Consider the following 57,671-nt stretch of genomic DNA (forward strand, 5'->3'; position numbering starts at 1 on the left):
CAGTGTCCTTGGCGGAGAAGATTTGTTGACCAATATTTTGAAGTTTTTAGGATCACCAACTGTAGCTTTATTGCTTGGTGTATTTGCGGCTTTCTTCTTGCTTCCGAAATGGAACGAAGAAACCTTGTCTGGTTTGGTTGGACAAGGACTGGTCAGCGCAGCACCGATCTTGTTGATTACAGGAGCTGGTGGAGCATTCGGCCGTGTCATCACGAATTCGGGCGTGGCAGACGTCATTTCAGGAATGGACCTGTCTGCACTGGCAGGCGGTTCGGTGTTCCTGCTGATTCCATTCTTCATTGCTGCAGCATTGAAGACAGCTCAAGGGTCTTCAACGGCAGCACTTGTCATCACGTCGACTTTGGTTGCGCCTCTTTTGCCTTCACTTGACGTTGAAGGGGCAGTGCCGCTTGCGCTTGTCGTCATGGCTATCGGAGCCGGTGCGATGACGGTGAGCCATGTAAACGACAGCTTCTTCTGGGTCGTTACACAGTTCAGCGGAATGAAAGTGACGGATGCGTATAAAGCCCAAACTGCGGCTACGTTGCTGCAAGGGGTAACAACGATCGTCTTCACTATGATTTTATGGACGATTCTTGTGTAAATAATAGTAAGTGTATGCGAAACCATCTTTCTTTGGAAAGGTGGTTTTTGTGTGGCATTATTTAGTGGGCCGAAGTATTTACCTTATTCTACGCCTATTGATGCAGAAATATGAAAGTGGATAAAGCTTAAATGATACTAAAGAATTGAATATTCTAAATATATTTACTATTTTTTCTTTTATTGCTATGCTATTTTCCAGTTAAGTAAAACAAAAGAAGGAGTGGGTGTTTTTGAAGAGAAGATGGGCGAGTACGGTTGGGGTATTAGGGTTATGTACGGCATTAGCGATGCCGGTGTATGCGGTTGAAAATGAGGCGAAGCCTGCACAGCATCACCATGATAACAGCATCTCTGGATTTATCGACTATCAGGAGCTGCAAAAAAGCTTGAAGCAAATTGAATCCAACAGTAAAGGGACCGTCCTAGTGAACGTAGCCGGACAATCGCATGAAGGCCTGGACATCTATACCGCGCGCGTTGGAACCGGGGACAAGGTTCTTTTAGTGCAAAGTGAAATCCACGGCAACGAAAAAACGGGTACGGTCGCTATTCTTAACTTGCTGAAAACCTTGTCCAACAACTCGAAACAGTCAAAGGCAATCCGCGAAGAAGTGACGATCGTCTTCATGCCGATGATGAATCCCGATGCGTCGGAAGCGGATAAACGCCGCAACAGCCTGACGTGGAACGAAGCGCTTGAAAGTTTCCCGCAGCTTGCAGGGGCATCGCCTTCATGGAATTATTTGGACCGCGGCATCAGCCAAAGTTATGATTACGGTGCGAATCCAGGGTTTGACGTAAACCGTGACTTCAACCCGGACCTTGATTACGTGCCGCAAGCACAGGATTTTCCGGGAGCATCAAACCAACCCGGCTGGTTCATCACACCCGAAGCGCAAACTTCCCGTGACGTCTATAAATCCCTCCAAGATGAATTCGGCAACGTAGATGTCTTTGTCGATTTGCACCATCAAGGGCTTTACTATGTCGATGGCACTGCTGATCCTGTAACGCTTTCCCTGTCGGCTCAATTCGTACCGGATCCATCCACTCCGAAAGGCGCGAAGTATGCCGAGTATGCGGATAGCTACGATTACGATTACTCAAGACAATTGAACTTGCTGGCATACAATGAACTTCAGTCTTACGGCCAGTCGAAATTCACTAACATCTCGCTTTATTCGCAAGGCTTGGATCTGCCAGGAACCGCGCTTGGCACCTATGCATTGAATGGCAGCGGAACGGTGCTCTTTGAAGTTAGGGGACAGACGCAAAGCCTTGGGCAAAAGGAAAAAGGGCAACTGGTCAAATCGGTTGAACGCGGCTTATCCGGAATTATTGAAGGCGTTGCAGACGGCTCAGTTGATCAACTGGATCCGGAAGCGTACGAAGACATTCCGCTGACAGCTTACCAGCCGGCATTTTAATCTTGGCGCCACCCACCTGTTCTTCCTTTTTGGAAAAATAGGTGGGTTTTTGTGTGCGGTGATTTTCTGTATGGGCTATTAAAGGAAATAAATAACCCGATATGCTATCTTGAAAGTAGCGTATAATTATTATACAAAGTCTATACAAAACAGGTTTTTAAAGCATGAAGTCAGGGAATTAGAAGGATTATGACTATATTTTGAAGAACTTTAATCTAAGGGCATCATGAGGAACATAAAAGCTCGTATGCGTAAGTGAATCTGCTGTGATGCAGATCTGTTAAAAAATACAGTAGAACAGAAGGGCGGCACATGTATGATGAATCCTGGTAAATCCGTAATCGTGATCGGCGGCGGCCTCGGCGGCTTGTCCGCAGCGATTTCCCTGGCACAAAAAGGGTACGCGGTTTCTTTATATGAGAAGAATGAACACATCGGCGGAAAAGTAAATCGCTTAGAGCAGGATGGCTTTGGTTTTGACTTAGGACCGTCGATTTTAACCATGCCGCATATTTTTGATAAATTATTCCAAGGCAGCGGAAAGCGGATGGAGGACTATGTGCCGATCCAGCGCCTTGAACGGGAATGGCGTTCTTTCTTCCCAGATGGCACGGTGCTTGATTTGTATCATGACCTGCGCTTGATGGAACAGGAGAATCCGGCCCTTTCCAAAAAGGATATGAAAGAGTATTATGCGTTGTTGAAATACGCGCAACGCATCTATAAAACGACAGAACACAGCTATTTGAAGGAAGGCTTTGAGTCGCCGCGAGAGGCAGTTGCGCAAAACGGAATCCTCGCAACTTTGACCGGATTCGACTTGACGTCGACCATGTACAGCGCCATTTCCAAACGCATCAGCAATCCGCATCTGCGCGACATGCTGTCCTACTACGTCAAATACGTCGGTTCATCTCCGTACAGTGCGCCGGCAGTGCTTAACATGATGATTTACATGCAGCATGCACAGGGCTGCTGGTACGTCAAAGGCGGAACGCATAAACTGGCAGAAGGCCTTGAGCGTTTGGCAAGAGAAGAAGGCGTCCAAATTCACACAGGGGTGGGCGTGGTCCGGGCCCATACCAATCAAAACAAACAAATCGCAGGCGTTGAATTGGCGGATGGTTCATTTAAGACTGCCGATTATTATGTGTCGAACATGGAAGTCATTCCGTTCTATCAAAAGATGGTGGATGCAGACAAGAAGTTTGTTGCGAAACTGGTGAAAAAATATGAACCTTCAAGTTCAGGACTTGTCCTGCATCTCGGCGTCAAGAAAACCTATCCATTCTTGAATCACCACAATTTCTTCTTTTCGGAGAACCTCCATGAACAGATGGACAAAGTGTTTGAGAAGCACGAACTTCCGGACGACCCGACAATTTACTTGGTCAACGTCAACAAGACCGATCCAACCCAGGCACCGCCTGGGCATGAAAACATCAAAATCTTGCCGCATATCCCGTATATCCAGGACAAGCCTTTTACACCGGAACAGTACCGGCAGTTTGAAGAACGCGTCCTCGATAAATTGGAACGCATGGGACTGGAAGGATTAAGGGAGAATACTGTCACGCGCGATGTCTGGACACCGCATGACATTGAACGCGTTTACGGTTCGGACCGCGGAGCCATCTACGGAACCGTTTCCGATAAAAACAAGAACGGCGGCTTCAAGCACAAAAAACAAAGCGAACTCTATGACAACCTGTATTTTGTCGGGGGCACTGTCAACCCAGGAGGCGGCATGCCAATGGTGACACTCAGTGGCCAGCAAGTAAGCGATAAGATTGTGAAGCGGGATTTGGGGAAGAAGTAAAGATTTCAATGGCCGCGTAATTGACATGCTCATTGATTTGCGAAGAAAAAAATAAAGGCAAAAGCAGCCCTTTGGAGATCATTCCACAGCGCTGCTTTTGTCTTTTTCTGTTTTAATGAAGCCTTCATGCAAAGAAAGGCCGACAGGAATCCATGGTATTTTTGTAGGTGTTTTAAAAGAAAATTACTGAAAATACAAGATTCGATACAGTTCTTTTGATTTGTTTATCAGAAAATTCAGGTACTTTATTCCTTATTTGTTTTTTAAGGAAGGATTTATCCAAGATGGAAAGGAATAACTGTTATGGCTTAATAAGAGCCGACCATCACAAAGGGGGAAGGGAATTTGAAAAATGTGAAGTTGAAAACCACGTTTTTATCCGCTCTACTTGTTACATCGAGCCTTTACATGGCTCCTGCCGGTGTTTTCGAACCGGCAAAAGCGGTAGCAGCACCCGGACAAAGCGCGGCAGCGTTTGATCAGAAAGTCATTAACCGAATCAGTGCAGATCGGATGTATGAAGATGTCTATCATCTGACAGAAACGATAGGGCCGCGTGTGGCAGGTACGCCGGCAGAGAAAGAAACAGCTGATTTTATTAAAGAGCGTCTGTTGTCCTACGGATACGACGTCGAGATTCAGGAGTTTGCCATCAGCGACACGGTACTTGGCCATTTACAGACTGATGCAGGAAATGAAGTGCTTGTGAATGTTCCAGCTGGATCCGCAGCGACAGCCGATACCGGATTGACTGCCTCTTTATATGATGGCGGCCTGGGGTATCCGGAAGATTTCAGCACAGAAGCTGTTGGGAAAATTGCCCTCATTTCGCGTGGCGGAATCCCATTTGCAGAAAAAGTGAATAATGCTTACGCAGCTGGAGCAGTTGGTGTATTGATCTACAATAACATCGATCAGCCTGGGCCAATTAATCCATCACTGGGTTCTGCAGCTGTGCAGATTCCTGTTGGAGGCATTACAAAAACGAGTGGAGAAGCATTGCTTGCCGATGTTGAAGCTGTTGGAGGCAATGTGACACTGACCGTTTCGGCGATTGAAAATGCCACGTCCCAGAATATCATTGCGACCCGTACTCCGAAGAAGGGTGGAGGGGATGGGATTGTCCATGTGACCGCACATTATGACAGTGTTCCTTTTGCGGCTGGAGCAAGTGACAATGCCTCTGGCACATCCACAGCCCTGGAAATTGCACGGGTCTTGAAAAGCTATCCGATTGATGAGGAAGTCAGATTTGCTTTTGTAGGGGCTGAAGAAATCGGGCTTGTCGGTTCACGCTATTATGTGTCGCAGCTGAGCCAAGATGAAATTTCCAGAAGCATCGGGAATTTCAATATGGATATGGTCGGAACTTCGTGGGAAAATGCAACCGCTATCTACATGAATACTTTGGATGGCCAACCGAACATTGTTTCAGAAACAGCGGCGGCCACTGGTAAACGAATCGGTACCCCTTCTGAACTCATTCTTTATCAGCGAGGGGCATCAGATCATGTTCCATTTTATGAAGCGGGCATCGCGGCTGTAAACTTTATTCGCCGGGAACCTGGAACCGCCAATTTAGAGCCTTATTATCATACACCGCTCGATACGATTGAATTTGTCAGTGCAGAACGGCTGAAAGAAGCAGGAGATTTGGTGGGGGCTTCTGTCTACCAGTTAATCAAAAAATAAAACCAGGAAATGGAGCGATGATTGATGAAAAAAATTTCATGTTCTGCAGAAGCTAAACCGAAAAAAATGAAAAAGGCATTGTTGAGTTATACACTTGCAGGGGCTATGGTGCTCAGCCTATCGCCGTTCGCATCGCCGGTTGCTGATTTCAGTGCCGCTACAACTGCCTATGCGGCAAACGGAAATTCCGGAGCGGCGCAGGACCAGAAAATTGTTAACCGCATCGATGCGGAACGGGCAATTGACCACATCCGCTATTTATCGGAAGAAATCGGTTCAAGGCCAGGCGGAATGGAAGCTGAGAAACAAGCGGCGGACTATATTGCAAATACATTGAAGGGCCTCGGTTTTGGCGTGGAGTATCAGTATTTCCCGGTGGCGGATCAGTATATCGCGGCTGTGAAATTCGCTGATGGAACGCTTTGGGAAATGGGAGCTTCCAGCAATGGAAAAGTCAGCAATGAAGCCGTAGAAGCGGAAGTGATTTATGTAGAAGGGGGACTCAATCCTGCTGATTTCCCGGCAGATACTGCGGGGAAAATTGTTGCGTTGACGCGTGAAGCCTCCACTGCTGCTTATCGGACACAAGTCGACAATGCAGTGAATGCAGGTGCAGCAGGTGTCATCTTGCAGAGTGTTGTGGGAAGCCGCGGTAATTATGGCTCCACCTTTAATCCGAGCCTCACGAAGAAGTACGATGTTCCTGTATACGGAGCAGCGTTTATCCAAGTGGAGTGGCTGAAAGAGCAGCTTGCAGAAGGACCGGTCACATTAAATCTGACGGCAACTCATTATTCAAATCTTCAATCAGTCAATGTCATCGGAACGAAAAAAGCAAAAACAAAGACTGCTTCCAGTAAAGAGGTACTTCTAACTTTTCATATGGACAGTGTTGTGGGGGCGCCAGGTGCAAGTGATAATGCTTCCGGAGTTGCATTAATGCTTGAGTTGGCTCGTGTATTCAAAAGCTACAACACCGATAAAGATTTGAAGTTTGTGGCATTCGGTTCTGAGGAAAGGGGATTATTGGGATCACGCTATTACGTGGACCAATTGTCTCAGTCTGAACGCGATAACATCGAAGCCGTATTCAATCCGGATATGGTGGCAACAAGCTATGAAAAAGCTGAAAACCTCTATGCGATGACTGTGGATGGCAGCACGAATATCATCACAGATTCCACCGTTGCCGCAGGAGCACGTCTCGGTAATTCAGATATTTTACCAGGTAAATTCGGATCCAGCGACCACGTACCTTTCCATAATGCCGGCATCCCTGCTGCGTTATTCATCTGGATGGGCATCGATAGCTGGGATCCGCTCGTTTACCATATCGAGAAAGTCTACCACACACCTGAAGATACAATTGAAAACAACATCTCATCTGAAAGAATGCAATCGGCTTTGGAAATCATAGGTTCGGGGCTATTTGATGTTGTGCGGAAAGATGTGCCAGCTGCAAAACCTTAATCAGGACAACTACAGCGGTAGTCAATTCTTCTTAAAATGCATATTTTTTAAACATCTCTAACAATCTTTCCAGGTAATAACTAAAAACCAGGCGCCTCCATCTAAGGAATGACAGATGAAGGCGGCTGGTTTTTATCTGTCTTAATGATAGGATCACATTAATTAGTTAAATCAATTTGAACTAAGTCCCTTGATTTACCATAATTAAATATACCTTATATTGTCTATATACTAGTCTTAAAGTTATGGGTATAATAGCCTTATCGGTCTTGGCAAAAGGAGGAAATCACAGTGAATAAATCATTGAAGGCAACTCTAATTGCTAGTTTATGTATCTGTGCAGTATTAGCAGGTTGTTCATCAAATATGCATGGACTGTCAAATGAAGAGTACAGGCTTGTTGATAAATACATTGATGCAGACGAAATGGTAGAGGAACTCCAATTATCTGGATACAGTGAGGAAGAAATTGAAAAAGAGTTACGAGCTGCCTTGGATCAAATCAATTACGAAATGGAAGAATAGGATAAAAATAGTATTTTCCGTATTTAGTTTGATGAAATACTCATTAAAAATTTATAAATGAGTTTGAGAAACAATAATTTATTCAAGAAAAAAAACTCACCCAGTCTGTACTTCTATAAACTGGGCAAGATTTTCAAGTGTGGAACCGAGTCCTTCGTCATGATCTTCCTTCCGTATTCCTTCAGGGACATTTTCGCAAACGATGGTGACTTTTGTGCCTTCTAAAACGGCTTCCAAATACCAGGTCTGAATCATTTCGCCGGCAAATGCCGGATCTTCAGAATCGAACTTCCCGGCCATTACGATTTTCGTGTCAGGCACCAATTCCAGAAATCTTCCTTGGGAAACGTCGGTATGGTCCGAGGTCTTTCCAAGGTTCGAATGGTCGGCTTCATACACTAGCGTCAACTTGTAGGAGCCGCCTTGACGAGGCTCGAACACATCGATACGCGCCGACATACCTTTAGGCGGAAGCCAGGAACTTAATGCTTCCGGATTCAGAAATGCCTGGTAAATGGCTTTTGGCGATGCCAAGATCACGCGTGAAGCCGAATCGATTCTGTTGTTGGATGGATGTGGCATGATCAACAACCTCCTGAAGTATAGTTGATATACTATACCCGCCTTGAATCAAAATCTACCTGTCTACACGCTGCAAATAGATCAAATGCAATATTTTATATTAACGAGTTATTCTTTATTCATAATATTTCTGCTTAATCAATGATTTTCACACAAGCTGATAGTACAATCCAAACTGCGTGTCATACCATAATAATTTCCCGTGTTTGCGTTTCGGAATGCGGGATTGCATACTCCATTCGGGAAACTGTTTGATCAGCTGGACTTGGTCGCCTGTTGCAAAAGCGAGGAACGAGATGTAATGGTCTTTTGTCATCGGATGGTTACTCGAAATGAACCATTCCTGATCGCTTTCAGTCATAATCAGCTTTTCATCTTCTGTTGCTTTTTTCGCCTCCAAAGGCTCTAACTTTCTGCCGCAGCACGACAAGGTAATATCGCCGGTTGCAAGGACGATGTTGGTACATGACGGACAAACAAAATAATTCGATTTTTTCATATTTCCTCCTATGAATTCATTCGACGGCAAATCGCCCCCGAGAATATTTTCGATATTTACCCCAAACACCGCAGACAAGCGGGGAAGGAGAGAAACGTCCGGACAGCCATGTCCGCGCTCCCATTTTGAAATTGTGCGGTCCGAGAGATTCAGCTGATCCGCCAATTGTTTTTGTGTGAGTTCTTTTTCTTTTCGCAAACGATAAATTAATTCTCCGACTTTACGAGTATCCATTGTTTTCCCCTCCTGCACTCTTCTCATCTTATGAAATTGAAATGCCAATCGCAACAAACGCTTCGTGGAGTTTCTAAGGAAATGCTTATAGGGTCAGATCATAATATAAAAAAACAGCATATTTACGGAATGTGTCAAACGCGGCTGTATTTGCCTTGCAAGAAATAAGAGCGAACGTATATTCCTATAAAATTTACAACTTTCAAGCTCTTATCCGTCAATTGATGATATGATTAGATGAAAACAGATCAGGTGGACAGAACCGGTTTGAAATTTCTTCAGCTTTAAAAGAACAGGTGATTAGATGGTTAAAGCACATACAGCAACAATCAGAACGTCAATACGGTTGACCAAGACGGCTATGGAAAAAATGGGAGGGTTCGGCATCAGCGAACGCTCGTTTTTTGTTGCGGACAAAGCGTTTAAAGTCTTTATTGAACGTTACCCATCCAATGCGGAAGGTGAGCTTTCGGTGGCACTGATTTTGGACAGCGCGGAGAACGTCCGGCTGGCCGGCAAAGACCTGCAAGGATCGATCGTCCTTCACGGCGTCTTTACCAATCACAATTTGCTGATTACCAACCTGACTCTCCGAAAATCCTATCAGGCGCTCGGAACCAACTGGCAGCGCGAGGAATACATGGTGTTCGACCGCTCCCGTGATCCGGCTCCGGTATCGTTGATCAATCTCGTCAACCGCATGACGCCGGCCAAAGACAGTTCAGATTATGTCAAAAAGCGAATCGGCAGCTGGGAAGGCTATTTGAAGATCCAGGAACGCGGCATGGATATTCCGGACATTAAGACTGGATACTCCAGTTTGTCGTTCAGCCATGATTTCAGCCGCATCACGCTGAAAGGGTGTCAATTGAAAGACACGGAATGGAAGTCGCTGAAAAATTTGACCGTTCGGCTCACGGGAATCTCGGGGGACATCGGCACAGTCATCAAAGCGGCAAACCGCATAGTCGAAGTGGAACTTCAAAGTTACATCGTCAAACAACTCCGTGAAAAAGGGCTGGCACTCGATAAAAAAGAAGTTGTTTTCAGCAATTTCGCAGCGTTAAGCCAAATCAGACGGCTGCGGCAGGGCTTTGCCAATTTGGAGAAAGGCCTTGCAGTCAATCCGAATCTCGACCGGATCCTGTTCGAGGAAAAACCGCCGGTTAAGCCGCTCCAAACTATAGGAAAACTGACTTTCCATAACCGGCTGAACGAATTTCAGCAAAAAGCGGTATCGGGGGCGATGGCAGCAGAGGATCTGTACGTCATCCAAGGGCCGCCGGGAACCGGGAAAACTACGGTCATCTCGGAAATTTGCCTGCAGAATGCCCGGAAAGGTTTGCGGACGCTGGTTGCGTCACAATCCAATCTGGCAGTCGATAATGCACTCGGACGCCTGCTTGCCAATAAGGACATCCGCATTTTGCGCGTCGGGCGGACCGAAAGCATCGAAGAAGAAGGCAAGAAATTCATTGAAGAAAATGTCGGGCAGTATTGGAAAGACCATACACTGGCAGAAATTACCGATCAATACGAAATGCGCGAGAAGCGGGAACCGGAACTAAAACGGGAACTGACAGCCAATGAGCAGGCGGCGCTGAACCTGCAGCCGGTTTATGAGAGTTTGAAAGTGGCCGTGGAAGAGAAGAAAGCAGCACAAGGCAAACATCAGTCAATTCAAAAACTGCTTGAACAAGAGCAGGTGAAACTGTCAGCATTTGAGTTCGAGAAAGGCAAAGCGGTAAATGTAAGCCGTGAACTGGCTTACCGGCTGCATGAACTCGAGGATCTGATCGATGAGGCTTCCATTGTTATTGCCGGCAAACAAGACAGCGCATGGTTTCAGGAACAGCAACAGCCCATAAGAAGTCAGCTCAGATTACTCGAGCGGGCACTCGGCCTTCCGCGTCTTGAACAGGACCTGGCGGAAAAAAGACAGGAAATCGCTGCCACTGTAGAACGGCGCGATCAAATGGCCGCGATCATCGAACAGAAAGAAGCCCTTATCCAAAACATGGACAGCGTCAAGAAAATTGACGGCTTGCTTCAAGTGATCAAAGATCAGCGTGTTGAAGAAACCCCTTCTTTGACTTATTTGATCAACCGTTTGGAAGCAAACCGTGAAAACATGGCGGAATGGGGCAAACTCAATGAATACAACGAGCTTGTCAGCGCTGCGATTTCGTATCTGGAAAAATTATTGACACCGACTGGCTTGTCGTTTGCCGATTTTAAACAGCAAGCATTGGTGCAGGTGGGAGCCTACACGTCTGCAGAAATCGATGAGTATTTGGAGAAGCTGCGGACACTGTTGAAAAGTTCTCAGCGTACCGATGCAGCTGTGCTGAAAAAAGCACTTGCCGGATTGTACAGGCGTCAAAATAACCTGTGGAGCAGAGGCGCCAAACTCAAGTCTTTCGATGTCTATGCCGCAGAGTCGAAGCGGGCCTTCCAGGACTTGAAGCGTGTGTTGTGCGAGCAGCTCGTCAAGCAACAGAACCAATACCGCGTTTGGGACGAAAAATGGTTCGATAAACTGGAGAAACAGCAGGAAGAGATTGCGCCGCTTGAACAGCGCTACCGGGAAATGCCGGATCCAGCTAGTTTGCCGGACGACATCGAAAGCGCGATCCGTGAGCAAAAAGCAGAACTCGCAAGACTGGAAACAGAAAAAGCTTTCTATGAAGAGATGCAAAAACGCATCAACGAACATCAAACTGAACAGGCCGTCAAAACAGCAGAACTGGAAACCAGTGATGCCAAAATCATTGGGTTGAGTAATAAAATTACACAAGTTGAACAGACGATAGCCGGTTACGGACAAGAGCTGCTCGCGTTAAATGAAATCCTGTCAGCAGATCCGGAAGGGCAGCTTGAACAGGCGGCGAGAGAACTTGCCAGCCTGTCGTTTACCAAGGAATCGCTCAAGCAGGAAATGAAGAACCTTCCTTTATTGCAGTCGGTACAGAAAAAATGGCTGGATTTATTGGCAGGGGCGAACGAGCACGATTTGGACGAGATCCGAAAACTGTATATCAAGCACGCCAATGTCATCGGAACGACGTGCGTCGCTTCGGCGCGCAAGGATTTTATCGACAACTATCCGGAATTTGATGTGGTCATCATTGATGAAGTATCAAAAGCCACGCCGCCGGAATTGTTATTGCCGATGCTGAAAGGCAAGAAAATCATTTTAGTCGGCGACCATCATCAATTGCCGCCGCTTCTTGGCAACGATACATTGGAAGAAACGCTGCAGGAAATGATCGAGGAAGACAATGGCTTTGAAGAAAAGAAAGAGCTGGAAAAACTTTTGGAAGAGTCGTTATTTGAGCGGCTTTACAAAAACCTGCCGGCTGCCAACAAGACGATGCTGGCGATTCAGTACCGCATGCACGAAGACATCATGGAAACCATTGCGCCGTTCTATAGAATGGAAAAAGACCAGCTGCAATGCGGCATCAGAGATTCGGACCGGGAGCGCGATCATCTGCTCGAATCAACAGCAGTGACCCGCAGCAATCACCTCATGTGGCTGGACCTGCCGAACGAATCGGCTTATTTTGAAGAACGGATGAACGGTGGCAAGAGCCTGTACAATGCTTCGGAACTGCAGGAAATCCGAACGTTATTGGTTGATTTGAATGAAGCGGCCGGTGAAGCGAAACGTGCGGGAAGAATTCATCCGGAGCAGCAGAAGAGCATCGGCGTCATCAGCTTTTACGGCGAACAGGTCAAACGGCTTCAGCGGATGATCGACCAGGAACTGCGCCTGCCGCATCTGACAGTGCGTACCGGAACGGTTGACCGTTTCCAGGGAAGCGAACGGGACATCATCGTCTTGAGCATGGTGCGCAATAACCAGAACAAGCATGGCGACATTGGCTTTGCGAAAGATTACCGGCGCTTGAACGTGGCGCTGTCACGTGCCAAGGAGTTGCTGGTATTGGTCGGCAGTTCCAAAATGTTCACCGAACGCGCCAAACAGCCGGACACCAGGAAAATGTACCGGCATGTATTGGAAGTCGTCAAACAGAAAAATGGCTTGAAAGTGTTAGAGAAGAGCAGGGGGTGAGGAAGTGGACAAGCTGATTGAAGAGTTGCGGGCAAGTGTAGCGGAAGATCCGAATCGAACGATTATTAATGAAGCGGTGTGGAAGCTCCCCGTCGTCTTGTACGATGTCAGCTTTGACCGGGTCAAGCGGCTGAAGATGGACATCTTGATGAAGATGCTGCTGCTGACTTTTCAGGAAGCCGATATCCGCCGGGCCGCCACCTTATCCGATATGTTGTTTGTCGAGGAGCTGTTCATCAGCGACTTGATCGACAAGATGCAGCGTACGGGCTTGATTGGATTGGAAAAGTCAGGGTATAAACTGACGCCCAAAGGACATGACTATCTGGGCAAAGGGATTTTTGAAGAAGAAATGGAAGGCAGCAAGACGGTCATTGCCTACAGTGCGGTTCACGACGATTATCGCTTGGCAGCAAGTGAAGCGCATCCGGAAGCAGGAGATACAATGCCGTTGTATCGCTATCCCGTCAAAGGCAGTTTGAACAAGGACCGCATGTATCAGCTCTTGTTGAAGGAAGGGGCTGATCTTGGGGAAGAAAGCTTTCAAACGGTCATCACCGGGATCACTGCCTGCATCGAAAACGACACGATCCCTATGCCATGCATCGAGTTTCAATTATACGACCAAAAGCAGGATCTTTTTTATGCCCGCATCTGGAATACCTGGACCTCGAGCTGGGACGAAACGCTGGAAAAGCATATTGAAGCGCGGGAACTGGTGAAATGGCGCAAGGCGATGGAAGAGCGGGAAGCGGCTTTGGAAATCGGTGTTTAGATGAATAAATAAGTAGTTTTCAAAGGAGCAGGCAGACTATTTAAGGTCTGTCTGCTCCTTTGTAAGTTGAAATGAATGATCGGAAAATTTCGAGCAAAAGCATATTGTAAAAAAATAGGTGGTCTGCTACGCTGTTCATTAGAAGAACGATTACGAATTAGAGGAGACCGGATCATGTCGAATTTATCATTGGCAGAAGCTGTGAAATTGAAGTCTGTTTTGGCAAAACGCATTCATGAATTGGAAGAAGAGATGGACCGTGTGGCATTTGTGGAAATGGAAAAAGGCAGCAAGAAACCGAAACAAGCCCGTTCGTTGTCACAGGTCGAAGAAGAAATCGATGACATCCGAAAAGATTTTCGGCTTTTGGATAAACTGATGTACCGTGCCAACTTCGAAAACGAAGTGAGCTTTAATGGAGAAGAACTGGCGATTGTCGAGGCAATCGAACTGGCCACACAACTCCGCGCCAAAGCACGGAAGTTCAAGGAGTTTGGTGCTGCGGCAAAAGAAGAAATCCAATACGGATATGGAGAAGGCACGCCAATCGTCAGACGGGCGATGTTCGATCCGGAAGAATACCGCGTAAAAGCGGTTGAACTGGAGCGGCTCGCCAATCGGCTGTCCAATGCGGTCAACACCAAAAACTATTCCATCGTGTTGGATTTCGACAGCGACAAGTATTTCTGATCCTTGGGGTGGTGAGACTCCACTCCAAGGCATGGAAGGAAACCTCTTTTGTACTTCGGTGCAATTAACTCTAATGGCTACTGGCAAACCAATGACCCATGCCCCATTACGATTTCACCTGTTACCGATAACCAACCAAGAGCAAACGACGGTCGATGACCACAGTCCTGTTTTCACGTTCCTTCCATGAATCCTCCTGCTTTTGTGCAGGAGGATTTTTATTTGGTTATTATAGAAGAAAACGGCTGATAGCATAAAAACGGGCATTCACATATAAGACCAGAAAGGGGGGATCGGCTTTGGACAAGGTATCTGCTGACATCCGCTTGGAATCGATCAAATCCTTCCAATCAACCATCCGCAAAACTGAAAAGGCTGTTGATCAAATGAAAGTAAAAGGCGCACAGACAGGTTTGGTGGAAAAGCGGCTCCACGCACTTCACATCGGACTTGCTGTACTGGAAACGGTTTGGAATGGAAAACCGAATTCTTTTAGCAGGGAAGAACTGGTGCAAGCCCGCGCTGTGCTCGCTGGTTTATTGCCATCTATAGAAAATTAGTATAACAAGTCGAAGGCAGGCAGCTCCCAACGGACGCTGTTGGAGAGGCGGATTCAATCACTGGAGTTGGCTATCATGGCAATTGATGATCTTTCCAACTGAATCAAAAATAAATACCGCCACCGGCAAAGATTCTTTGCTGGCGGCGGTATCTTCTATTGTTTTCTTCTGTTAAACCTTCAGAAATTTGCGGATATGAATAAAGGCTTGATTTTCTTTACAAATTTTAATAGCTGGCCTTCGTTGGTTAAACGCTCCTTAAATTATCTGAAAAGAACTTAAACTGTAATTTTCTAGGGTATTAGCGTATAATAGAGATTGTGATTCTTTTTACATGAAATTTACTTGAGCTTAACACGCCGAGTCCTTGAAACTTTATGTCCTTTAAATCCTCGTGAATACCCAATATGAGAAGGTGCAATATGAAAAAAAGTAAACTGACGAATAATGAAAAGATAAATAAATTTGTTCCAATTTTCCTCCTGGCCGTTTTCATGCTATGGATGAAAACCTATGTTTCCCAAAATACACAATTTAAATTAGATGTCGATGGAGCGCTTCAGGAGTTCCTGCTGTTCCTCAATCCGCTTGGTTCCGCTTTGCTGCTGTTGAGCTTGTCGCTGTTCTTTAAAGGATTCCGGAAATACATAACACTTTTGTTCATTTATGTCGGAATGTCTGTCATGTTGTATGCGAATGTCGTGTATTACCGGTTTTTCAGTGATTTCATCACCTTGCCGACTTTGTTCCAGACTCAGAACTTCGGTGATTTGGGAGGCAGTGTCGCAAGTCTGATCCAGCCGACCGACTTCCTTTTCTTTGTGGATGTGTTGGTGCTGGCTGCTTTGATTTTCTCCAAACGAATTAAAAAAGACCGTGGAAGTTTCAAAACCAAAGCAGTTCTTCCCGTCATCACCATTGCGCTCGCCATTTCGTTCTTCAACTTGGCATTGGCCGAAGCGGATCGCCCGGAATTATTGACACGCGGTTTCGACCGCAATTACATCGTCAAATATTTAGGCATGTACAATTACGCGCTTTATGACTCTGTTGAGACTTTGAAATCTTCTTCACAGCGAGTGCTTGCTGACAGCGATGACGGCACGGAAGTACTGAACTACACCAAATCCAATTATGCCAATCCGAATGAAGCTTATTTCGGAGCAGCAGAAGGCATGAATGTCGTTTACCTGCATTTGGAATCGTTCCAGACATTTTTGATGGATTATAAATTGAATGGGGAAGAAGTGACGCCGTTCCTGAATTCCATGATTGATGACGAGGAAACACTGTATTTCGATAATTTCTTCCATCAAACGGCACAAGGTAAAACGTCGGATGCCGAGTTTATGTTGGAGAACTCCTTATTCGGACTTCCGAAAGGTTCTGCATTCATTACCAAAGGCCAGAACACTTATCAGGCTGCGCCTGCTATGTTGAAAGATAAAGGCTATACTTCGGCCGTGTTCCATGGCAATAATGGAACGTTCTGGAACCGTTCAGAAATCTATAAATCTTTCGGCTATGACCATTTCTTTGATATTGAATCCTATACGAACCTTGAAGAAGGCGATATGGCGGAGTACGGCGTTATGGACAAGCCATTCTTTGAGCAATCGGCACCTCTTTTGGAATCATTGCCTGAGCCGTTCTACACGAAGTTCATCACCGTTGCCCACCATTTCCCTTATAAAATGGACCAGAACTTGACTACGATTGGAAAAGGCACAACCGGCGATTCAAGTGTTGATGATTACTTCCAAACGGCCCGTTATGCGGATGAAGCGATTGAGCAGTTCTTCACGCAGCTGGAGGAATCCGGCTTGGCTGACAATACGATGGTTGTGATGTATGGCGACCATTACGGGATTTCCGATAACCATAACCAGGCGATGGAGCAGGTGCTTTCAAAAGAAATCACACCGGTGGAAAATGCCAAGCTTCAGCGTGTGCCGTTGTTCATCCATGTACCAGGTGTTGAAGGCGATATAAATCATACGTATGGCGGCCAGATTGACTTGTTGCCGACTGTGATGCATTTGTTGGGCGTTGAAACCCAAAACTATATCCAACTGGGAACGGACCTGTTGTCTGAAGAGCATGAAGAACTTGTAACGTTCAGAAACGGCGATTTCGCAAGCCCTGAAATCTATTCGATCGGCGATGTCTTCTATGATCCGGAAAGCGGTTTGCCGCTGGAAGAAGACCAGTTGGAACAAGCGAAAGTACTGCAAGAGCATGGCAATTACGAATTGTATTTGTCGGATCAGGTAGTCAATGGAGATTTACTGAGATTCTATACACCGAACGGCTTTACGGCAGTCGATCCAGCAGATTACAATTACCAGGCAAATCCAGCTGGAGCAGTAGAATAAAAGACAAATGTAAGAGCTATCCTAAAAAGCGGATTTTCCGTCTTATAGGATAGTTCTTTTCTATTTATTTCTCTATTCCAATAAGAAGGTGGTTTTCATTTGATGGAGAATACTACCAGTAGGATAAAGCATAAAGCGAATGGAGGATGTTGGATGAGCGAAGACAAAATGATGCCATCGTTTGATGGAACGCAATTATTTACCCGCAGAGATCAGGCAGAAAAGCAAAAAGCAGCAATAGTGATCGCCCATGGGTTGGCTGAGCATTTGGAAAGATACGATGTGTTGGCCAAAACTTTAGTGGACCATGGCTTTACCGTTTATCGCTACGAACAACGAGGTCATGCACGTTCAGAAGGGAAGCGAACGTTCTTCAATGATTTTAATGAAATGCCCGACGATTTGAAAACCATTATGGATTGGGCAAAGGAAGAAAATCCGGAGCAGCCGGTCTTTTTGATCGGCCACAGCATGGGGGGATTTACTGCAGCTGCCTACGCCACAAAATATCCGGGAAAAACGGGCGGTGTCATTTTATCCGGTGCGTTGACTCGTTACAACAATGAACTTTTCGGTCCACTGCCGCTGGATTTGCCGGCAGATACTTATTTGGATAATGAATTGGGGGAAGGCGTGTGCAGTGATACGGAAGTAGTCAAAGCTTACGAAGCAGATCCGTTGGTGGAAAAGAAAATATCGGTGGGGCTTATCAATGAGTTTGCTCCAGGCATTGCCTGGTTGAAAGAAAAAGCAGCAAACTTTACTGACCCTGTACTGGTGCTGCATGGCAATGAAGATGGGTTGGTGGCTGAAAAAGACTCAAGGGATTTTTATGGGGAAATCGGTTCGAAAGATAAAACCTTGAAAATTTATGCTTCCCTGATGCACGAAATTTTCAATGAACCATCCAAGGACAAAATCTATGAAGAGATGATTGCGTGGATGGAAGAGCGCCTCTAGAGAGGAGAAAAGGCATTGCCGAAACCAGAATAGGTTTCGGCAATGCCTTTTTAATTGGAAAGTTTTACACTCTTACCAATCCGCGGAATCCTCTGGCTGCGTAATACGAGTCGGCTCCGTTATGGTAAAGAAAGACATGGCCATAACGGGAATCACAGAACAGGGCGCCGCCCTTATCCCGGATGTCGGGAGGCGTCTGCACCCAGCTGGATGTTTTGACATCGAATGTGCCGTGCTGCTGCATGAGGCGGTATTGTTCTTCCGACAGCAATTCGATGCCCATTTCCTCGGCCATCGCCATGGCACTGTTCTCGGGTTTGTTTTTCTTCCGGGAATCAAGCGCTTTTTGATCGAAGCAAACACTTCGTCGGCCGCTTGGGCTTTCGGGTGAACAGTCGTAAAAGACGTATTCATTGTTGGCTTCATCAAACTCCAGGACATCCGGCTCTCCACCAGTCCGTTCCATTTCATGGAGCGACCACAGCTTTTCGGGATTGGCTTCCAGCCGTTCTTGAATCTTATCCCATTGCATCCATTCGTGGCGTTCGATCGCCTTTTCAAAGCGTTCTTTCAATGCAATAAGCAATTCTTCACGTTGTTCGGCGGTTAATTCATGTTTCGGGGTCATGGTGTTTTCCTCCTCTTTGTAATAAATGCTACTCGTCATGGCTTAAGTATAGTAAAAAATCGGGAGGAATACGACCTCTTTACGGTTTAACGGGCTCTAATTGATCCAATCGAATGCTGCTCAATGAACTTCTATAAAATCAGCGGCAAATAAGCACAACAGATTACCGAAAACACCCAGTAAACAAAAAAAATCCAGACGAAGGCTCGTCTGGATTTTTTTATTGATTTGAGAAGCAGACATCTTATTTGATGCGCAACTCTGATTCAAGGTCGAAGAAATGAGCTTTGTTCATGTCGAATGCCATGTCGATGGTTTGGCCAGCTTCTACGTTGAAGCGGGAATCCACACGGGCGACGAAATCCTGTTCGTTCACTTTTGAATAAAGAACGATTTCCGATCCCATCAATTCAGCGACTTCCACAAATGCTCTGATCTTCGTATGAGGTGAATGCTCAAGGAATAACGGTTCATCGTGAATATCTTCCGGGCGAATTCCCAATGCGATTTCCTTGCCTGTATATCCTTGGTCACGCAGCATAGAGAGTTTGCCCTCTGGAACACGGACTTTAATGCCTTCCATCACAAATGAATCGTCAACGATTTGTCCGCGCAGAAAGTTCATGGAAGGAGAGCCGATAAAGCCGCCGACAAACATATTATCCGGTTGGTCATATACTTCTTTTGGTGAACCGACTTGTTGGATAAAGCCATCTTTCATAACAACAAGGCGAGTAGCCATTGTCATCGCTTCGGTTTGGTCATGCGTTACATAAACCGTAGTCGTCTGCAGGCGGCGGTGAAGTTTCTGGATTTCCGTACGCATCTGTACACGCAATTTAGCATCCAAGTTGGATAACGGCTCATCCATCAAAAATACTTCAGCATCGCGGACAATCGCACGTCCTAGAGCAACACGCTGGCGCTGACCGCCTGATAGCGCTTTCGGTTTACGGTTCAAATATTCATCCAAACCAAGGATTTTAGAAGCATTTGCGACACGTGCTTTGATGTCGTCTTTTTTCATCTTGCGCAATTTCAAACTGAACGCCATGTTGTCATAGACACTCATGTGCGGATAAAGTGCGTAGTTTTGGAATACCATTGCGATGTCGCGGTCTTTCGGCGATACATCGTTGACTCTTCTGTCACCGATAAACAAGTCGCCTTCTGTGATGTCTTCCAGACCTGCGATCATGCGAAGCGTCGTAGATTTCCCGCATCCTGAAGGGCCAACAAGTACGAGGAACTCTTTGTCGCGTATTTCAAGGTTGAAATCCTGTACGGATACCACACCTTTTTCATATTCTTTTCTGATATTCACTAAGTTCAAGCCTGCCATTTGATTCCCTCCAATTTGTGTAAGTGCTTTCATTGATTAGTAAAAGCATACCTTGTAGTCAGAATTTTATGAATGGCAAGTATGCACAAAATTAGGAACACTCTTCGTGCATATTTGCCAATCAACATCAAAGCTCAGTATTTCCGTTCATTTATTCAGCGTATTGATAAAGCGCTTGAATGCTTCGCCGTCTTTCAAGACGCCTGCATCTTCTAGGACTCGGACGAATTTTTTCCCCACTTCTTTACGCAGGAGAACTTCCGCTTCTTCCCGTCGTGAAACTGGACCATACTGAGCTTTTAATTGTTCGGCCCATACGAGGTGGGAGGAGGCGACATCATGAGCATTGCCCAGCAAAAACTCTTGGATTTCAGCCAGTTCCTCTTTTAAGCGTGGCGGCAAAACGGCAAGCCCCATCACTTCAATTAAACCGATGTTTTCTTTCTTAATGTGATGGACATCTTCATGCGGATGAAAGATTCCCGACGGATATTCCGCGGTTGTCCGGTTGTTCCGCAGCACCAAATCGATTTCGAACAGCCCATTGCGGTTTCTCGCGATCGGGGTGATGGTGTTGTGGGGCGTCTCACCGGTAAAAGCGAGAACGTCCACGGAAGGATCGGAATAATTTCGCCAAGTCTGCAAAATGTCATCAGCCGCATCGACCAAGGCGACGATTTCCTTTCCTTTCAAACGGATAACCGACAGCGGCCATTTTACGACAGATGCCACAATGTCAGGGTAGGCACTCAAACGGAATGAAAACAGATCCTCCGCTTTGGTCATGGCGAATTCATAGCGGCCGGCCTGGTAATGGTCATGGCTCAAAATGGATCCGCCGACAATCGGCAAGTCGGCATTTGAACCGACAAAATAATGAGGGAAAAGTGCCGTAAACGTCAGCAGCCGCTCAAATCCATTGCGGTCAATTTTCATGTCCCGGTGTTCTTCGGAGAGCAGGATGCTGTGCTCGTTATAGTAGACATAAGGTGAATATTGCAGGTACCAGTTTTCTCCGGTAAGTGGGACGTTGATGACGCGGTGGTTTGCCCGCGCCGGATAGCCGACACGTCCTGCATAGCCTTCATTTTCCTTACATAACAGACATTTAGGGTAGCTGAGCGTTTGCTTCATCTCGCGTTCTCTTTTGATTTGTTCCGGATCTTTTTCAGGTTTTGACAGATTGATCGTAATGTCCATCTGTCCGTATGGCGTATCGGTTTTATAAGAAATGTTTTTCTGGATACGGTTCATCTGGATGTAATTGCTGTTTTTGCTTAATTCGTAAAAGTAGTCAGTAGCGGCTACCGGCGATTCAGCGTATTTCTCATTAAAGACAGCATTGATGACAGAAGGCCTGGCGACAAAACAATTCATGATAGTTGCGGACAGCATTTCCTTGTCATCAAAAATATCCTCGATAATGCCTTGTTCCACAGCATACGCAACCATATTTTCCAGCAGGTTTGGAATGGTGTCATCTGCCGGTTTGATTTCCTCTTCAGGAAAAGAGGCCAGACCAAGCAGACTCATCACTTGGTTGCGGACGTAATCGGTATCTGCTCCTTCTATCAAATGGGTGTCGAGTGCTTTTTGGATAAGCCCTGCAAGAGTTTGGTGGATCATCGTTCCACTTCCTTTTCATAGCCTGTCGGATGTGCAGAATGCCATTTCCATGCATCGCCAATGATTTTAGCCACTGATGTATGGCGGGGATCCCAGCCCAAGATTTGTCTGGCTTTCTCTGAACCGGCAATCAAAATGCTGGGGTCTCCTGCCCGGCGTGGACCTGTTTTTACAGGAATGTCTTTTCCAGTGACAGAACGGGCAGCCGCAATCATTTCATTCACTGAAAATCCTTGGCTGCTGCCAAGATTAAAGACATCACTGCCGCCATCATTCCTTAAATAATCCAGTGCCAACAGGTGTGCAGAAATCAAGTCTTCCACATGGACATAGTCGCGGATGCAGGTTCCGTCCGGCGTGTCATAATCATCGCCGAAAACCGTAATTTCCTTTCGCTGCCCAAGTGCTGTCTGCAGGATGAGCGGAACCAGGTGGGATTCAGGGCGATGGTCTTCTCCAATTTCAGCTGTTTCGCGTGCACCCGCCACATTAAAATAGCGCAAGGAAACGAATTTCAACCGATGGGCTAATTCCGTCCATTTCATCAATTTTTCCATTGTCAGCTTTGTTTCGCCATAGGTGCTGGTCGGATTGGTCGGCATCGTTTCAGTGATTGGTACAGCTTTCGGCTCGCCATAAGTGGCAGCAGTGGAAGAGAAGACGATTTTCTTTACATCATGATCGACCATGGCTTTCAATAGAACCTGTGTGCCATAAACGTTGTTGTCGAAATACTTTAGAGGGTTTTCCATCGATTCGCCGACCAAAGAGTTGGCCGCGAAATGAAGGACTTCGTCAATCTTTTCTTTTTTAAAGACGCTGTCCAGAAATTCGGCATTCCGAATATCGCCTTCGTAAAAAACAGCTTCGGGGTGAACGGCTTGGCGGTGCCCGGTTTCTAGATTATCAACCACAATGACATTTGCCCCTCGATCAATCAATTGATGGACTGCGTGGGAACCGATATATCCGGCTCCGCCTAATACTAAGACGCTCATGTTCAAAACTCCTCTGCAAGTTCTTTGGCACCGTCCGAAATTTTTGCTTCGTAAAAGGAAGGAGGGTATCCGAATTCTTCGCTGTAGGTTTCCGACAACTTCTCCTTAAAATGTTCAATTTGCGTCTGATGAACGATGGCAATGGCGCATCCGCCAAATCCAGCTCCCGTCATTCGTGCTCCAATAACTCCAGGGTGGTTCCATGCTGTTTCTGCAATCTGATCGAGCTCCGCGCCAGTGACTTCGTAATCGTCACGAAGAGACACATGGGACGCATTCATCAATTGCCCAAACGCTTCAAGATGGCCTTTTTCAAGTTCTTGAAGCGCAAGCAAGGTCCGTTCATTTTCATAGACGGCGTGCTTGGCCCGTTTGCGATGGATGTCGTTGGTGATCAAGTGTTTGTACTGCTCAAACTTTTCGGATGTCAACTCGCCTAAACTGCCGATTGGCAATTCGGTACGCAAGTCAGCCAGTGCTTCTTCACATTCAGCGCGGCGCTCGTTGTATTTTGAAGCAGCCAATGTCCGTTGTTTATTGGAGTTGATGATGACAATTTCATGATCTTTTAATTCGACTGGAGCATAGTGAAACTCAAGCGTTTGGCAATCCAATAAAATCGCACAGTCTTTTTTTCCTTTGCCGATCGCAAACTGATCCATGATGCCGCTGTTTACGCCGATATACTGATTTTCAACATGTTGCCCCATTTGAATCATATGCAAGCGATCGATCTCCAAATCGAATAACCCCTCAAGTACCACGCCTGTCGCCATTTCTATTGAAGCGGAGGAGGAGAGGCCGGCACCGTTCGGAATATCTCCGTAAAACAGAATATCCATTCCATGAGAAATTGAATAACCGTTTTTAATAAAATAATAGATCATGCCTTTTGGAAAGTTTGCCCAGTCATGATCCGGATTATAGGATAAGTCAGCCAGATTGCACTCAATTTTTCCGCGTTCCGGGAAATTCATCGAGTAAAAATGCAGTTTTTGGTCCGCACGTTGTCGGGCGACGGCATAAGTGCCAAAAGAAATGGCGGCGGGAAATACGTGGCCGCCATTGTAATCGGTATGTTCCCCGATCAAATTGATGCGGCCAGGTGCAAAAAAGAAACGCGGTTTAGTAGGAGCTGTTCCGAAGATTTCGTGGAACGTCCGAGACAAGTCATGCTGATTCATCATATTCCTCCAATACTTTATAAATTAATTTAATTAACACGAGTATAAAGTAATTTGTTAAACTATTCAATAATAAGATTGAAAGCAGTTACAAATGATATCAGCATGATAAAAACGGAGGAGTTACAATGCGCCAAGGTACCTTTCAATGGATGAAATCGGTGAACAAATCGATGATCCTCAATAAAATAAGAAAAGATGGACCGATATCAAGAGCGCAGATTGCACGGGAGACAAATTTGACGCCTCCCACAGTCAGCAGCAACGTTAAAGAATTGATTGAACAGAAAATGGTGGAAGAGAGCGATGTGGGCCAGTCGCTGGGCGGGCGGAAACCGACGATGCTCGTCATCAACAACGAGGCATTCTATATCATTGGCGTGGATGCGGGGCCCGAAAGCATCGAATGCATTGTGGCAGATCTTGCAGGCAGGAAGCTGAAACGGTCAGAAACGAAATTGCAGCTGCCGATCAACAACCAGCAATTCATGGATGCCATCAAACAGGGCATTGCCGACTGTTTGCAAGGGATGTCGGAAACGCAAGATAAAGTCATCGGCATCGGTGTGGCCATGCACGGAGTGGTGGATGTTGCAGCAGGTGTTTCCTTATATGCACCGAATCTCGGATTGTCCGATATTCCGATCAAAGAAGAATTGGAAAAGACATTTGGTTTGGAAGTGAAAGTGGAAAATGATGCACGTGCCATGGCTCTGGGAGAATACTGGTTCGGAAATCACGGAGAACTGGAGAGCATGCTGGCCGTCAATATCGGCAGAGGGGTTGGAGCCGGCCTTATCATTGAGGGGAAACTGTATCACGGTTCTTCGGATATAGCAGGAGAAATCGGCCACATGACCATCGATCTGCATGGAGAGATATGCGAGTGTGGAAATCAAGGATGCCTTCAAACATTTGTTACTGGGCCGGCGATCACTCGAAAAGTGGCTGGCAAAACATCGACAGATTCTCTTACAGCAGAGGATGTGTATGAACAGGCTATCCAGGGGAACGATGATTTTGCTGCGATCCTCACAGAAGCCGGAAAAGCGATGGGCGTCGGTTTGACCAATTTGATTCATATCGTTAATCCAGAAAAGATTGTCTTGGGTGGCGGTGTCTCCAAAGCGGAGAAGTTCATTTTGCCGGCAATACGTGAAACCATCAGAGCATCTGCTTTGACGCCTTCAGCAAGCCAGACAACAGTGGAGGTCTCCAAATTGGGAGACGACGCCACATTGATCGGCGCCATCACACTGTTGTTGGTGGACATTTTTGAGTGAACACAAAGAGAGCTTATTGCTCAACTCGATAATTGCCTGCTCCTAAGCCACACTAGCGCTGGAGTACTCTCCAAAGATATGGAGCAAAACAGCGGAGACTATATTTCTATCCATAGCGTAGCTTTAAAAACCGTGCTCCTTCGTGCTGCGCACTACGTCGCAAAGACATTGTCCTCGCAAGCTACGGCTAATGTCTTCGCAGCTGTTTTGTGGAATATCGCTAATAGGAATCATTACTTCAACTTACTTTAGAAAAAATGAAAAGGCGGAAGATAAAATGGAAGTTACTCAAAAGGTGTTTGGCCATAAAGATAACCAAGAAATCATAATATATACAGTAAAGAATAACCAGGGATTTCAGGTATCCTGCATGAATTACGGCTGCATCATCACTGAAATGCTGGTTCCGGATCGTGATGGAAAGTCGGAAAATGTCGTGTTAGGTTTTGACACATTCGATGAATACGAAAACAATCCGCATTATTTTGGCGCGATGGTTGGACGTTTTGCTGGACGGATAAAAGAAGGAACTTTTACAATTGGAGAAACCGCTTATCAAGTAGCCCAAAATTCCAATGGCCAGCATTTGCATGGAGGCCCGAAAGGCTTTCATTCTGTTGTCTGGAATTCAAAAGTCATCAAAAATGAAGAAGAAGCAATCATTGAATTCACGTATTTCAGCCCGGATGGCGAAGAAGGATTCCCGGGCAATTTATCCATGGCCGTCCGTTATATTCTCAAAAACGGCAGCAACCAGCTGACCATTTCCTATTCGGGTAAATCAGACAAGGACACCTTATTGAATGTCACCAACCACTCTTATTTTAATTTGAGCGGGAATTTCAAGCGGACCATTCTGGATCATGAATTGACGATGAACAGTGATCAATACTTGGAATTGGATAAAGCGTTGCTGCCGACGGGGATACTGGTTTCCGTGGATGAGGATGAGCTTTTCGATTTCCGCAACGGGAGAAGCATACGGGCAGCAACAACAGCGGAACATCCGCAGGCCGAACTTGCGGGAAATGGCTATGATCATCCGTTTCTATTAAATAGCGGCGAACAGCCTGCGATCGAATTGGCGGATAGAGAAAGTGGCCGGAAACTTCAGGTAGAAACAACTGAACCTGCAGTGGTTTTATACACGGGAAATGGTGTGGGCGGACCCTACTCAATCAAAGGAACGGAAGCACAAGACTATCTGGGGCTATGCCTTGAAACGCAAGGGCCACCCGATTCGGTGCGCCATCCTCACTTTTCATCTGCTGTCTTGAACGCTGATGAAGAATTCAAATCGGAAACGACGTATTCTTTTTCTTCTATGTAAATGCTATTCGAACCGTCAATGAATCTTTTTGGAGAAAGAAGTGTTTGTATGATTGAAAACCTGAAGAAAATTTACCCTTCATTGATCCTGAATGAGGAGGGCAACCAGGACTTGGATTTCAGTCATCACTGGTTCATGACAGACAACAGTGAAATCGTCGGAATTCCTAAAAGCCAAATGACTTCGAGGGATTTATCGGTAGTAGCTGCTTTTCTGAAGCCGTATCATCATGAATTTCCGGTCCAAACAAGCGAAGAGCAGAAGTGGAGAAAAATGATCGATTCGGAAGAGCCTGCCGGAGCGGAAAGCGTAGAAGCCGGGAGTCCTTATCGCTTTGTCTATTTTTCAATTAAGAAAAACCAAATCAGCCCCGGTGTATTCAAAGACGCCATCCACGATTTGTTTCCGGAAAAAGTACCGATTCTTTGGGAGAATGGACATGAAGGAATCCTTGTGGAATATGGATCTTTGGGGAAAGAAGCGATTCGTTATGAAGAAATCATCGATGTCTTGATGAGTGACTTGTATATAAAAATCAATTTTCTGGTCGGACCGTTCAAGGAAACGATGGAAAATGCGCCTCATTACTATTCATTCATGCTGTCGGCCGCAAAATCCATTTTTTCCAATTCCAATAAGGCAGTGGCGAATTTTAGTGACGCTGTTCCTTATTTGCTGATTGACCAAACGGGAAAAGAACAAGCTCGAGGGATTCGTGAAATGATTTTGCAAAGTTATACAGATGATGAAGAAACCCTGAGAATGATTGAAGTGTTTACACGATGCAATTTGAATATATCGGAAACGGCGAAAGCTTTGCATCTTCACCGAAACAGCCTTCAATACCGGCTCGATCGTTTTACAGAAAACACAGGAATCGATATCCGGAAATTCCATAACGCCATGGCTGTTTACCTTGCGTTGCTTGTAAAACCGTCAGTCTAATAAAGTGATAATAAACACAAATCAGACTAGAGGCTACGTTTTTATTCCGAATTAAGCGCTGGTTTAATTTGTCATAAAGCTGACTTTTTTTGGTGAATACTAGACTTCTTCCTGCTTTATAATAGGAGAATTGGAAGGAGTTTTTGTTGATGGCAAAGTATTTATATAGATTGGGCCAATGGTCGATCCGGCACTCAAAGGCTGTTATTTTCGCAGCTGTGGCCTTGCTTCTCGTCATGGGCGGCCTTGTATTGGGGTTTGGATTTGAATTTGATGAGGATTTATCGATCCCTGGTACTTCTTCTCAGGACACCATTGAATTATTGAAAGAAGAATTTCCGGAAGTAGGGAATGCCGGTGGACAGATTCACATGGTCTTTAAGGCACCTGAAGGAAAAACATTGCTGGATCCGGATGTACAGGAAAAGCTTAGCGAAGTAGTCGCGGAAGTTCAGTCAGACAAAGCGGTGGAGATGATTTATACGCCGGAAATGCTGCAGAACTATAACGCCGATCAAACGATTGCATTTGCGATGGTTTCCTACGATTCAGTCGCAGTAGAGGTCTCACAGGATTCGATTGACCGGGTTCAAGAGGCGATCCAAATTACTGAAGACGCTGGAATCCAGACGGAATTATCCGGTGACGTCGAAGTAAATCCATTCAAAATGGAATTCGCGACAGAAGTCCTGGGTGTCATGGCAGCGTTTATTATTTTATTCTTTACTTTCGGTTCACTGCTGGTTGCAGGAATGCCGATCGTAACCGCCGGAGTGGGCTTGGTGATCGGGCTTCTCGGAATTGTCTTCGGGACGAATTTCACATCGATTTCAACAGTCTGTTTGTCGCTTGCAGCGATGCTTGGACTGGCAGTGGGAATCGATTATGCGCTATTCATCCTTTCGCGTTTCCGTCAGGAATATGCAAGAGGCTATTCCGTTAACCAGGCGATTGCAATTGCCAACGGTACGGCAGGAAGCGCGGTCGTGTTTGCCGGCTTGACGGTCGTCATTGCACTGATTGGTTTAGCGATTCCGCAAATTCCGTTCCTTGCCATGATGGGCTTTACGGGTGCACTTTGTGTATTCATTGCCATCATCGTGGCCATTACGGTTGTACCGGCTGTTATTTCTTTATTCGGCAGTCGCATGACACCGCCGGTTGACCGCAAGAGAACATTGGGTGAAAGTTTTGCAGAGCGGGTGAAATTATCCGGGAAGTACATGAACGGCTGGGCGAAATTGATCAATAAATTCCCGGTAGTTGTTGCACTTGCAGGTACGCTGGTCCTCGGTGTGATTTCAATTCCGTTTTTCAATATGGAACTGGGCTTGCCGGATGACGGTTTCTACGGTGAAGATACCAACGAACGGCAAGCGTATGATTTATTGAAAGAAGCATATGGTGAAGGCTATCATGCTCAACTCGTTGTTGTGGCGAAAGCGACAGATGAAGACGGCGAAGTGATGTCGAAGCTCGAAACTTTGCAGCAGGACATTTCGGGGATGGACAATGTCAATTACATTGCCAATGTCATTCCGAAAGAAGCCGGTGATATGGCGGTTATCCAGCTGTATCCGGTAACAGGGCCAAATGACTCGGAAACCAAGGATTTGGTGAATGAAATCCGCAGTGCTTCTGCGGAATATGAAAAAGACGGCATGGAATTATTGGTTACGGGAACGACTGCCGCGAATATCGATATTTCCGATAAACTCAGTGAAGCTCTGCCGGTTTTTGCGGCATTGATCATCGGTTTGGCGTTTATCTTATTCATGATCGTCTTCCGTTCGATCCTGGTGCCATTGAAAGCGGTGCTTGGATTTGTGCTGTCACTCGGTGCCACTCTCGGATTTGTGACATGGGTGATTCAAGACGGCAATTACCATGAACTGTTCGGTTTTGCAGCAGCAGGACCGGTGCTGAACTTCCTGCCGATTATTGTAGTGGGTATTTTGTTCGGCCTGGCGATGGACTATGAGATGTTCCTGGTCAGCCGCATGCGTGAAGAATATACCCATTCCGGCAACGCGCGAAAAGCTGTACTTGCTGGACTGCGGGACAGTGGCGGCGTAGTCACTGCTGCGGGACTGATCATGATTGCCGTATTTACTGGCTTCATGATGGCTTCGGACCCGATGGTCAAAGTGATGGGCATGGCGCTTGCATTCGGTGTATTGTTTGATGCATTTATTGTGCGGATGATGATCGTGCCGGCTGTTATGATCCTTTTGGGAGACGCCGCATGGTACTTGCCGAAATGGCTGGATAAACTTCTTCCGAACATCGACGTTGAAGGCGAAGCCATTATGGAGACTATGGATGAGCCTGAGCGTTTGAATAAGAAGAAGCCGGTTGAAGTGGAGAATATTTAACTTTCACTTCCTGCTTTAGCCAAACAAAATAGTACTAAATTAAGCTGTTCAAAGCGGTTCGCCGCTTTGGATAGCTTTTTTGTTTTGAGTTCACCAATTTCTTTCAATCTTCTTAAAAGATTTTTATTGCTATGTAAATTGAAGTAATAATGCAATATAGTCGATATTCCGCAAAATAACTGTGAAGACATTATCCGTAGCTTGCAAGGACAATGTCTTTGCGACGTAGTGCGCGGCACGGAGGAGCACGGTTTTTAAGGCTAGGCTGTGATAGCGAGATGGTCTACGCTATTTTGCTCCATATCTTTAGAGATTTCTCTCAACGCCGGCGCGGCCGTTTTGTTTGTATGCTAGTTCACTATTTAAACTTTGGTAGGAATTAAGTACTGAATCATAGTTAAGGAAAAATTTAAAGAGCTTATATTGTCTGAATTTTCATGTAAATTAGACAGTGTAGTCGGTGTTATTTATACGCTGAAAAATTAACATGAATTATTAATAAGAGTAATAACTATATAACGGTCTGGAGGGAGATGTACATAAGCGAAAAAAAGTCTTTACGGCAGGCTCAGGATCAACTCGACTTCTTTAAATGGATTCTGGATTAAAGTGTAAGCGTTAACATTCGGAGGTGCATCCAATGCAGGCAGAACAGGCCAAAAGCTGCTGTGCAGCAAAAAGAATGGCAGTAGAGAAAAATTCAAATCAAAAAGCTGAAGATATCGAAGTACCTTCGATGACTGGAAAAACGGTATCAAAAGAAGACATGGCCTTTATACCTGGCGGACAGTTTCTTATGGGAACTGAAGATACGGACGGGTTTCCAGCCGACGGTGAAGGACCCATCCACAAAGTATCGCTAAAGCCTTTTTACATGGACAAATATGCTGTCAGCAACCAGGACTTTAAAGAGTTTGTTGAGGATACCGCTTACGTTACAGAAGCAGAAAGGTATGGCTGGTCATTCGTTTTCCATCTTTTTCTTCCTGAAGCCATACTGAAAAAAACAAGTCAAAAAGTGCAGCAGACGCCGTGGTGGATTGTTGTAGAAGGGGCAAATTGGAGATCTCCGGAAGGGCCAGGAACAGGTATAGAAAATCGGCTGGACCACCCCGTCATCCAGATTTCGTGGAACGACGCCAAAGCATATTGCAAGTGGGCAAACAAGCGGCTGCCGACTGAAGCAGAATGGGAATTCGCTGCAAGGGGCGGCATGGAACAGAAAAAATATGTGTGGGGGGACGAACTGACACCTGAAGGAAAACATCGCTGCAATATTTGGCAAGGTGACTTCCCAAAATCCAATACTGCAGAAGACGGTTATTCAGGAACTGCGCCAGTCAGTTCTTATGAACCAAACGGTTACGGTCTTTTTAATATGTCAGGAAACGTCTGGGAATGGTGTTCGGATTGGTTCGTCAAAAACGTCAACAAAAGAGGAGGGCGATACAATCCGTCCGGACCAGATAAAGGACTTGAGAAAGTCATGCGGGGAGGCTCTTATTTATGTCATGAATCTTACTGCAATCGTTATCGAGTCGCTGCGCGTACCTCAAACACGCCAGATAGTTCGACTGGAAATATTGGATTCCGATGCGTAACAGAAGCTTAACTTATTTTTAAAAAGATATATTTGAGGAGGAGTACAATGGGAGAGAAAAAAGTGTTTTCCAGTTATCTCACAAAACTTTCTGTATTTAGCACGGTGGCTCTAATGGCTTCTGCATTCACTCTTGCCGGCTGTTCTACTGAAACAACCGTTCAATCATCTCCGACGAAACAAAAGGTCCAGCCTGTTTCGGCCAGCAAGGCAGATACAAATGTTATTTATATTGTAATGGATGATACAGGATACTCGGATTTCGGAAGTTATGGTTCGGAAATAAAAACACCGAATATCGATCGTTTAGCTGAAAATGGCTTGCGATATAACAATTTTCATGCCACACCTGTCTGTTCTCCTTCAAGGGCATCGATGCTCACTGGACGGAATAATCATGCCGTAGGGATGGGGCAAGTGGCGAACTTTGATTTTGGAGAAGAATATCCAAATCGCAGAGGAGCGATTGTGCCCGAAGCCGGAACAATCGCTGAAGTTCTTGGAGAGAACGGGTACATCAATTATGGCCTTGGAAAATGGCATCTCGCGCCTACTACTGAGCTGACACCAGCCGGACCTTTTGATAACTGGCCTCTTGGCAAAGGATTCGACCGGTATTATGGAAATCTGGAAGATTCTTCGGATCAATACAGACCGGAGATGACAGAGGACAACAGTTTACTGCCATGGATTGAAGAAGAAGGTTACCATTACTCCGAAGACATTGTAGAAAAAGCTCAGCAGTATATAGTGGACCAAGTATCGGTCAGACCCGATCAGCCCTTTTTCCTAAACTTGGCTTTTGGTGCTCAACATATGCCTCACCAGGTGCCGCAGGAATACATTGACGCTTATGATGGTGCATATGACGAAGGATGGGATGTTATTAGGGAACAGCGTTTCGAAAAGCAGAAAGAACTGGGAATCATTCCGGAAGAGGCAAAATTAGCTCCTTCCAATCTTGGTGTAATTCCATGGGATGAATTGACTGAAGAAAAGAAAGCTGTATACACACGCTTTCAAGAAACATATGCTGGATTTTTAACTCATACTGACGAACAAATCGGCAAACTACTGGACACATTGGAAGAAACAGAGAAATTGGATAATACCCTTATAGTGTTGATTTCTGATAATGGGGCCAGTTCTATTGGCGGTGAAAATGGCTCGACGAATCAATCAATTGCTTATAACACTTTAACAGAGAGTTTTGAAGATGTTGAAAAAAAAGTTGACCTTATAGGTGGAGAATCCACCAGCAGTGATTATCCAGCAGGGTGGGCTCAAGTCAGCAATACTCCATTTGGAAAGTATAAAAACAGCACTTATGCCGGCGGAATCCGCACGCCTATGATTGTTCATTGGCCGAATGAAATAACTGCAAAAGGCGAAATCCGTGATCAATTTGTGCATATTAGTGATATCACTGCTTCAGTTTATGATGCGTTGGAAATAACGCCGCCGAAAACATTAAATGGAGTAAAACAAATGCCGGTGACAGGAACGAGCTTTGTTGAAACGTTTAATGATGCCAAGGCTGTTACGAAAAAGAAAACACAGCATTTTGAAATGAGTGGAAATCGGATGATTTATCATGAAGGCTGGAAAGCCATAGCCGTTCACACAAAAGGCCAGCCATTCGAGGATGATGTATGGGAATTGTATGAGATGGAAAAAGATTTTACTGAATTGAATAATGTAGCAGACAAGCACCCGAAGAAAGTGAAGCAGCTTGTTAAGCTATGGGAAAAAGAAGCCAAGGAGAATAATGTTTATCCGTTAACAGATCATTTCTTAAATGCCATAGCAAATTTGCCACCCGATAATTTAAGAGCGCGGAAAACATTCGTTTTCTATCCAAAAATGAGCCATTTAAGTGAGTCTGCTGCTCCGCTTACTACCAATCGTTCATACGATATCACCATTCCGATTACGCATTCTGCTGAAGATGAAGGAGTCCTCCTTGCACTTGGCAATGACAAGAGTGGATATACGCTTTACATCAAAGACAACAAACTTGTATACGAATACAATGCAGGAACTGTACGTTATCGAATTGTCTCTGAAAAAGAGCTGGTAGCTGGAGAAATAGAGGTGCAGTTTAGTTACGAAAAGACTGGAAACAATCAAGGAATCGGAAACTTATTGGTTAATAAAGAATCGGCAGGTCAAGGAGAAATGACAACTCTGCCTTTCAAAACTTCTTTCGAAGGCTTGGACATAGGACAAGACTTATATTATCCAGTCAGCGAAGCTTATGCAGAGTTAGAAGAGTTTTCTTATACTGGAGAAATTGATCAAGTGATTTATGAATTTGAGGAAGCAAGCATCGATACATTGCAATAGCAAAGAAGGGGCTGTCCTATAAGTCTCTAAAATAAAACAGCCGGAGAGAAAGAAAGCCTTTTTCCCCGGCTGTTTTTTGATGGGGGAATACGTTTTCTGAGAACAGCTGGCTGATGGGAATGGAGGCGGCGACTCCAGCGCTTGCTGGAGCCACTGGACTGAGCGCAGCGAGGGAAGCGGCAGAAGCCGTGCCCGCGGAACGCGTCCGCCGCAATGGACATCTGCCGGGTCTTTCGGGAACGACAAAAGGGCTGTCACCAAAAGTCATTTTTCATGACCTTTTGGGACAGCCCCTTTTCGTCTAACTCTTTACAATTTAAGAAAATTAATTTTTCAGACAACTTGTGTCAGTCCATTCATTCTTTATCAGCAGTTGGTGTCATTGATAGCGTTTACATTCAGTTGTATAGTTTGAACAAATGTATGGCCTACATTAAGAACCCAAAAATGAATTGGAGTGATTGTATGTTAACGGGAGAACAATATCTTGAAAGTTTGCGTGATGGGCGTGTGGTGTACCTCAATGGAGAAAAGATTGATGATGTAACAACTCATCCAGCTTATCGGAACTCAGCTTTGTCATATGCACGGATGTACGATGCGTTGCACGATCCTGAGAAACAGGATGTGCTGACAACGATTACTGAACACGGCGACCGCACACACAAATTCTTTAAGACTCCACGTACAGCAGAAGATCTGGTCGGTGCCCGGGATGCCATTGTTGAATGGTCGAAACTGAACTTTGGTTTTATGGGAAGAACGCCGGATTACAAGGCCTCCTTTCTGGGCCATCTTGAGGCCTATTCGGATTTTTATGTAGGTTATGAAGAAAACGCTAAGGCCTGGTACAAAAAAGCTTCAAAAGAGCTGCCTTTCGTCAATCACACAGTCATCAATCCGCAGATGGACCGCTCCAAATCATTGCATGAAAACAAGGAAGTGTTCGTTCGGGCAGTTGAAGAACGTGAAGACGGAATTGTTGTAAGCGGTGCCAAAATGGTGGGGACAGCAGCGGCTTTGACAAATTACAACTTCGTGGCCAACTACGGCCCGAAAGAACTTGGAGGCGGAGACATCAGCCATGCGTTGATTTTCCTGGTACCGATGAATGCACCGGGCTTGAAGATGATCAGCCGCCAATCTTACGAACTGCAGGCTAAAACTAATGGTACACCGTTTGATTATCCATTATCCAGCCGATTTGATGAAAACGATGCAGTCATTGTTTTGGACAATGTATTCATTCCATGGGAAAACATCCTGGCGTATAACAACGTTGAAGTATCCAATAGCTTTGTCGCTGAAACGCATTTCGTTAACCGTTTCAGTTTCCATGGCTGTGCCCGCTTAGGGGTCAAGCTCGATTTCATGACAGGTCTGTTGATGAAAGCGACTGAAGCATCAGGAACGCATCAGTTCCGTGGTGTACAAGCAAATATCGGAGAAGTCGTCGCTTTGCGCAACATGATTTGGAGCTTGTCGGACTCAATGGCAATGAATCCGGATATTGGGCGCAACGGTGTCGCCATTCCAAACGGCGTGGCTGCCAGCGCTTACCGGGTACTCGCACCGGAAGTATGGACCAAAGTCAAAAAGATTTTCGAACAGGTGGTTGCCGGCGGTTTGATTCAGCTGCCATCAAGTGCTGCGGATTTCCTGAACCCGGAGATTCGTCCTTATTTGGATCAATACTACAAAGGCACCGGGATTACAGCTGAAGATCGCGTCAAATTATTGAAAATGGTCTGGGATTCAATAGGCAGTGAGTTCGGCGGACGCCATGAGTTATATGAAGTGAACTATGCAGGAAATCACGAGAATATTCGCCTGGAAGCCATGTACCACTCGTTCGGTTCAGGCAACGCGGACTCGTTTAAAGCATTGGTGGATGAAGCAATGAGCGATTATGACTTGAACGGTTGGACGAATGCCGTCTGGAAAGAAAAAGTTCCTACAACTTGAGGAGGGGTCTTAATGGATAGTCGAGAATTCCGTAACGCAATGGGCAAATTCGCAACCGGGGTAACCGTGATTTCAACAGACGTGGAAGGTGTCTTCCACGGAATGACAGCCAATGGCTTCATGTCGATTTCTCTTGATCCGGCACTGGTTGCCGTCTCCATCGGCGAAAAAGCACAGACGCTCCAATTGATCAAAGCGAGCGGTCGCTTCGGCGTCAATGTCTTATCTAAAGATCAATTGGATATTTCGAAACAGTTTGCAGGGCAAATTCCAAGTGATGAAGCCTTCCGGTTTGATGTAGCTACTGGCTTTCCGATGATCAAGGATGCACTCGTCCAGATTGTTTGCGAAGTCGAACAGGAAATTTTAGCGGGTGACCATACCATCTTTATCGGCAAAGTCGAAAAAATGGTGACACAAGACGGTGAGCCCTTACTGTTTACATGCGGCAAATATGCAGAACTGGATCCGCAATACGCGGTCCTTTAAAAAAGGGAGGAAATAAAGATGACAAGCGAATTGACAAACCAGTTTAAAGAACCCATTTTTGATGTTGCACAGATTGCCCATGTGGAAGTGCTATCGCCGACACCAAAAGAAACGGTTGCATTTTACACAGACATGCTTGGGATGGAAATAGTAGATCAGGTGGATCAAAAAACGTATTTAAGAGCCTATGAAGATAACTATAAATATTCCTTGATCGTGACGGAAGGAGAAGAAGCGGGTCTTGGCCACGTAGCTTGGCGCACGACTTCACCGCAGGCTTTGGAACGCCGCGTCAAAGCGTTAGAGGAAAGCGGACAAGGCATTGGGTGGGCAAATGAAGAATATGGCCACGGCCCAGCCTATCAGTTTACAACACCAGATGGCCACAAAATGGAGGTTTTCTGGGAAGTCGAATACTACGATTGCCATGAGGACAAGCATTCGAAACTGATGTCGAGAAGCCAGAAACGTCCAAAACACGGTGTTCCTGTACGCCGCTTGGACCACATCAACTTGATGTCGAGCAATCCAGCAGCGGACACGAACTTCATGGTGGAAACACTTGGCTTTAAGGTCCGTGAACAGATTGTGGACAATGACCATGTTATCGGCACGTGGAACAGCGTTTCCAACCTGGTGCATGAAATCGCCTTTATGCAAGAGCCGACTGGAGCCAAAGGGAAATTGCATCATGTCTGCTATTGGTACGGCATTCCCCAGAATCTTTACGATGTAGCGGATCTGCTTAAGGACCATGATTACTTTATTGAAATTCCGCCGAATAAACACGGCGTCAGCCAGGCTTTCTGTATGTACGTTTACGAGCCAAGCGGAAATCGCGTCGAATTGTTCGGAGATGCCGGTTATTTAATTTTTGATCCGGATTGGAAAACACTTACTTGGGAAATGGAAGACGTTCCCGGCAACGGTGATACGTGGATTGGCGCGGTATTCCCGGATTCGTTCTGGAATTATGGCACGCCAGCACCAGCAACCGTTCCAGTAAAAGTAGCCGCTGAATAATAGGAGGTACTCATGGATAAAATCAAAGTAGCCATATTGGGATCAGGGAATATCGGAACAGATTTGATGTATAAAATCCTCAAGACGGACGGTGCGATGGAATTGGCTTTAATGGCCGGTATCGATCCGGAATCAGAAGGCTTGAAGCGTGCGGAAGAGCTTAATATCCCAACGACTGCCGAAGGCATAGAAGGTGTTCTGAATACTGAAGGCATCCGCATCGTTTTTGATGCCACCAGTGCAAAGGCTCACATAGCCCATGCGCCGCGATTGAAAGAAGCTGGCATCATCGCTGTCGACTTGACGCCGGCAGCAGTCGGACCATATGTGGTTCCAGCAATCAATCTCGGAGACCATTTGGAACTGGATAATGTCAATATGATTTCCTGCAGCGGCCAGGCGACAACGCCGCTCGTCTATGCGGTAAACCGGATAGCGCCTGTAAAATACAGCGAAATCATCGCAACGATTTCCAGTGTTTCCGTTGGCCCGGGAACCCGACAGAATCTTGATGAATTTACGATGACTACGGCCAATGCCTGCCAGAAAATCGGTGGAGCGGAAACAGCGCGTGCCATACCGGTCATTAACTCTGCGGAACCGCCGATCATGATGAATAATACGGTCTATGCAGTGCTTCAGGAAGAAACAGACGAAGCGGCAGTGGTTGCTTCGATTAATGAAGTCGTTGCTGAAGTCCAGCGTTATGTACCGGGATACCGGTTGAAAGGAAAACCGTATATCGACGTCCGCCACACGCCATGGGGCGAACTGCCAACTGTCATTATCATGAATGAAGTAGAAGGTGCCGGCGATTTCTTCCCGAACTATGCGGGGAATCTGGATATCATGACGGCAGCAGCCCAGCAGGTCGGGGAACAGTTTGCCAGCCATTTATTGAAGAAAGGAGGCGTGATTGCATGAAGACGCCAATCGTAACTGACACAACATTACGGGACGGCTCCCATGCAGTCAGCCATTCCTTTACTCCGGAGTTTGTAGGCCAAATCGTCAACCGTTTGGCAGAAGCCAAGGTGCCTGTCATTGAAGTCAGCCATGGCTCAGGTCTTGGAGGTTCTACGATCCAGCAGGGATTCTCGACTCATGACGAATGGCTGTTGATAGAACAGGCAGTCGCCAATAAGAAGGGTTCGAAGGTTGCATCGCTATTTGTACCGGGCATTGGCACGCGTCCGGAAATCCTAAAAGCCGCTGAATACGGAGTTGATATTTTGCGTGTCGCTGTGCATTGCACAGAAGCGGATGTTTCCCAACAATATTTTGAACAAGCGAAAAAGAGCGGGCTTGGCACGGTCGGATTTCTGATGATGAGCCATACCCAACCGCCCGAAGCATTGGCTAAGCAGGCAAAACTGATGGAAAGCTATGGCGCAGACTGTGTCTACGTGGTGGATTCCGCAGGAGCCTTGGTTCCCGAAAGCGTCCGTGAACGGGTTTCGGCATTAAAAGATGCTTTGTCCATTAACGTTGGCTTCCATGCCCATAATAACTTAGGGCTGGCTATAGGCAATACGGTTGCTGCATTAGAAGCGGGAGCTGACCAAATAGATGGAACACTGCGCGGGCTTGGCGCCGGCGTGGGCAATGCGCCGACTGAAGTATTGATCGCGGTATTGAATAAAATGAAAATCGATACAGGCATCAACTTGACGATTCTGATGGATACAGCAGAAGAGCTGGTTGCACCCGTATTTCAATATCCGAACGTCATCGATCGGGATAACCTGGCGTCAGGCTATGCTGGAGTCTACAACAGCTTCCTGCTTCATGTGCGAGAAGCAGCTGCCCATTTCAATATCAATCCAGTAGCAATCATTGAAGAGTTGGGACGCCGCGGTGCAGTTGCTGGCCAGGAAGACTGGATTTTGGATGTAGCGCTTGAATTGCAGCAAAAAGAATTAGTTAAATGAAAAAGCGCCGTTGATGAGTTTTCGTTGACGGCTTTTTCTCTAGAAGAAAGGAGTGCAGATATGGTTGTTGTTGAACAGCTTGCAAATGAATTAATCAGAGCCGAACGAACAAAAACGCCCATTGCACCATTCACTGAACGATTTCCGGCGATTTCCTTGCCGGATGCCTATCAGATTCAACTGAATTATGTAGAACAGAAAAAAGCGCAGGGCGCACGTGTCGTCGGAAAGAAAATCGGTGCCACGAGCAAGGCGATCCAATCCATGTTCGGTGTCAATCAGCCGGATTATGGCCATCTATTCGACACGATGATGTACGCGGATGGGGACACGGTACCGCTCGAAAGCTTGTTGCAGCCAAAAGTGGAATGTGAAATCGCTTTTGTCCTGAAAAAAGATCTTGTTGGTCCGAATATCACAGCACTGGATGTTATCGAAGCGACGGATTACATCGTGCCTGCCATCGAAATCATCGACAGCCGCATTGAGGACTGGAAAATCCGTTTTGAAGACACGGTTTCAGATAACGGCTCTTCAGCTCTGGTGGTGATGGGGACAAAACCGACAAAACTCGAAGGGTTGGACCTCAGCTGTTTGGGAATGAACCTTTACCAGAATGGGAAATACCTTGAATCGGCTACCGGAGCTGCTGTACTCGGCAATCCGATTTATGCCATCGCTTGGCTGGCCAATGCCTTGTCGGAATACGAAGTTTCATTGTTTGCCGGTGAAATCATTTTGACGGGTGCTTTTACAGCCGCTCTTTCGATAGAGGACGGAGATACATTTACTGCTGAATTTGCTCACTTAGGTTCAGTATCTGCAAGTTTTTCGAATGGAGGCAATTTGAAATGAAAACAGCATCATTGGAAAAAGCAGTAGAAGATTTATTCCAGGCGGAAAAGAATGTCCGGACCTTGCCGCAATTTGCGACGGAATTTCCGGATTTTGACGAAGACAAAGCTTATGACGTCCAGGAGCTCCTGATCGATAAAAAATGCCGCGAAGAAGAGACCGGGATTTCCGGATGGAAACTTGGGCTGACGAGCAAAGCGAAGCAGCAGATGATGGGCGTCCATGAACCTTCATACGGCGTGCTATTGAAAAACATGAGCCTGGATGAGGGACAGACGCATTCGATCGACCGTTTTATCCACGGCAAGCTGGAACCAGAACTCGCTTTTGTCTTTAAAGAAGATATTCAAGGCCCTCATATAACCGCAGCTCAAATCATTCAATCGACGGCCTATGTGCTGCCGGCATTTGAAGTGATCGATAGCCGCTTTGAAGCATTTAAATTCACCCTTCTTGATGCAGTGGCGGATAATTCATCTTCCTGCCGCTACATACTCGGCAATCAGATGCTGCCACCGGATGCTGTAGATATGAGCCTGACTGGAATCGTCTTCCGGAAAAATGGGGAAGTCATGGCAACCAGCACACTGGCTGCCGTCATGGGCAACCCGGCAAGTGCCATCGCCTGGATGGCCAATAAAATTGCCAAACGCGGCCAATTCATCAAAAAAGGCCAAGTTGTTTTGAGTGGGGCCATCACACAGGCGGTCCACATCGAACCGGGGGATCATTTCTCAGCTGCATTTGACGGCTTCGGAACCATTAATGTCAATTTCAAGGCGGGAGAGTGAAAGCTATGCCATTTATCCAAGTCACGATTGCTGAAGGACGGGAACCTGAGAAGGTGGAACAGCTGATTTCTGATCTTACGACGACCGTATCAGAAGTTTTGGATGCTCCAAAGGAAAATGTCCGGGTATTGATCACAGAAGTGCCAAAAACACATTGGGGAATTGCAGGCCAGTCTATTTCAAAAAGAAAAGAGGAATCGCGATGACTACAGTCGAAACAACAGTAAGGGAAGTTCAGCATTTCATCAACGGGAATTATGAGGCTTCATCTGACCAGCAGACATTCAAAGTCAAAAACCCAGCGACACAGGAAGTGATCGCCGTTGTTGCAGAAGCGACGGAACAGGACGTAGCAAAAGTATGTGCGGCTGCACGGGAAGCATTTGAAAACGGCCCTTGGCGTACGATGACTGTAGCGGAACGTTGTGCGAAAATCCGTCGCATGGCAGATATTATTTTGGAACGCAAAGAAGAAATTGCGCGTCTGGAAGCATTGGATGTCGGAAAACCATACAGCCATGCATTTGCAGCGGAAGTTCCGCGTGCAGCGCATAACTTGAAATTTTTCGCGGATTTTGTGGAACAGCAAGGCGGGGAAACCTATCCGATGGAAGATGCCTACATCAACTACACGCGCCATGAGCCGGTAGGGGTTGCAGGGTTGATCACGCCGTGGAACGCTCCTTTTATGCTGACGACTTGGAAACTTGGTCCTTGTTTGGCAGCTGGAAATACAGCCATCATCAAGCCTGCTGAAATGACGCCCTTGTCGGTTTCTTTACTGGGCGAAATTGCAAAACAAGCAGGCATTCCAGATGGTGTCGTCAATATTGTCCACGGTAAAGGCAGTGTTGTCGGAACGGCGATTACCAAAAATACCGATGTCGATTTGATTTCATTCACCGGCTCAACAGCGACTGGAAAAGCGATAATGCACAATGGTGCCGATACGTTGAAAAAGTTTGCCTTTGAACTTGGCGGCAAAGCGGCTAATATTATCTTTGAAGACGCAGATTTGGATAAAGCGATTCCAGTTTCGATTCAAGCCGCTTTCCTGAATTCCGGACAAGTATGTCTTGCGGGTTCACGGATTCTGGTACAGCGTTCAATATTAGATACATTCATCGAAAAATACAAAGCTGCAGCAGAAGCATTAGTAGTAGGAGATCCGCAGGCAGCCGAAACGAAAATGGGACCGCTTGTCAGTGAAGAGCATTTCAATAAAGTGAAATCCTATTTGGAAATCGCCAAAGAAGAAGGGGCCACTTTGATCACGGGAGGCGGCACACCCGAACTGGCATCCCATTTAAAAGAAGGTTATTACCTTCAACCGACGGTTTATTTGCACGAAGATCCTAAGGCCCGCATTTGCCAGGAAGAAATTTTTGGTCCGATTGTAACGATTATTCCGTTCGATACGGAAGAAGAAGCATTGCGGATTGCGAACGATACAGATTATGGATTGAACGGCGTGATCTGGACAGAGAACTTGAAACGGGCTCACCGCATCTCCCATGGCGTAAGAGCAGGCACAATCTGGGTCAACTGCTGGTTTGTACGTGATTTGCGTGCGCCATTCGGTGGTTTCAAAAAGAGTGGAATTGGTCGCGAGGGTGGACAACACAGTCTGGATTTCTTCACGGAAGCGAAAAACATCTGCATTGCTTTAAACTGAAGGGTGGAAAAGTGAATGGGACAAGAACTGACTTCTAACCGCGAACCGTTGAGAACGATGGGGAGTGAACAATCTCAGAGACTTCAAAAACGTGATTCAGTAGCATTGCCGCTGTCAGCTTTTTCAGCTTGGCAAAAGCAATTGGTTAAAATGCTTGGCATAGCAACCGTTAAAAAGAACTTCTTTCAGTTTGGCTGGTCACAGGGTGTCGAAGTGGCGCAGACTGTCAGCCGACGAGAGGATTTGGACTTGATTTCTCAAATGCTTCAAGGGGCTGAACTGCATGAAGCGTTGGGACAGGCAAATGTATTTATTGACGTCAAGAAGGTTGAAATTGTTGGGAATGAAGTGGTTTCTGTCCTGTTCAAAGGCCGATGGACCGATTCTTTCGAAGCAGACCAGTATATAAAAGAAGATACAACCGCTGTAAAACCTACGTGCTATATGCTTTGTGGGTTTGCCAGCGGTTATATCTCTACACTGGTAGACAAAGATGTATTTTTTAAAGAGCATGCCTGTCAAGCAAGTGGAGATGCCGCCTGCCACTGGGAAGGGAAATTGCTCGAGCACTGGGATCCGAAAGAATATGAACACTTAATGGGCGCGGATATTGAAGAAGAGATTCTTCCTTATACTAGGCTTGAAGAAGAACGTAACCGCCTGCAGATGGTTATTGATATTCATAACGAACTGACAGATGAGCTTATTCGGTCGAATAGTTTAGAAAACCTGTTAAGTATTTTAAAAAAATACATTTCACACCCCATCATCATTGAGAACCAGAAAGGCCAAATCACGGAATATGAAAACATCACCCTGGAAGAGGCAACTGTCCTGCAGGTACCTTTTCACCGGCGTTTGAAGGAATGGCCGATTCACAAAACAGATTTATTTCAATTCGAAGATACTAGCCGGTTAACGGCTCCAATATATATACAAAACCAGATTGCCGGCTATTGTTCATTTATCTATGGGCCGGGCGTTCAGCCTAAGGAAGAAATAGACCGGATGATTCTTGGCAGGCTGACATCGATCAGTACGTTGGTTCATTTAAACAATAGAAATATCATGGAAGCCAATGCGCGGACGAAAGGTATTTTGTTCGAGAAAATGCTGACGGATGGTTTCGAATCGAAAGAGCAGATTATACGGGAGTTGAACTTGCTGAATATCGATGTGTCGGGTGATTATCATATCGCTTATTTAGCACTTGGCTACAACGAATTCAATAAAGAGGACAATTTATCGATTTTCACAAATATCTATGAGGAAGTGGTGCAGTTTTTCCAGGAGCGCAGCTATGAAGTGCTGCAGGTTCAGCGGGCAAACGGGATTCTGTGCTTTATTCCGGAGTCAGCTGATCATGCCTTGATGGAAAATGGGCCGACCCTCTTCTATGAGCGCATTAAACGCGCCTATCCGAAAATCCAATGCCATGTCGGTGTCAGTTCTACGTCCAATGACCTTAGCTGCGTGACCGATCAAATGCAGGAAGCGATGACAGCAGCCAGGTTTACGACAACCTGTCAGCCGACGATGAATTTCAAGGAGTTGGGGATTCTTGGCATTCTTGTGCATTCGCAGGAAGAAAAAGCGATACGCAAAATCGCTGAACTTCAATTAGGTGAACTTTACGGGACTTCCGAGCAGCAACTCGATTATATGCAGACACTTTACGAATTCCTGATGAATGGCGGCAATTTGGAGATTACTTCTGCTAAGCTGCAATTGTCAGTGAGCGGCTTGCGCTACCGCATCAACCGGATTGGTGAAATCATAGAAGTGGATCTGCGTGATTCCGAAAAGCAATTCGATCTGCTGCTGGCTTTGAAGGCATTGAAGGTGATTGGGGAGTTTTAGGCAAACTTTATTTCAGGTAAGAGTTGGAACTATTTAATGATCAAAACAACTATTCTTATATATTCAGAAAAAATCCACTGAAGAAAAAGCTTGGCTTTTTCTTCAGTGGATTTCTTGTTTCCTATTCTTTTTCCGTCAAGAACGTAATGACCAAAAACAGCAGGAACGCCAGCAATAGCAAGCTTCCGCCTACGATGAAAAATATCATGACGAAGGTTTCATTCCAATTGAATGGATTCAGGTTATACAACCACATGCCACTTGTCAGTGTAAAGGCGCCGACCATGCCGAGTATGCTGTGGATGGCGACAAGTTTTTTGAACTTGATTGTATAAACCCGGTAGAAGATGCCCCAGGCAAAGACTGATAACCAGCCGACGAGCAAGATATGGGCATGGATTGGACGCAAGCTGTAATCCATTTCTCCAGCCATTTGTGAACCAAGAAACGTGCCGAACAAGCCAAAAATGGCTGAAAAGCGTATTAAACGAAGACTCCAAGTTTTTTCCATAATAAAACCTCCAACTTAGTATTGTGTGGGAACGGGATGCGGGAAGGACAGGATAAATTCACTTCCTGTGCCTAGCCGGCTATTAACCCGAATGGTGCCATGGTGCAAGGTGACGATTTGGTGCACAATCGACAGACCCAGTCCGGTGCTGTCTTTTTTGCGTGCGGCATCGACACGGTAGAAGCGATCGAACAACTGCGGCAAGGCGTCTTCCGGAATGCCTTGTCCGCTGTCTTTAAATGTAACGGTAATGCCGGTATCGTCCGACTGCAGGATGATTTCGATGCTGCCGCCGGGTTTATTGTATTTGATGGCGTTGGTCAACAAGTTGTCCCAGACATTATCAAGCAGTTCGGCATCGCCGCGGAAACGTGTTGGAGCGAGCTGGTAAGACAGGTTGATGTCTTCTTCTTCAAGCCGCCAGCGGTATTTCCGGACGACGCCTCTCAATTGTTCATCCAGCTGGAACTCTTTTGTTTTCATCGGATAAGCACCTTGGTCGAGCGATGTCAGCAGCAGCAATTGGCGTGTCAAGCTGGACAACCGCTTGGCTTCCTGGTCGATGATGGATGTATACGCTAGACGGTCGTTGTCGGAAAGCCCCGGTGACTTCAACAGATCCGCGTAGCCCTGGATGTTCATCAACGGCGATTGGAAATCATGTGACACGTTGCTGATGAACGATTTACGTGCCAAGTCGTTGTGCTGCAATTGTTTCTGCATCAAATTGAAGCTTTCAGAAAGCTGGCCAATTTCATCATTGCGCCGAATATCAAGCGGAAAGCTGTAGTTCTCGCGGGCAATATGTTTGGTCGCTTCTGTCAGCTGGACAATCGGCCGCGTCAATTGCCGCGCCATCCAGATCATGCCGATGATGCTGACGAGTGCAATTGCCACTACAAAGCCGATCAGGACGGAATGGATATCCGTCGACACAAGCTTGGTATCGGGACGGATGAACAGGCCATAAGGTTCACCGCTTCTTTCAAACGGCACACCGACTGTATTGTGCAGTTCATTGGTGAAATGGCCGATCATGAAAATGTCATCTGTTAAATTGTCCAGTCCCGTATAGACTTCATTTTCCGACAGAACCTGTTCGGCCTGTTCAGGAAACGCCGTATCGTCAAACGGTTTGCCGAAAAACTGCATCTCTCCGGAGCTGTCGACAAGCGCAATCTGGTAGCCAAGCTTTGCGACTGCCTGCAGGTAATTGGTGAAACTTTCATCCGAATACGGCACGTTTTGTACGGTGCTGATAATTTCTTCGGCAATGGCCACGTTTTGTTCGATCGTTTCATCTTTAGTGACCGTCACATAGAAGATATTGGCGATGGAAAACCCAATGAGGATGCTGATGGCCAGAATGAACAGCGTAGCGACAGTGAATTGCCGGTACAAAGTTTTCATTTTGAAGCCTCCAGCTTATAGCCGATTCCACGCAATGTGTGGATTTCAACATCAGCTCTGTAACGCTTGAGGCGGTCCCGGATCCGGTTGATGTGGGTATTCAAAGTCATTTCGCTGCCTTCGTGTTCTTCGCCCCAGACATAATCCATCAGCAATCCGCGGGGAGTGGCCAGATTGACGCGCGAAACCAGCAGCGACAGCAACTCGAATTCCTTCAGCGGCAAGATCAGTGTTTCTTTGCCGATGGTCACTTCGAAGTTCCGGCGATTGATCGATAGGTTTCCGGCCTGCAGATTCTCCTGGACAGAACGCTCCGAGCGGCGCAGGACAACGGCGACGCGAAACAGCAATTCCTTCGGTTCGAAAGGCTTGACCATGTAATCCTCGGTTCCGGACAGGAAGCCTTTTTCCTTATCCTCGAGCTGGCCTTTTGCTGTCAAGAGAATCACCGGAATATTGAGGTCCTGGGTCAGGATACGGGTCAGCTGAAACCCGTCCATGCCCGGCATCATAACGTCGACGATGGCCAGGTCAACAAGTTGGTCCTCAAGCAGCAGCAAGGCCTGTTCTGCATCATTTGCTTTAAAGACGGTATAGCCTTCTTTGCTGAGGTGAATTGCTACCAGCTGCTGGATATAAACATCATCGTCCACGACGAGTATTTTCATGCGGATTCCTCCCTTTCAATCAGAAAGCCCGGCACATGGGTGGCCGGACTTTCCACTCTCTATATTATGCAGGGTTTACTTGTCTTTTTCAAAAAACAATATCAAAGCTGGAAGAAGCATGCCGCGCACCAGGAAAGTATCAATCAAGATTCCGATTGAAACCATGAAACCGAATACGAACAAATCAGCGATTGGCATAGTAGTCAATGCGGCAAAAGTGGCGGCCAGGATGATGCCGGCAGAAGAGATGACACCGCCTGTATGGCTGATGGCGATTTCCAGGGCTTTTTTGACTTTGTGTGATTTCCGTTCTTCGATAAAGCGTGAAACCAGGATAATGTTATAGTCAATGCCAAGTGCTACCAGGAAGATGAACGCATATACCGGTACACGTGTACTGATGGCCTCATAGCCGAACAACACATCGACCAGGAAAATTCCCAAGCCGAGCGCCGACAAGTAAGAAAGCAAAATCGTCGCCATCATATAGATCGGCATTTTCCAAGAGCGGGTCAGGACGAACAGCAGTACCAAGATCAATAAGGTTTCAAGTACAACGATTTTGTAGATATCGCTATTGTTGACTTCCCGTTCATCAACGAGTTTCGGTGTAATGCCGCCGAAGTGTATATCGCCATTAATGGACGCGCGATCCAGCAAAGCGCCGCTGTCGTTTCGCAGTTGTTCCACGAAATCAAGGGCTTCTGTAGAATACGGATTCATCGATAAGGCAATGTTGTATTTCACTGCTTCACCGTCGTCCGTTTGGCCGGACAAACGGGCAGAAGCAATTTCGCCATAAGCAGTCAGCTCTTCAGAAAGAGCGGCTGCGGCTTCTTCTGTAATCGGCTCATCCCCAACAACCAACAGGGTGGAAGGCGCAATTTCGCCTTTGTCGAATTTCTGTTCAACAATTTCATAACCGACACGAGAAGGCATGTCTTCCGGGAATGATTTCACTGTATCGAATTCAAACTCCAGATTCACAATATTCAATGCTGAAACAATCATCAGAACGGCGACAAGTCCGCCGGAAATCAAAGGTTTGTTGACGACGAATTTCGCAACAGGTCCCCAGATTCCGTGTTTCACTTCTGAGGATTGGCCATATTTCGGCACTTTCGGCCAAAATGCTTTGCGGCCGAATAACGTGAATAAAGCCGGAATCAGCGTAATCGAAGCAATCATGATAACGAAAACAGCCGTACCGAAAATCGGTGCAAAATTTGCATAGTCACGGAAGTCTGCAAAGAACAGCACAAGCATGGCTGCAAGAACAGTACCGCCAGCGAAGAACACCGGTTCACCCGTTGCCCGCATGGCATGTTTCATGGCTTCGTGTTTGCTTTCGTAATGGTTCAATTCCTCACGGAAGCGTGAGAAAACGAACAGCGAGTAATCGATTACAGCCGCAAACAGCAGGATGCTCATGATCGAAGTCGTTTGGCTGGTCAGTTCCAATCCGCCAGAGCCCATGAAGGCAAGCGTCTGGTTAACCACCTGATAGACGATCACTGTCGCCAGAAGTGGAATGAATGCGAGTAGCGGCGAGCGGTAGATGACGATCAACAGTACAAGAATGATCAGGACTGTTGCAATCAACAACACAAAATCCGCTTCTTCAAACAATTTGACGGTATCGCCTGCAATGCCGGCAGGACCGGTGACGTAAAATTCCATCGATCCGGAATCAGCTGCGATGTCGCTGCCGATTTCAGAAGCTTCGTCATTGATTTCCGCAAAATCGGCACTGCCGAGCCCTGCCTCAAGTGACATCGGAATAATCATTGTCGTATTGTCTTCAGAATAAAAACCTTCCAAAGCAGGAGGAGGCAATTGACTGATGTCGACAATCGAGTCGATGCCTTCAATATTTGCCTCTGTAATGCCTGCCAGAATTTCTTGGACAGTTTCGGGATTGACATCGCCTTCGCTGTTATGGAAAACGAGAATGCCAGGTGTTCCTTGGTCGTTCGGGAAATATTCCTTCAGTTTCTGGTCCGCGATAATCGATTGTGCATCATCGGGCAGTGATTGGAAATTGGCCACTTTGTAATCATTGAGTCTCGGTCCCATGCTGAGTGCAATCATTAGGACAAGCCAGACGATGATGGTGATCCACATGCCTTTTTTGGTCGATACCCAATCAGTGATTGGATTCAGGAATCTGTTCATTGCTTATTTCTCCTCTCTCTATAACATTTCTGATTCATCATAACGTGTGAATATAAATTGAATATCAATTTTTGATGGCAGAGATTTGAACAATAGAATTGTGTGTGTGCCTGGCACGCACACAATTGCATTCATGTACGAAAAAAAGACGGTGCGAGTAACTAGTCAAGTTACCTGCAACGTCTTTTCATATATGTTTACATCTTGATGGTAATGCGTTTTGTCATCAGGCGCGTGGAAATCAGCAAGACGGCAACCAAAATGAGTGAACCGGTGATGGCTAAAGCTGGTCCAGCTTCTGCAGGAATATAAGGTACCCAAGGAATAATGGAACTCAATCCACTGTCTCCAAGGAAATAGCCATTGAGGCTGAGAGCAGCAACCGCAATTCCGACGAAAACAAAGCCGATGATCCAGCCAAAGCGGTAATAGCCGAGCCCAATCAGCCAACCGATCAAGTAATAAGTGAAAGCGTTGATAAAAAACGTGACGGTGGCCGAAAGCCATCCGGATGACGGATAGAACGCGCCGACACCATCTGTGCCAATGGGCAGTGCAGCGAAGCCTGAAATAAAATGCTCAATGCCGTTGACAGCGAGCGGCACTAAAGTGACAGCCGCCGCCAATGCAAGTGCGGATAAAACGGTACCCATATACAAATCCTTGCGTGTGATGCCTTGCTGCACATAGTAGCCAAGAAAGCCATAGGCTGCGATAATCCCGCAGACCAGCATGAAGATCGCTACAGAATAGCTTGAAAAGGCGAAGAAGGGATCAACGCTGGCATCGTTTCTGACTACGATGAACATGCCGATGATGTATGCGGCAATCAAAAATGAGAAAAACCAAATCGCCCATTTAAACTGTTCGTAAAAGAGGTCGAAAGCAACTTTTGGATACAATTTTAATTGTTTCATCTTAATGCGCCTCCTCTGTTAAGTGGATGAACAGGTCCTGCAGCGGCACTGGGCCGATTTCAAGGCCTTGTTCCCGTGCGGCGAGTTGGTTCTGTTCAGTCAGCGTACCGTAAACCATAACTGATTTCGTGCCGCCCAGCCTTTGTTCGTTCAAAACTTTCATGCCGGCGACAAAATCATCAACCTGATCGGCTGCTCCTGTAATCGAAGCACCTTGAGCAGAAAGGGTTTCATATTCCTCGTTCAGCAAGAGGTTTCCTTGATCGATGATGACGACCTTATCGAAAAGGTAATCCATTTCCGACACCAGATGAGTGGAAAGAATGAAGGTCCGCGGATATTCTGCCTGGTCCGCTAGAATTTCCTCATAGAAGATTTGGCGTGCCGGTGCGTCCATTCCCAGATACGCTTCATCGAAAATTGTTACGGGCGTGCGGCTCGCAAGTCCGATGACCACATTCAACGCTGACTGCATGCCTTTGGACAATTTATGGGCAGGCTTGTCGAGCGGCAGTTTAAAGCGCTTCAGTAAATGATTGGCGTAATCTTTGTCGTAGTTTGGGCGATACCTTTCCGGAAATTCAAGCAAAGCAGGAATCTTTTCGTATTCGTCTGCATAGTCCTTTTCATAAATGAACGAAATCTGCTGCATCTTCTCTGGATTTTCAAAGACTGGTTCACCATCAATCTCTATTTGGCCGGTTGTCGGTTCACGGAAAGCCGCGAGCAAAGACAGAAGGGAAGTCTTGCCAGCACCGTTGCGCCCGATGAGGCCGTGGATCTTGCCAACTTCCAGCGCCAGTGAAATGTCCTTTAATGCTTCAAATTTCCCGAATTTCAACGTGACATTTTTCATCTCTATTTTGGCAGCCATCATCCTTCACTCCCTTTCGTGTTTTTGATCAGGTCAATAATTTCTTGTTGGGAAATGCCAAGCTTCTTTGCTTCCTGAATGAGACTCCTGACGTAATTGTCGACAAATGCTTCTTTGCGCTGTCCGACCAATGTCTGTTTTGCTCCTTCTGCTACAAACATCCCAATCCCTCTCTTCTTAAATAAGATTCCTTCTTCCACCAGCTGGTTGATCCCTTTTGAGACAGTCGCATGATTGATCTTATAAAAATTGACGAGCTGATTGGTCGATGGTGCCTGATCTCCTTCTTTCAGCTGGTCATTGACAATTTGGTCTTCAATCAATTCACGGACCTGCAAAAAAATCGGTTTACTTGAATCAAACGCATTGCTCACTGAAAACACCTCCTGAACCCTTCTCGTTATATGGTTATATACTTATGTGTATAACCATATATCCGTTTGACTTATTTGTCAATTATTTTTGTGTCTTTATTAAAACAATAGAACGAAATAAAAAGGTGTTGCACAAGCTGCTTTTCGCAGTTCGGGCAACACCTTTTGTTTACACTATTCCTGTATCTTAAAAATTACTAGTTATTTTCAGTTCTTCACAATCTGGTCGCCAAGCTTTTCTTTGCTCATCATAAACGCGACAACTAAGGCCAGTACAGCAGGGACAACCGCCCATAGGAATGTGCTCGCAATGGAAGAAGAAAGGGCATCCGTCAATTGGGCTGACAGTTCGGCAGGAATATTGGCACGTCCTTCAGCAGATAATAGGGCACGGGAGTCTCCAGTAAAGCTGGCAGCTCCGGCTCCAAAACTTTCGGTCATATTACGCGTGAACGCATGGCTTTGGATAATCCCGAAAATGGTGATGCCGATGGTCATCCCGAATGTACGCAGGAAGCTGACGGTGGAAGTTGCGGCACCGCGTTTGCGTACTGAAAACGGATGGATGGCGGCTGATGGCAGCACCGAGAAGGATGCGCCAATGCCAAGTCCGGCAAGAATCATAAAGAAGACCACCAGGAATCGCGATGTATCAATTGACAAAGTGGCTAACAAAATCATGCCGACTGTCAGTAAAGCGAGCGTTGGAATCAAGAATGAGCGATAAGCGAATTTGGCCATTAAAGCACCGCCAATCGACGCACTGACAACCGATCCGACCATCATGGGCAACAAGACAAGCCCTGAATTTGTTGCATTCCCTCCTTGAACCCCTTGAATATAGAACGGGATATAAACCGAAGCGGTGATGAAAGCAGCGCCGCTGAAAATCGAAATGAGGCCACTTGTCGCAAAGAGGCGCTCTTTGAACATGCTGAAATCGATGACCGGTTCATCAGCGCGACGTTCTGCAATGATAAAGATGATGGCGAGTACAGCAAAGCCGGCGAATAAACCGAAGCTCTGAGGAGATACCCACGCAAATTCCTTGCCGCCCAGTTCCACTGCAAACATCAGGCAGACGACCGCGCCGACAAGTGTGGCAGCACCCAGCCAGTCGATTTTTTGTTCGGCGTGTTCGAGTGATTCTTTATAGAAGAAAGCCACCATTATGAAAGCAATTAAGCCAAGTGGAATGTTGATATAGAAAATCCATGTCCAGTTGATGTATTCCGTGATATAAGCACCCAGCAAAGGACCAAAGACGCTGGAAATCCCGAATACGGCACCGAACATGCCGCTCATTTTGCCGCGTTGTTTTAACGGCACAACGTCAAACATGATCGTGAATGCAATCGGCATGAGTGCTCCACCGCCGATTCCTTGAATCGCACGGTAGATGATCAATTCATTGATGGTATCGGCTGTACCGCAAAGCACCGAACCGATCATAAAGACCAGTAACCCGAAAATGAAAAACCGCTTGCGTCCATACATATCGGAAAGTTTACCGAAAATCGGCATCCCGGCCATCTGTGCGACCAGATAAGCGGAAGTGACCCAAACGAATTTATCGACTCCACCCAGTTCCCCGACGATTGATGGCAACGCTGTCGTGACGATCGTGTTGTCCATAGATGCCACCAAAATCGCCAGCAGCAATCCGCCAATAACTACTTTAATATTGCTTTGTCTTTTATTGTTCATCTTTTTCGCCTTCCATTTCCTTCAATTTAATTTTGGATGTTCATATCATAATCCTATAGAATAAAAAAATCCAAACTTGAAGACTCGGATTCTTACAAGATTCGAAAGTTTATTTGAATCTTTTTGATAAAGGCATGCTTTGTATAAGTTCTTGGTTCTTTTGTTCTGTCTGGTTTTTATCTTTTAGAGCCAACAAAAATGAACAAAAGGAAAAGTGAAATTTAATTGACAGAAATGTTTAATAACTCTTTCCGGAATATGTTACTGTAGAATAGCAACAAGTTAAATCATAAAAAGGAGGGATTAGGTGGTAAGCAGAAATCAAACTGCCGAAACAAAAAAGAAAAGAAAAAAATTGAAAGTCCCACATATTTTCGTTATTTTATTTCTCATGATTGCATTGGCTTCATTGGTCAGCTACATCATTCCAGCGGGGCAATTTGAGCGGGTGACAAATGAGAGTGGAGCAGAAATCATTCAGCCGGGAACATTTGAATACATAGAAGCATCTCCAGTGACATTTTTTGAGTTTATGTTCGCGATTCCGGATGGCTTTATCCAGACCGCTGAAATCATCTTCGGGATCATCATGATTGGAGGCATGTTTGCGGTCATCGAACGGACAGGCGTGATTTCTCTCGCTGTCAATAAATTGGCCAGCAAGTTTTCCGATAAAGGCTTATGGATTATTCCCACCTTAATGATTCCGTTCGCTCTTTTCACTACGTTTACCGGCCAAGTGGAAATGTCGTTGATTTATCTCCCGGCAATTTTGCCTTTGGTATTGAAGCTTGGATTCGATCGAATCACAGCGACAGCGATTGTTCTGGTTGCCACGATTTCAGGTTTCACATTGGCTTTAGCGGTTCCGGCTAATCTTGGGGTGGCACAGGAAATCGCCGAACTGCCGCTTTATTCCGGTATGTGGTACCGAATTGTTCTGTTGGCGATTGTACTTACAGTCGGTATGGCTTACGTATGGCGCTATGCCAGAAAAGTACAGAAGAATCCGGAGTTGAGCATCGTATTTGATGAAAATGATGATGACTTGGAGATAAAGGAGCTTTCGGCTGGAAAAGCAACGAAGCGCCAGATGTGGACAGCAGTTACTCTATTGGTGGGGTTCGGTGTTTTGCTGTTTGGACTCTTGAATTACGGTTGGTATTTCCGCGAACTGACCGGGCTTTATGCGCTGATCGGAATTGCGGCAGGACTTGTTGCGGGATTGAGTTCGTCTGAAATTGCTGATGCCTTCAATGAAGGGTTTAAGAAAATCCTTCTGGGAGCAATTGTCGTTGGGATAGCACGGGGCATCGCGGTGGTATTGGACGCCGGGGATATCATGGATACGATTATTTATGCGCTCGGAGAATTTGTCGGGATCATGCCTGATTCGTTGACAGCAGTCTTCATGCTCATTGTTCAAGCAGCATTGAATTTCCTTATTCCATCCGGGAGTGGCCAGGCGATGGTGACCATGCCAATTATGTCCGGCCTTTCCGACATCAGCGGTGTGACGCGCCAGACAGCTGTCCTGGCTTTCCTGATGGGAGATGGCTTTACAAATATTTTCTATCCGACCTCGGGTTATTTCATGGCAACATTAGCTGTTGGTGGGGTACGGTGGGAAAAATGGTTGAAATTCATCTTCCCATTGCTCATCGTGTGGTACTTGATCGCAGCTGCGGCTCTGGTGATTGCGCAATTTATTGATTATGGACCACTTTAACTCTGTAAAACGAAGCGCCTCTATCTTAAGAGGCGCTTTTATTTCGCTTATCCGGCTTTAAAGAATGGTAAGGTTTTACTAAAAGATAATTAAGTGAAACGTTTTGAAGTGCCGTTGTCTCTAATAAGTAAAGGGGAATGAGGCGGATGCAGCACGATGAAGAAATGATTGCAGCAGCAATTCGGGGCGATCGTTTGGCGCTTCAGAAATTATTGAAATCAGAAAAAGAGAAATTATACCGTATGGCATATACATATGTGAAAAACGAAGATGAGGCGTTGGAAATTTTTCAGCAGACTGTTCTTCAGGCCATTGAGTCGGTCCATCAATTAAAGAATCCGGCTTACTTCTCAACTTGGTTAACACGCATCTGTATCAACAAAGCTCTGACAGCTTTGAAGAAAAACAAAAAGCTCGTTGTAATGGATAAAGTGGAAGAACAAGTGATGGAGATGGACTCCTCAACTGACCTAGCTCAGCAGTTGGATGTGGCAAATGCCTTGGGTTTATTGCCGGAGAAATACAAGACGGCGCTGATGCTGCGGTATTACCAGGATTTTTCTGTAAAACAAATAGCGGAAGTAATGAACTGTGCAGAAGGATCGGTAAAGACACTTATCCACCGGGGGCTGGCATTGCTGAAAAAGAATTTGAAGGGAGTGTATGCAGATGAACGGCAAAGAGATTTCAATTAAGAAAGCGATGGAACAGGTCGATGTGCCGGAAGATCGTTTGGATGCACTCATTGAACAGGCATTCTTTGAAACTTCTGCTGCTAAAAAGAAACAGCGTAGATGGCTGGCACCGGCTGTCGCAGCCTCAGTCCTTTTTTTCGGCAGTTCTGCTGCAGTTCTTACAGCCTCACCAGCACTTGCCAATTACATGGCACAGATCCCGGTCATCGGCAATGTGTTCGCCATCTTTTCAGAAGAAGAAAGAGGACTGTTGGAATACGAACGCTTCAGTGAAGATGTGGGGCTGTCGAAAACAAGCAACGGCATTACGATTTCCATTGAGCAAGCAGTGTATGATGGAACAAAAGTGACGTTCACCTATACAGTTGCATCAGATCAAAAACTGGATTCTTCAGCACATTTAACGGGTTCTCCAATCTTACTTGAAGCAGAAGGGCCCACTGGCGGCATGGAATGGGAGCCGGTGGAAGGCGGAATTGCGGGTATTGCAGAAATCCTCCATCTTGATGAGGAGGCAAAACAGGTCAATGTCCAGTGGGAACCTGCAAGCCTCTATACTGAACAGGGGGAAATTGTGGGAGACTGGAAATTTGAGTTCGCGGTGGCGCAGCTGAAAAACTTAGAGCCTCTTATTTTAGATCAGAAAGTTAGCAATAACGGCGTCTCTGTGCACTTCGATAAAGTGACTTTTACAGACATCTCAGTAAATATCGCTTACCAGCAATTAGTGGAACCGTCATTATTGCAGGACTGGCAGTATGTAGAAGCTGAACTGCTTGCACAAGACGATTTGGGAAATGTTTACCCCGTTCCCTATAATGGCGGAAGTACGCCAGGAGGTTCGCGAACAGCAGAAGATTTGGAATGGACAGCCACCGTTCGGGGATTGTCGCCAGAAGCGAAAACGCTGACCTTTTATCCGTTTGCGCACATCAGCAGGGTGGCTGAAGAAGGAGAATCAGATGCCAAGCGCATTGAATTTGATGCAGTAGAGATAGATTTGGTGGAAAGAACCCACACCCTAATCGAAAATCCGGTATTCCCTGAATTAGAAGAGAAACAGGAGTGAAATCAGAACGAAACCCGCATCTTCATGATCGGTAAGAGCGGGTTTTATTTCAATAAAACGACTGATATCGGTGAAATACAAGTGATAGGATTAATATCCACCGCAAGGGGTAAACTATCATTAAAATCTTTATTATTGGAGGAATCAGCAATGGCTAGAAAAGGCACAGCGGGGAAAACACCAGAAAAACATGTAGGCGCACCTGAATCGGGAATCGATAAAGCCATCAATAAAACAAAAGAAGTTTTTGACGGTGAAAACGAAGCCACTGATTATGAAGAAGTCAAAGGGAAAGAAGAAATGAAAGATGCGAAAGAACATTCTAAAAAAGTAGCGAATAAGAAGAATGAAGATAGCGAGAGAAATATTTAATGGAAAAGTGAAAAGGCACTGCCCTTACCCATTCAGGTGAGCGGCAGTGCCTTTTTAATTGCGCGGGTGCCTGGCACTCACACAATTATTTTTATTTTCATATAAAGTATAGAAATTCGAATAGTAGTTATTCTCAACCGGTTTTCTCACAAGGTACATAGGTGATAAACCATTCAATTTGTTTAAGGAATAAAATGAATAAAATCAAAACCTATTCATTCGACTGTCTGGTGGAAAGGTCGAGATGAGTAATCGCCCGAAAACCTGGCAGAGCAACTGCAGAAAAGGAAAATCCTTTTTAAAGTGCTTAATGGGAAGAAGATGAATAAGTATGAATAATAGCTGGGGATTCCTGTTGTTTCTATGGAGGAAGGTTTTTAAGAGTACTTCCTGAAAAAATGAATAAAAATATGAATTATAGGAATATAGATTTGGTTGAACATTAACTGCTATGGATGGAACCTGTCTCGTAGATTGGTTTCCCGGAAGAAAGTAAATCGGGCCTGACCTTTTCTATCGAAAGAAAAAGGTCTTGTTTTTCGATAGAAAGGGTAGAGTCAAAGAAAGGAGTGATAGGAATGCTGACTGCAGAATTGCTGAAGCAATTAGATGTCAAAGAACAGCGCATCATT

The 57,671-nt window shown here is 45.9% G+C and carries 48 protein-coding genes and 1 pseudogene (2 of these 49 running past the window's edge); 34 read left to right on the top strand and 15 right to left on the bottom strand.

Features of this window, described 5'->3' with window-relative positions:
- The 6 genes from QMA04_RS10150 to QMA04_RS10175 all read left to right on the top strand — a co-directional run.
- Positions 1–604, top strand: partial view of a GntP family permease gene (locus QMA04_RS10150; RefSeq protein ID WP_290185559.1) — the final stretch only. Its footprint begins 746 nt before the window's first position; 604 of the gene's 1,350 nt are visible here — the last part of the coding sequence; its start codon lies beyond the left edge, outside the window; its stop codon occupies positions 602–604.
- A gap of 232 nt (positions 605–836) precedes the next feature.
- Positions 837–2,033 (top strand): M14 family zinc carboxypeptidase, encoded by a 1,197-nt coding sequence (locus tag QMA04_RS10155; RefSeq protein WP_290185560.1) that lies wholly within the window; start codon positions 837–839, stop codon positions 2,031–2,033.
- A 316-nt stretch (positions 2,034–2,349) separates the two neighbouring features.
- Positions 2,350–3,852 carry a phytoene desaturase family protein gene (locus tag QMA04_RS10160; protein ID WP_290185562.1) on the top strand — a complete coding sequence of 501 codons (1,503 nt, stop codon included), beginning with the start codon at positions 2,350–2,352 and terminating at the stop codon, positions 3,850–3,852.
- Between the two features lie 354 nt (positions 3,853–4,206).
- On the top strand, positions 4,207–5,544 hold the full coding sequence (locus tag QMA04_RS10165) for a M28 family peptidase (RefSeq protein ID WP_290185789.1): 1,338 nt from the start codon (positions 4,207–4,209) through the stop codon (positions 5,542–5,544).
- Positions 5,545–5,568: 24 nt separating this feature from the next.
- The gene (locus QMA04_RS10170; RefSeq protein WP_290185563.1) at positions 5,569–7,014 is read left to right on the top strand and encodes a M28 family metallopeptidase; all 1,446 of its coding nucleotides are present in this window, start codon (positions 5,569–5,571) and stop codon (positions 7,012–7,014) included.
- Between the two features lie 291 nt (positions 7,015–7,305).
- A complete protein-coding gene (locus tag QMA04_RS10175; RefSeq protein ID WP_191716258.1) occupies positions 7,306–7,539 on the top strand; it encodes a hypothetical protein in 234 nt (77 codons plus the stop codon).
- A gap of 96 nt (positions 7,540–7,635) precedes the next feature.
- On the opposite strand, the gene QMA04_RS10180 is transcribed toward QMA04_RS10175, so the two are convergent.
- Both QMA04_RS10180 and QMA04_RS10185 read right to left on the bottom strand, forming a co-directional pair.
- Positions 7,636–8,121 (bottom strand): SRPBCC domain-containing protein, encoded by a 486-nt coding sequence (locus tag QMA04_RS10180; protein ID WP_290185565.1) that lies wholly within the window; start codon positions 8,119–8,121, stop codon positions 7,636–7,638.
- Positions 8,122–8,269: 148 nt separating this feature from the next.
- The gene (locus QMA04_RS10185) at positions 8,270–8,854 is read right to left on the bottom strand and encodes a helix-turn-helix domain-containing protein (RefSeq protein WP_191716254.1); all 585 of its coding nucleotides are present in this window, start codon (positions 8,852–8,854) and stop codon (positions 8,270–8,272) included.
- Between the two features lie 304 nt (positions 8,855–9,158).
- Between QMA04_RS10185 and QMA04_RS10190 the strand changes: the two genes are divergently transcribed.
- The 6 genes and pseudogenes from QMA04_RS10190 to QMA04_RS10215 all read left to right on the top strand — a co-directional run bounded on the left by QMA04_RS10190 (position 9,159) and on the right by QMA04_RS10215 (position 18,292).
- Entirely contained in the window at positions 9,159–12,932 is a 3,774-nt protein-coding gene (locus tag QMA04_RS10190; RefSeq protein ID WP_290185567.1) for an AAA domain-containing protein, read from the top strand.
- A 4-nt stretch (positions 12,933–12,936) separates the two neighbouring features.
- Entirely contained in the window at positions 12,937–13,707 is a 771-nt protein-coding gene (locus QMA04_RS10195) for a hypothetical protein (protein ID WP_290185569.1), read from the top strand.
- 174 nt (positions 13,708–13,881) lie between these two features.
- Positions 13,882–14,397, top strand: coding sequence for a hypothetical protein (locus QMA04_RS10200; protein ID WP_191716249.1), 516 nt, complete (start codon positions 13,882–13,884; stop codon positions 14,395–14,397).
- Between the two features lie 299 nt (positions 14,398–14,696).
- Positions 14,697–15,059 (top strand): annotated as a pseudogene (locus QMA04_RS10205) (hypothetical protein).
- 320 nt (positions 15,060–15,379) lie between these two features.
- A complete protein-coding gene (gene ltaS, locus QMA04_RS10210; RefSeq protein ID WP_290185571.1) occupies positions 15,380–17,332 on the top strand; it encodes a lipoteichoic acid synthase in 1,953 nt (650 codons plus the stop codon).
- Between the two features lie 153 nt (positions 17,333–17,485).
- On the top strand, positions 17,486–18,292 hold the full coding sequence (locus tag QMA04_RS10215) for an alpha/beta hydrolase (protein WP_290185573.1): 807 nt from the start codon (positions 17,486–17,488) through the stop codon (positions 18,290–18,292).
- Positions 18,293–18,356: 64 nt separating this feature from the next.
- Here the strand turns inward: QMA04_RS10215 and QMA04_RS10220 are convergent, their stop codons facing one another.
- The 5 genes from QMA04_RS10220 to QMA04_RS10240 form a co-directional block, all read right to left on the bottom strand.
- Complete coding sequence (locus QMA04_RS10220; RefSeq protein WP_290185574.1) at positions 18,357–18,920, bottom strand: DUF4256 domain-containing protein; 564 nt, start codon at positions 18,918–18,920, stop codon at positions 18,357–18,359.
- Between the two features lie 244 nt (positions 18,921–19,164).
- Complete coding sequence (locus tag QMA04_RS10225) at positions 19,165–20,262, bottom strand: ABC transporter ATP-binding protein (RefSeq protein WP_191716244.1); 1,098 nt, start codon at positions 20,260–20,262, stop codon at positions 19,165–19,167.
- A 147-nt stretch (positions 20,263–20,409) separates the two neighbouring features.
- Entirely contained in the window at positions 20,410–21,888 is a 1,479-nt protein-coding gene (locus QMA04_RS10230) for a UDP-glucose--hexose-1-phosphate uridylyltransferase (RefSeq protein WP_290185577.1), read from the bottom strand.
- Complete coding sequence (gene galE, locus QMA04_RS10235) at positions 21,885–22,886, bottom strand: UDP-glucose 4-epimerase GalE (RefSeq protein ID WP_290185579.1); 1,002 nt, start codon at positions 22,884–22,886, stop codon at positions 21,885–21,887. The genes QMA04_RS10230 and galE overlap by 4 nt, the downstream gene beginning before the upstream one ends.
- Positions 22,887–22,888: 2 nt before the next feature.
- A complete protein-coding gene (locus tag QMA04_RS10240) occupies positions 22,889–24,070 on the bottom strand; it encodes a galactokinase (protein ID WP_290185790.1) in 1,182 nt (393 codons plus the stop codon).
- 128 nt (positions 24,071–24,198) lie between these two features.
- Here QMA04_RS10240 and QMA04_RS10245 point away from each other — a divergent pair, with 128 nt between their 5' ends.
- The 17 genes from QMA04_RS10245 (at position 24,199) to QMA04_RS10325 (ending at position 44,538) form a co-directional block, all read left to right on the top strand.
- Complete coding sequence (locus tag QMA04_RS10245) at positions 24,199–25,353, top strand: ROK family transcriptional regulator (RefSeq protein ID WP_290185580.1); 1,155 nt, start codon at positions 24,199–24,201, stop codon at positions 25,351–25,353.
- 277 nt (positions 25,354–25,630) lie between these two features.
- On the top strand, positions 25,631–26,683 hold the full coding sequence (locus QMA04_RS10250) for an aldose epimerase family protein (protein WP_290185582.1): 1,053 nt from the start codon (positions 25,631–25,633) through the stop codon (positions 26,681–26,683).
- A 48-nt stretch (positions 26,684–26,731) separates the two neighbouring features.
- Positions 26,732–27,628, top strand: a complete 897-nt coding sequence (locus QMA04_RS10255; RefSeq protein ID WP_290185584.1) for a PucR family transcriptional regulator — start codon at positions 26,732–26,734, stop codon at positions 27,626–27,628.
- A gap of 149 nt (positions 27,629–27,777) precedes the next feature.
- A complete protein-coding gene (locus tag QMA04_RS10260; RefSeq protein WP_290185586.1) occupies positions 27,778–30,003 on the top strand; it encodes an MMPL family transporter in 2,226 nt (741 codons plus the stop codon).
- Positions 30,004–30,643: 640 nt separating this feature from the next.
- The gene (locus QMA04_RS10265; protein WP_290185588.1) at positions 30,644–31,615 is read left to right on the top strand and encodes a formylglycine-generating enzyme family protein; all 972 of its coding nucleotides are present in this window, start codon (positions 30,644–30,646) and stop codon (positions 31,613–31,615) included.
- A gap of 36 nt (positions 31,616–31,651) precedes the next feature.
- Positions 31,652–33,949: an arylsulfatase gene (locus QMA04_RS10270; RefSeq protein WP_290185590.1), complete on the top strand. Its 2,298-nt coding sequence runs from the start codon at positions 31,652–31,654 to the stop codon at positions 33,947–33,949.
- Positions 33,950–34,068: 119 nt separating this feature from the next.
- Positions 34,069–34,254 (top strand): hypothetical protein, encoded by a 186-nt coding sequence (locus QMA04_RS10275; protein WP_290185592.1) that lies wholly within the window; start codon positions 34,069–34,071, stop codon positions 34,252–34,254.
- A 160-nt stretch (positions 34,255–34,414) separates the two neighbouring features.
- The gene (locus tag QMA04_RS10280; protein ID WP_191716232.1) at positions 34,415–35,914 is read left to right on the top strand and encodes a 4-hydroxyphenylacetate 3-hydroxylase family protein; all 1,500 of its coding nucleotides are present in this window, start codon (positions 34,415–34,417) and stop codon (positions 35,912–35,914) included.
- Positions 35,915–35,926: 12 nt separating this feature from the next.
- Positions 35,927–36,403: a flavin reductase family protein gene (locus tag QMA04_RS10285; protein ID WP_191716231.1), complete on the top strand. Its 477-nt coding sequence runs from the start codon at positions 35,927–35,929 to the stop codon at positions 36,401–36,403.
- Between the two features lie 18 nt (positions 36,404–36,421).
- The gene (locus QMA04_RS10290) at positions 36,422–37,426 is read left to right on the top strand and encodes a catechol 2,3-dioxygenase (RefSeq protein WP_290185594.1); all 1,005 of its coding nucleotides are present in this window, start codon (positions 36,422–36,424) and stop codon (positions 37,424–37,426) included.
- A gap of 12 nt (positions 37,427–37,438) precedes the next feature.
- Positions 37,439–38,350, top strand: a complete 912-nt coding sequence (locus QMA04_RS10295) for an acetaldehyde dehydrogenase (acetylating) (RefSeq protein ID WP_290185596.1) — start codon at positions 37,439–37,441, stop codon at positions 38,348–38,350.
- Entirely contained in the window at positions 38,347–39,357 is a 1,011-nt protein-coding gene (dmpG, locus tag QMA04_RS10300) for a 4-hydroxy-2-oxovalerate aldolase (protein ID WP_290185598.1), read from the top strand. The genes QMA04_RS10295 and dmpG overlap by 4 nt, the downstream gene beginning before the upstream one ends.
- A gap of 60 nt (positions 39,358–39,417) precedes the next feature.
- Positions 39,418–40,212 (top strand): 2-keto-4-pentenoate hydratase, encoded by a 795-nt coding sequence (locus QMA04_RS10305; protein ID WP_191716227.1) that lies wholly within the window; start codon positions 39,418–39,420, stop codon positions 40,210–40,212.
- Positions 40,209–41,003, top strand: coding sequence for a 2-keto-4-pentenoate hydratase (locus tag QMA04_RS10310; protein ID WP_290185599.1), 795 nt, complete (start codon positions 40,209–40,211; stop codon positions 41,001–41,003). Before QMA04_RS10305 ends, QMA04_RS10310 begins: the two co-directional genes overlap by 4 nt.
- 5 nt (positions 41,004–41,008) lie before the next feature.
- Positions 41,009–41,209: a 4-oxalocrotonate tautomerase gene (locus QMA04_RS10315; protein WP_290185601.1), complete on the top strand. Its 201-nt coding sequence runs from the start codon at positions 41,009–41,011 to the stop codon at positions 41,207–41,209.
- On the top strand, positions 41,206–42,678 hold the full coding sequence (locus tag QMA04_RS10320; RefSeq protein ID WP_290185602.1) for an aldehyde dehydrogenase: 1,473 nt from the start codon (positions 41,206–41,208) through the stop codon (positions 42,676–42,678). The genes QMA04_RS10315 and QMA04_RS10320 overlap by 4 nt, the downstream gene beginning before the upstream one ends.
- A 15-nt stretch (positions 42,679–42,693) precedes the next feature.
- The gene (locus QMA04_RS10325) at positions 42,694–44,538 is read left to right on the top strand and encodes a helix-turn-helix domain-containing protein (protein ID WP_191716223.1); all 1,845 of its coding nucleotides are present in this window, start codon (positions 42,694–42,696) and stop codon (positions 44,536–44,538) included.
- 121 nt (positions 44,539–44,659) lie between these two features.
- On the opposite strand, the gene QMA04_RS10330 is transcribed toward QMA04_RS10325, so the two are convergent.
- The 8 genes from QMA04_RS10330 to QMA04_RS10365 form a co-directional block, all read right to left on the bottom strand.
- Complete coding sequence (locus QMA04_RS10330) at positions 44,660–45,049, bottom strand: hypothetical protein (RefSeq protein ID WP_191716222.1); 390 nt, start codon at positions 45,047–45,049, stop codon at positions 44,660–44,662.
- A gap of 15 nt (positions 45,050–45,064) precedes the next feature.
- Positions 45,065–46,459 carry a HAMP domain-containing sensor histidine kinase gene (locus QMA04_RS10335; RefSeq protein ID WP_290185604.1) on the bottom strand — a complete coding sequence of 465 codons (1,395 nt, stop codon included), beginning with the start codon at positions 46,457–46,459 and terminating at the stop codon, positions 45,065–45,067.
- Positions 46,456–47,127 (bottom strand): response regulator transcription factor, encoded by a 672-nt coding sequence (locus QMA04_RS10340; protein ID WP_290185606.1) that lies wholly within the window; start codon positions 47,125–47,127, stop codon positions 46,456–46,458. Before QMA04_RS10340 ends, QMA04_RS10335 begins: the two co-directional genes overlap by 4 nt.
- Before the next feature lie 75 nt (positions 47,128–47,202).
- Positions 47,203–49,302, bottom strand: a complete 2,100-nt coding sequence (locus tag QMA04_RS10345) for an MMPL family transporter (protein WP_290185607.1) — start codon at positions 49,300–49,302, stop codon at positions 47,203–47,205.
- Between the two features lie 197 nt (positions 49,303–49,499).
- Positions 49,500–50,219 (bottom strand): hypothetical protein, encoded by a 720-nt coding sequence (locus QMA04_RS10350; RefSeq protein ID WP_290185608.1) that lies wholly within the window; start codon positions 50,217–50,219, stop codon positions 49,500–49,502.
- Between the two features lies 1 nt (position 50,220).
- A complete protein-coding gene (locus tag QMA04_RS10355) occupies positions 50,221–51,096 on the bottom strand; it encodes an ABC transporter ATP-binding protein (protein WP_301610676.1) in 876 nt (291 codons plus the stop codon).
- Entirely contained in the window at positions 51,093–51,467 is a 375-nt protein-coding gene (locus tag QMA04_RS10360) for a GntR family transcriptional regulator (protein WP_191716217.1), read from the bottom strand. Before QMA04_RS10360 ends, QMA04_RS10355 begins: the two co-directional genes overlap by 4 nt.
- A 207-nt stretch (positions 51,468–51,674) precedes the next feature.
- Entirely contained in the window at positions 51,675–53,174 is a 1,500-nt protein-coding gene (locus QMA04_RS10365) for an MDR family MFS transporter (protein ID WP_290185609.1), read from the bottom strand.
- A 307-nt stretch (positions 53,175–53,481) separates the two neighbouring features.
- Here QMA04_RS10365 and QMA04_RS10370 point away from each other — a divergent pair, with 307 nt between their 5' ends.
- The 5 genes from QMA04_RS10370 to QMA04_RS10390 all read left to right on the top strand — a co-directional run.
- Complete coding sequence (locus QMA04_RS10370) at positions 53,482–54,903, top strand: YfcC family protein (protein ID WP_290185611.1); 1,422 nt, start codon at positions 53,482–53,484, stop codon at positions 54,901–54,903.
- Between the two features lie 146 nt (positions 54,904–55,049).
- Positions 55,050–55,598 (top strand): sigma-70 family RNA polymerase sigma factor, encoded by a 549-nt coding sequence (locus QMA04_RS10375; RefSeq protein ID WP_290185613.1) that lies wholly within the window; start codon positions 55,050–55,052, stop codon positions 55,596–55,598.
- Entirely contained in the window at positions 55,573–56,667 is a 1,095-nt protein-coding gene (locus QMA04_RS10380) for a DUF4179 domain-containing protein (RefSeq protein WP_290185615.1), read from the top strand. The genes QMA04_RS10375 and QMA04_RS10380 overlap by 26 nt, the downstream gene beginning before the upstream one ends.
- Before the next feature lie 24 nt (positions 56,668–56,691).
- Positions 56,692–57,039, top strand: coding sequence for a hypothetical protein (locus tag QMA04_RS10385; protein ID WP_290185617.1), 348 nt, complete (start codon positions 56,692–56,694; stop codon positions 57,037–57,039).
- Positions 57,040–57,617: 578 nt separating this feature from the next.
- Positions 57,618–57,671, top strand: partial view of an amidohydrolase gene (locus tag QMA04_RS10390; RefSeq protein WP_290185619.1) — the beginning only. 1,146 nt of this gene lie beyond the right edge of the window; only the first 54 of its 1,200 coding nucleotides appear in the window; its start codon is at positions 57,618–57,620; the stop codon falls past the right edge of the window.

This window comes from Planococcus sp. APC 3900 (assembly GCF_030407735.1).
Classification (GTDB): domain Bacteria; phylum Bacillota; class Bacilli; order Bacillales_A; family Planococcaceae; genus Planococcus; species Planococcus notacanthi.

Bases quoted from the DNA above. Each gene is read 5' to 3' on its own strand.
- QMA04_RS10325 (WP_191716223.1), top strand. From the start codon at position 42,694: ATGGGACAAGAACTGACTTCTAACCGCGAACCGTTGAGAACGATGGGG.
- QMA04_RS10170 (WP_290185563.1), top strand. From the start codon at position 5,569: ATGAAAAAAATTTCATGTTCTGCAGAAGCTAAACCGAAAAAAATGAAA.
- QMA04_RS10345 (WP_290185607.1), bottom strand. From the start codon at position 49,302: ATGAACAGATTCCTGAATCCAATCACTGATTGGGTATCGACCAAAAAA.
- QMA04_RS10270 (WP_290185590.1), top strand. From the start codon at position 31,652: ATGGGAGAGAAAAAAGTGTTTTCCAGTTATCTCACAAAACTTTCTGTA.
- QMA04_RS10245 (WP_290185580.1), top strand. From the start codon at position 24,199: ATGCGCCAAGGTACCTTTCAATGGATGAAATCGGTGAACAAATCGATG.
- QMA04_RS10280 (WP_191716232.1), top strand. From the start codon at position 34,415: ATGTTAACGGGAGAACAATATCTTGAAAGTTTGCGTGATGGGCGTGTG.
- QMA04_RS10335 (WP_290185604.1), bottom strand. From the start codon at position 46,459: ATGAAAACTTTGTACCGGCAATTCACTGTCGCTACGCTGTTCATTCTG.
- QMA04_RS10190 (WP_290185567.1), top strand. From the start codon at position 9,159: ATGGTTAAAGCACATACAGCAACAATCAGAACGTCAATACGGTTGACC.
- QMA04_RS10310 (WP_290185599.1), top strand. From the start codon at position 40,209: ATGAAAACAGCATCATTGGAAAAAGCAGTAGAAGATTTATTCCAGGCG.
- QMA04_RS10225 (WP_191716244.1), bottom strand. From the start codon at position 20,262: ATGGCAGGCTTGAACTTAGTGAATATCAGAAAAGAATATGAAAAAGGT.
- QMA04_RS10285 (WP_191716231.1), top strand. From the start codon at position 35,927: ATGGATAGTCGAGAATTCCGTAACGCAATGGGCAAATTCGCAACCGGG.
- QMA04_RS10200 (WP_191716249.1), top strand. From the start codon at position 13,882: ATGTCGAATTTATCATTGGCAGAAGCTGTGAAATTGAAGTCTGTTTTG.
- QMA04_RS10355 (WP_301610676.1), bottom strand. From the start codon at position 51,096: ATGATGGCTGCCAAAATAGAGATGAAAAATGTCACGTTGAAATTCGGG.
- QMA04_RS10385 (WP_290185617.1), top strand. From the start codon at position 56,692: ATGATCGGTAAGAGCGGGTTTTATTTCAATAAAACGACTGATATCGGT.
- QMA04_RS10275 (WP_290185592.1), top strand. From the start codon at position 34,069: ATGGAGGCGGCGACTCCAGCGCTTGCTGGAGCCACTGGACTGAGCGCA.
- QMA04_RS10160 (WP_290185562.1), top strand. From the start codon at position 2,350: ATGATGAATCCTGGTAAATCCGTAATCGTGATCGGCGGCGGCCTCGGC.
- QMA04_RS10185 (WP_191716254.1), bottom strand. From the start codon at position 8,854: ATGGATACTCGTAAAGTCGGAGAATTAATTTATCGTTTGCGAAAAGAA.
- QMA04_RS10260 (WP_290185586.1), top strand. From the start codon at position 27,778: ATGGCAAAGTATTTATATAGATTGGGCCAATGGTCGATCCGGCACTCA.
- galE (WP_290185579.1), bottom strand. From the start codon at position 22,886: ATGAGCGTCTTAGTATTAGGCGGAGCCGGATATATCGGTTCCCACGCA.
- ltaS (WP_290185571.1), top strand. From the start codon at position 15,380: ATGAAAAAAAGTAAACTGACGAATAATGAAAAGATAAATAAATTTGTT.
- QMA04_RS10265 (WP_290185588.1), top strand. From the start codon at position 30,644: ATGCAGGCAGAACAGGCCAAAAGCTGCTGTGCAGCAAAAAGAATGGCA.
- QMA04_RS10375 (WP_290185613.1), top strand. From the start codon at position 55,050: ATGCAGCACGATGAAGAAATGATTGCAGCAGCAATTCGGGGCGATCGT.
- QMA04_RS10215 (WP_290185573.1), top strand. From the start codon at position 17,486: ATGAGCGAAGACAAAATGATGCCATCGTTTGATGGAACGCAATTATTT.
- QMA04_RS10250 (WP_290185582.1), top strand. From the start codon at position 25,631: ATGGAAGTTACTCAAAAGGTGTTTGGCCATAAAGATAACCAAGAAATC.
- QMA04_RS10220 (WP_290185574.1), bottom strand. From the start codon at position 18,920: ATGACCCCGAAACATGAATTAACCGCCGAACAACGTGAAGAATTGCTT.
- QMA04_RS10330 (WP_191716222.1), bottom strand. From the start codon at position 45,049: ATGGAAAAAACTTGGAGTCTTCGTTTAATACGCTTTTCAGCCATTTTT.
- QMA04_RS10255 (WP_290185584.1), top strand. From the start codon at position 26,732: ATGATTGAAAACCTGAAGAAAATTTACCCTTCATTGATCCTGAATGAG.
- QMA04_RS10380 (WP_290185615.1), top strand. From the start codon at position 55,573: ATGAACGGCAAAGAGATTTCAATTAAGAAAGCGATGGAACAGGTCGAT.
- dmpG (WP_290185598.1), top strand. From the start codon at position 38,347: ATGAAGACGCCAATCGTAACTGACACAACATTACGGGACGGCTCCCAT.
- QMA04_RS10320 (WP_290185602.1), top strand. From the start codon at position 41,206: ATGACTACAGTCGAAACAACAGTAAGGGAAGTTCAGCATTTCATCAAC.
- QMA04_RS10305 (WP_191716227.1), top strand. From the start codon at position 39,418: ATGGTTGTTGTTGAACAGCTTGCAAATGAATTAATCAGAGCCGAACGA.
- QMA04_RS10340 (WP_290185606.1), bottom strand. From the start codon at position 47,127: ATGAAAATACTCGTCGTGGACGATGATGTTTATATCCAGCAGCTGGTA.
- QMA04_RS10295 (WP_290185596.1), top strand. From the start codon at position 37,439: ATGGATAAAATCAAAGTAGCCATATTGGGATCAGGGAATATCGGAACA.
- QMA04_RS10230 (WP_290185577.1), bottom strand. From the start codon at position 21,888: ATGATCCACCAAACTCTTGCAGGGCTTATCCAAAAAGCACTCGACACC.
- QMA04_RS10180 (WP_290185565.1), bottom strand. From the start codon at position 8,121: ATGCCACATCCATCCAACAACAGAATCGATTCGGCTTCACGCGTGATC.
- QMA04_RS10315 (WP_290185601.1), top strand. From the start codon at position 41,009: ATGCCATTTATCCAAGTCACGATTGCTGAAGGACGGGAACCTGAGAAG.
- QMA04_RS10240 (WP_290185790.1), bottom strand. From the start codon at position 24,070: ATGAATCAGCATGACTTGTCTCGGACGTTCCACGAAATCTTCGGAACA.
- QMA04_RS10290 (WP_290185594.1), top strand. From the start codon at position 36,422: ATGACAAGCGAATTGACAAACCAGTTTAAAGAACCCATTTTTGATGTT.
- QMA04_RS10365 (WP_290185609.1), bottom strand. From the start codon at position 53,174: ATGAACAATAAAAGACAAAGCAATATTAAAGTAGTTATTGGCGGATTG.
- QMA04_RS10350 (WP_290185608.1), bottom strand. From the start codon at position 50,219: ATGAAACAATTAAAATTGTATCCAAAAGTTGCTTTCGACCTCTTTTAC.